At 66.4% G+C, this 55553-nt stretch carries 55 protein-coding genes (2 of these 55 running past the window's edge); 23 read left to right on the top strand and 32 right to left on the bottom strand.

Translation table 11 applies throughout. From position 1 onward, the window contains the following. Window positions 1-236, top strand: partial view of an ABC transporter ATP-binding protein gene (locus AC3WRC_RS03840; RefSeq protein ID WP_492302957.1) — the 3' portion only. 853 nt of this gene lie to the left of the window's left edge; 236 of the gene's 1089 nt are visible here — the last part of the coding sequence; its start codon lies off the left edge, out of view; the stop codon is at window positions 234-236. A gap of 158 nt (window positions 237-394) precedes the next feature. On the opposite strand, the gene AC3WRC_RS03835 is transcribed toward AC3WRC_RS03840, so the two are convergent. From AC3WRC_RS03835 to AC3WRC_RS03785, 11 genes are all read right to left on the bottom strand, one after another. Then, window positions 395-3610 carry a discoidin domain-containing protein gene (locus AC3WRC_RS03835; RefSeq protein ID WP_492302956.1) on the bottom strand — a complete coding sequence of 1072 codons (3216 nt, stop codon included), beginning with the start codon at window positions 3608-3610 and terminating at the stop codon, window positions 395-397. An 18-nt stretch (window positions 3611-3628) separates the two neighbouring features. Further along, the gene (locus AC3WRC_RS03830; RefSeq protein ID WP_055754970.1) at window positions 3629-4444 is read right to left on the bottom strand and encodes a carbohydrate ABC transporter permease; all 816 of its coding nucleotides are present in this window, start codon (window positions 4442-4444) and stop codon (window positions 3629-3631) included. Continuing rightward, window positions 4441-5373, bottom strand: coding sequence for a carbohydrate ABC transporter permease (locus AC3WRC_RS03825; RefSeq protein ID WP_235551334.1), 933 nt, complete (start codon window positions 5371-5373; stop codon window positions 4441-4443). The genes AC3WRC_RS03830 and AC3WRC_RS03825 overlap by 4 nt, the downstream gene beginning before the upstream one ends. Continuing rightward, window positions 5370-6653 (bottom strand): sugar ABC transporter substrate-binding protein, encoded by a 1284-nt coding sequence (locus tag AC3WRC_RS03820; protein ID WP_492302955.1) that lies wholly within the window; start codon window positions 6651-6653, stop codon window positions 5370-5372. Before AC3WRC_RS03820 ends, AC3WRC_RS03825 begins: the two co-directional genes overlap by 4 nt. Further along, window positions 6650-8116 (bottom strand): glucoamylase family protein, encoded by a 1467-nt coding sequence (locus AC3WRC_RS03815; protein ID WP_492302954.1) that lies wholly within the window; start codon window positions 8114-8116, stop codon window positions 6650-6652. The genes AC3WRC_RS03820 and AC3WRC_RS03815 overlap by 4 nt, the downstream gene beginning before the upstream one ends. A 75-nt stretch (window positions 8117-8191) precedes the next feature. After that, a complete protein-coding gene (locus tag AC3WRC_RS03810; RefSeq protein WP_492302953.1) occupies window positions 8192-11227 on the bottom strand; it encodes a TonB-dependent receptor in 3036 nt (1011 codons plus the stop codon). A gap of 49 nt (window positions 11228-11276) precedes the next feature. Next, a complete protein-coding gene (locus AC3WRC_RS03805) occupies window positions 11277-12347 on the bottom strand; it encodes a LacI family DNA-binding transcriptional regulator (protein ID WP_220116495.1) in 1071 nt (356 codons plus the stop codon). A 355-nt stretch (window positions 12348-12702) separates the two neighbouring features. Beyond that, window positions 12703-13659, bottom strand: coding sequence for a 3-hydroxyisobutyrate dehydrogenase (mmsB, locus tag AC3WRC_RS03800; RefSeq protein ID WP_492302952.1), 957 nt, complete (start codon window positions 13657-13659; stop codon window positions 12703-12705). Continuing rightward, window positions 13634-14683 (bottom strand): enoyl-CoA hydratase/isomerase family protein, encoded by a 1050-nt coding sequence (locus AC3WRC_RS03795; RefSeq protein ID WP_492302951.1) that lies wholly within the window; start codon window positions 14681-14683, stop codon window positions 13634-13636. The genes mmsB and AC3WRC_RS03795 overlap by 26 nt, the downstream gene beginning before the upstream one ends. Then, window positions 14680-15816 carry an isobutyryl-CoA dehydrogenase gene (locus AC3WRC_RS03790; RefSeq protein ID WP_492302950.1) on the bottom strand — a complete coding sequence of 379 codons (1137 nt, stop codon included), beginning with the start codon at window positions 15814-15816 and terminating at the stop codon, window positions 14680-14682. Before AC3WRC_RS03790 ends, AC3WRC_RS03795 begins: the two co-directional genes overlap by 4 nt. Window positions 15817-15823: 7 nt before the next feature. Further along, window positions 15824-17326, bottom strand: coding sequence for a CoA-acylating methylmalonate-semialdehyde dehydrogenase (locus AC3WRC_RS03785; protein ID WP_174086342.1), 1503 nt, complete (start codon window positions 17324-17326; stop codon window positions 15824-15826). 116 nt (window positions 17327-17442) lie between these two features. Between AC3WRC_RS03785 and AC3WRC_RS03780 the strand changes: the two genes are divergently transcribed. Both AC3WRC_RS03780 and AC3WRC_RS03775 read left to right on the top strand, forming a co-directional pair. Continuing rightward, window positions 17443-18318 (top strand): LysR family transcriptional regulator, encoded by an 876-nt coding sequence (locus tag AC3WRC_RS03780; RefSeq protein ID WP_492302949.1) that lies wholly within the window; start codon window positions 17443-17445, stop codon window positions 18316-18318. 110 nt (window positions 18319-18428) lie between these two features. Then, window positions 18429-18770, top strand: coding sequence for a TonB family protein (locus AC3WRC_RS03775; protein ID WP_492302948.1), 342 nt, complete (start codon window positions 18429-18431; stop codon window positions 18768-18770). Window positions 18771-18894: 124 nt separating this feature from the next. Here AC3WRC_RS03775 and AC3WRC_RS03770 read toward each other — a convergent pair whose 3' ends face one another. From AC3WRC_RS03770 to thiE, 5 genes are all read right to left on the bottom strand, one after another. Then, on the bottom strand, window positions 18895-20160 hold the full coding sequence (locus tag AC3WRC_RS03770; protein ID WP_492302997.1) for a PQQ-dependent sugar dehydrogenase: 1266 nt from the start codon (window positions 20158-20160) through the stop codon (window positions 18895-18897). A 38-nt stretch (window positions 20161-20198) separates the two neighbouring features. Continuing rightward, the gene (locus AC3WRC_RS03765) at window positions 20199-20624 is read right to left on the bottom strand and encodes a DUF2231 domain-containing protein (RefSeq protein WP_091746054.1); all 426 of its coding nucleotides are present in this window, start codon (window positions 20622-20624) and stop codon (window positions 20199-20201) included. A gap of 173 nt (window positions 20625-20797) precedes the next feature. Continuing rightward, window positions 20798-21580 (bottom strand): hypothetical protein, encoded by a 783-nt coding sequence (locus AC3WRC_RS03760; RefSeq protein WP_492302947.1) that lies wholly within the window; start codon window positions 21578-21580, stop codon window positions 20798-20800. Window positions 21581-21623: 43 nt separating this feature from the next. Then, window positions 21624-23315: a sensor histidine kinase gene (locus tag AC3WRC_RS03755; RefSeq protein ID WP_492302946.1), complete on the bottom strand. Its 1692-nt coding sequence runs from the start codon at window positions 23313-23315 to the stop codon at window positions 21624-21626. Between the two features lie 62 nt (window positions 23316-23377). Further along, window positions 23378-24031 carry a thiamine phosphate synthase gene (gene thiE, locus AC3WRC_RS03750; RefSeq protein WP_492302945.1) on the bottom strand — a complete coding sequence of 218 codons (654 nt, stop codon included), beginning with the start codon at window positions 24029-24031 and terminating at the stop codon, window positions 23378-23380. Window positions 24032-24162: 131 nt separating this feature from the next. On the opposite strand from thiE, the gene AC3WRC_RS03745 reads away from it, so the two are divergent. The 6 genes from AC3WRC_RS03745 (at window position 24163) to AC3WRC_RS03720 (ending at window position 28427) form a co-directional block, all read left to right on the top strand. Then, complete coding sequence (locus AC3WRC_RS03745) at window positions 24163-24348, top strand: (2Fe-2S)-binding protein (RefSeq protein ID WP_017504559.1); 186 nt, start codon at window positions 24163-24165, stop codon at window positions 24346-24348. A 141-nt stretch (window positions 24349-24489) separates the two neighbouring features. Further along, window positions 24490-24990: a bacterioferritin gene (bfr, locus tag AC3WRC_RS03740; RefSeq protein ID WP_295239926.1), complete on the top strand. Its 501-nt coding sequence runs from the start codon at window positions 24490-24492 to the stop codon at window positions 24988-24990. A gap of 69 nt (window positions 24991-25059) precedes the next feature. Then, on the top strand, window positions 25060-25620 hold the full coding sequence (locus tag AC3WRC_RS03735) for a tryptophan-rich sensory protein (RefSeq protein WP_055754984.1): 561 nt from the start codon (window positions 25060-25062) through the stop codon (window positions 25618-25620). Window positions 25621-25723: 103 nt separating this feature from the next. Continuing rightward, on the top strand, window positions 25724-26290 hold the full coding sequence (gene efp / locus AC3WRC_RS03730; protein WP_055754985.1) for an elongation factor P: 567 nt from the start codon (window positions 25724-25726) through the stop codon (window positions 26288-26290). Between the two features lie 104 nt (window positions 26291-26394). After that, entirely contained in the window at window positions 26395-27201 is an 807-nt protein-coding gene (locus tag AC3WRC_RS03725) for an inositol monophosphatase family protein (RefSeq protein WP_017504555.1), read from the top strand. A gap of 194 nt (window positions 27202-27395) precedes the next feature. Further along, the gene (locus AC3WRC_RS03720; protein WP_492302944.1) at window positions 27396-28427 is read left to right on the top strand and encodes a glycerophosphodiester phosphodiesterase; all 1032 of its coding nucleotides are present in this window, start codon (window positions 27396-27398) and stop codon (window positions 28425-28427) included. Here AC3WRC_RS03720 and AC3WRC_RS03715 read toward each other — a convergent pair. Beyond that, window positions 28424-30292 carry an ABC transporter transmembrane domain-containing protein gene (locus tag AC3WRC_RS03715; protein WP_492302943.1) on the bottom strand — a complete coding sequence of 623 codons (1869 nt, stop codon included), beginning with the start codon at window positions 30290-30292 and terminating at the stop codon, window positions 28424-28426. The genes AC3WRC_RS03720 and AC3WRC_RS03715 overlap by 4 nt on opposite strands. A 153-nt stretch (window positions 30293-30445) precedes the next feature. On the opposite strand from AC3WRC_RS03715, the gene rpmE reads away from it, so the two are divergent. Further along, window positions 30446-30670: a 50S ribosomal protein L31 gene (gene rpmE, locus AC3WRC_RS03710; RefSeq protein WP_017506001.1), complete on the top strand. Its 225-nt coding sequence runs from the start codon at window positions 30446-30448 to the stop codon at window positions 30668-30670. A gap of 159 nt (window positions 30671-30829) precedes the next feature. Next, window positions 30830-32392, top strand: a complete 1563-nt coding sequence (locus AC3WRC_RS03705; protein ID WP_492302942.1) for a L,D-transpeptidase family protein — start codon at window positions 30830-30832, stop codon at window positions 32390-32392. A 9-nt stretch (window positions 32393-32401) separates the two neighbouring features. Here the strand turns inward: AC3WRC_RS03705 and rcdA are convergent, their stop codons facing one another. Beyond that, on the bottom strand, window positions 32402-32902 hold the full coding sequence (gene rcdA / locus AC3WRC_RS03700; protein ID WP_055754989.1) for a protease adaptor protein RcdA: 501 nt from the start codon (window positions 32900-32902) through the stop codon (window positions 32402-32404). 109 nt (window positions 32903-33011) lie between these two features. Further along, entirely contained in the window at window positions 33012-33215 is a 204-nt protein-coding gene (locus AC3WRC_RS03695; RefSeq protein WP_137721237.1) for a DUF1192 domain-containing protein, read from the bottom strand. 88 nt (window positions 33216-33303) lie between these two features. Between AC3WRC_RS03695 and AC3WRC_RS03690 the strand changes: the two genes are divergently transcribed. Further along, window positions 33304-34275, top strand: a complete 972-nt coding sequence (locus AC3WRC_RS03690) for an NAD(P)H-quinone oxidoreductase (RefSeq protein ID WP_492302941.1) — start codon at window positions 33304-33306, stop codon at window positions 34273-34275. Here AC3WRC_RS03690 and AC3WRC_RS03685 read toward each other — a convergent pair. Then, a complete protein-coding gene (locus AC3WRC_RS03685) occupies window positions 34272-34892 on the bottom strand; it encodes a beta/gamma crystallin-related protein (RefSeq protein ID WP_492302940.1) in 621 nt (206 codons plus the stop codon). The two genes, AC3WRC_RS03690 and AC3WRC_RS03685, sit on opposite strands and share 4 nt — an antisense overlap. 220 nt (window positions 34893-35112) lie before the next feature. Here AC3WRC_RS03685 and AC3WRC_RS03680 point away from each other — a divergent pair, with 220 nt between their 5' ends. Further along, window positions 35113-35778 (top strand): DUF1013 domain-containing protein, encoded by a 666-nt coding sequence (locus AC3WRC_RS03680; protein ID WP_492302939.1) that lies wholly within the window; start codon window positions 35113-35115, stop codon window positions 35776-35778. Between the two features lie 72 nt (window positions 35779-35850). Here the strand turns inward: AC3WRC_RS03680 and AC3WRC_RS03675 are convergent, their stop codons facing one another. Further along, a complete protein-coding gene (locus AC3WRC_RS03675; RefSeq protein ID WP_017505994.1) occupies window positions 35851-36024 on the bottom strand; it encodes a YdcH family protein in 174 nt (57 codons plus the stop codon). A 116-nt stretch (window positions 36025-36140) separates the two neighbouring features. On the opposite strand from AC3WRC_RS03675, the gene AC3WRC_RS03670 reads away from it, so the two are divergent. From AC3WRC_RS03670 to AC3WRC_RS03640, 7 genes are all read left to right on the top strand, one after another. Beyond that, window positions 36141-36743, top strand: coding sequence for a UbiX family flavin prenyltransferase (locus AC3WRC_RS03670; protein WP_492302938.1), 603 nt, complete (start codon window positions 36141-36143; stop codon window positions 36741-36743). Further along, entirely contained in the window at window positions 36740-37204 is a 465-nt protein-coding gene (locus AC3WRC_RS03665; RefSeq protein ID WP_492302937.1) for a TIGR02444 family protein, read from the top strand. The genes AC3WRC_RS03670 and AC3WRC_RS03665 overlap by 4 nt, the downstream gene beginning before the upstream one ends. 50 nt (window positions 37205-37254) lie before the next feature. Further along, window positions 37255-37479, top strand: coding sequence for a YdcH family protein (locus AC3WRC_RS03660; RefSeq protein ID WP_055754995.1), 225 nt, complete (start codon window positions 37255-37257; stop codon window positions 37477-37479). A gap of 168 nt (window positions 37480-37647) precedes the next feature. Beyond that, window positions 37648-38289: a M23 family metallopeptidase gene (locus tag AC3WRC_RS03655; RefSeq protein WP_045810279.1), complete on the top strand. Its 642-nt coding sequence runs from the start codon at window positions 37648-37650 to the stop codon at window positions 38287-38289. A gap of 67 nt (window positions 38290-38356) precedes the next feature. After that, window positions 38357-40243, top strand: coding sequence for a CocE/NonD family hydrolase (locus AC3WRC_RS03650; protein ID WP_492302936.1), 1887 nt, complete (start codon window positions 38357-38359; stop codon window positions 40241-40243). 74 nt (window positions 40244-40317) lie between these two features. Further along, window positions 40318-41265, top strand: coding sequence for an ABC transporter ATP-binding protein (locus tag AC3WRC_RS03645; RefSeq protein WP_492302935.1), 948 nt, complete (start codon window positions 40318-40320; stop codon window positions 41263-41265). After that, entirely contained in the window at window positions 41262-42620 is a 1359-nt protein-coding gene (locus tag AC3WRC_RS03640) for an ABC transporter permease (protein WP_492302934.1), read from the top strand. The genes AC3WRC_RS03645 and AC3WRC_RS03640 overlap by 4 nt, the downstream gene beginning before the upstream one ends. Before the next feature lie 166 nt (window positions 42621-42786). Here the strand turns inward: AC3WRC_RS03640 and rpsU are convergent, their stop codons facing one another. After that, on the bottom strand, window positions 42787-43029 hold the full coding sequence (rpsU, locus tag AC3WRC_RS03635; RefSeq protein ID WP_026108547.1) for a 30S ribosomal protein S21: 243 nt from the start codon (window positions 43027-43029) through the stop codon (window positions 42787-42789). A gap of 188 nt (window positions 43030-43217) precedes the next feature. On the opposite strand from rpsU, the gene AC3WRC_RS03630 reads away from it, so the two are divergent. Further along, a complete protein-coding gene (locus AC3WRC_RS03630) occupies window positions 43218-43865 on the top strand; it encodes a COQ9 family protein (RefSeq protein WP_492302996.1) in 648 nt (215 codons plus the stop codon). Here the strand turns inward: AC3WRC_RS03630 and AC3WRC_RS03625 are convergent. Continuing rightward, window positions 43862-44944: a 5-(carboxyamino)imidazole ribonucleotide synthase gene (locus AC3WRC_RS03625; RefSeq protein WP_492302933.1), complete on the bottom strand. Its 1083-nt coding sequence runs from the start codon at window positions 44942-44944 to the stop codon at window positions 43862-43864. The genes AC3WRC_RS03630 and AC3WRC_RS03625 overlap by 4 nt on opposite strands. After that, window positions 44945-45436, bottom strand: a complete 492-nt coding sequence (gene purE, locus AC3WRC_RS03620) for a 5-(carboxyamino)imidazole ribonucleotide mutase (RefSeq protein ID WP_492302932.1) — start codon at window positions 45434-45436, stop codon at window positions 44945-44947. Between the two features lie 183 nt (window positions 45437-45619). On the opposite strand from purE, the gene AC3WRC_RS03615 reads away from it, so the two are divergent. Next, window positions 45620-46183, top strand: a complete 564-nt coding sequence (locus AC3WRC_RS03615) for a GGDEF domain-containing protein (protein WP_306004057.1) — start codon at window positions 45620-45622, stop codon at window positions 46181-46183. 22 nt (window positions 46184-46205) lie between these two features. On the opposite strand, the gene AC3WRC_RS03610 is transcribed toward AC3WRC_RS03615, so the two are convergent. From AC3WRC_RS03610 to AC3WRC_RS03600, 3 genes are all read right to left on the bottom strand, one after another. Then, window positions 46206-48008, bottom strand: coding sequence for an autotransporter domain-containing protein (locus AC3WRC_RS03610; RefSeq protein WP_492302931.1), 1803 nt, complete (start codon window positions 48006-48008; stop codon window positions 46206-46208). A gap of 114 nt (window positions 48009-48122) precedes the next feature. Then, window positions 48123-50015 (bottom strand): phosphoglycerate dehydrogenase, encoded by a 1893-nt coding sequence (serA, locus tag AC3WRC_RS03605; protein ID WP_492302930.1) that lies wholly within the window; start codon window positions 50013-50015, stop codon window positions 48123-48125. Between the two features lie 121 nt (window positions 50016-50136). Next, on the bottom strand, window positions 50137-50676 hold the full coding sequence (locus tag AC3WRC_RS03600) for a hypothetical protein (RefSeq protein WP_205681381.1): 540 nt from the start codon (window positions 50674-50676) through the stop codon (window positions 50137-50139). Between the two features lie 187 nt (window positions 50677-50863). Here AC3WRC_RS03600 and AC3WRC_RS03595 point away from each other — a divergent pair, with 187 nt between their 5' ends. Continuing rightward, on the top strand, window positions 50864-51787 hold the full coding sequence (locus AC3WRC_RS03595) for an Hsp33 family molecular chaperone (RefSeq protein WP_492302929.1): 924 nt from the start codon (window positions 50864-50866) through the stop codon (window positions 51785-51787). A gap of 37 nt (window positions 51788-51824) precedes the next feature. On the opposite strand, the gene phoB is transcribed toward AC3WRC_RS03595, so the two are convergent. The 5 genes in view from phoB to pstC are tightly spaced (at most 20 nt apart) and all read right to left on the bottom strand, a layout consistent with a single transcriptional unit that may run on beyond the window. Then, entirely contained in the window at window positions 51825-52517 is a 693-nt protein-coding gene (phoB, locus tag AC3WRC_RS03590; RefSeq protein WP_017505977.1) for a phosphate regulon transcriptional regulator PhoB, read from the bottom strand. Window positions 52518-52537: 20 nt separating this feature from the next. Continuing rightward, window positions 52538-53263, bottom strand: coding sequence for a phosphate signaling complex protein PhoU (gene phoU, locus AC3WRC_RS03585; protein ID WP_492302928.1), 726 nt, complete (start codon window positions 53261-53263; stop codon window positions 52538-52540). A 4-nt stretch (window positions 53264-53267) separates the two neighbouring features. Further along, window positions 53268-54215: a phosphate ABC transporter ATP-binding protein PstB gene (gene pstB / locus AC3WRC_RS03580; protein ID WP_492302927.1), complete on the bottom strand. Its 948-nt coding sequence runs from the start codon at window positions 54213-54215 to the stop codon at window positions 53268-53270. A 4-nt stretch (window positions 54216-54219) separates the two neighbouring features. Continuing rightward, a complete protein-coding gene (pstA, locus tag AC3WRC_RS03575; RefSeq protein ID WP_492302926.1) occupies window positions 54220-55527 on the bottom strand; it encodes a phosphate ABC transporter permease PstA in 1308 nt (435 codons plus the stop codon). Beyond that, on the bottom strand, window positions 55520-55553 hold the final stretch of the coding sequence (gene pstC / locus AC3WRC_RS03570; protein WP_492302925.1) for a phosphate ABC transporter permease subunit PstC. 1397 nt of this gene lie beyond the right edge of the window; the window shows 34 of its 1431 coding nt (coding positions 1398-1431); its start codon lies off the right edge, out of view — the gene reads right to left on this strand; it ends in the stop codon at window positions 55520-55522. Before pstC ends, pstA begins: the two co-directional genes overlap by 8 nt.

Below are 55553 nucleotides of genomic sequence, written 5' to 3'. Positions count from 1 at the left end.
CCGAGCATCTGACCACGACCGGCGACGGCGATGCGCTGACCGCCGAGGCCATGTTCGTGGAAACCCTGGGTGCGACGACCATGGCGCACCTGAAGCATCCAGCGTCCGAAGACACGCTGACGGTTCAGCTGGCGGGTGAACTCCGTGCCAAGGCGGGCGAGCGCCTGACGCTGCACGTCCCCGCGAAACAAGCGCATCTGTTCGACGCGGCCGGTAAGGCGTTCCAGAGGCTCTGACCCCTCTCCCACTGGGAGAGGGCTTGAGCGCACGAGAGCATTAGCGATCGTCCTTCGCGCGAAAGGGTGAGGGTCGGATGGTGCGACCTAGCCTACCGGCCGCCCCTCATCCGGCCCTTCGGGCCACCTTCTCCTAATGGGAGAAGGGACGCAGGTGGTCAGCGCAGTTCCACCCGCCGCGCCCCTGCGGGAATGACCAGCTCGTCGCCCGACCACGTCGCCGCACGGCCGTCGATCCGAACGCGCTCCGGCCGCCCCAGCCCCGCCGCCCACTGAAGCACGAAGCCGCCCGGCGGCGTCGCGTCGTCGCCCAGGGTGAGCACATAGCCGCGCCGTTCCTTGCGATAGGCGTAGGTCAGCGGCCCATAGGCGGTGCGCAGATCCCGCACACCGACCCCCTCCGCGGTGTCCAGCCACGCCTCCGGCACGCCGGCCGCCAGCACCAGGGCCTGATCGCGGTCCCGCTCGTAGGCGAACAGATCGAGCGCCGAGCGGATATAGTCGGAGCTGATCCAGGCGTGCGGCATGTCGCCGATGAAGCGCGGCTCGCGCTTTTCCCGCCCCACCACCTCGGCCCAGCCGTTCCAGGCCTCGGGCCTGCGGTCGGCCATCAGGAAATCCAGCACATCCAGCGCGCGGTCCTTCTGACCCAGCCGCACATAGGCGCCGACCAGCCGCCATTCGTAGGGCGTGTAGTCCTTCCACGCCGTGCGGTTAGTCAGGCGGTTCTGGAAGTTTTCCCAATACCGGTCGAAGGTTCGCGCCAGAAGTTCGGGCGGCAGATGATCCTGTTCGCCCGCAGGCGACAGGGCGATGGTGGTCGAGGTGGCGTCGAAATCGCCCCGGTCCGCAGCGCCCGCGATCCAGTCGATGCCATGATGGGCCGCCGTCGCCGTGATCGACGCGCGGATGTCGGCGGCGAACTGATCCCGCGCCGCCGCATAGCGAGCGGCAGCCTCCGCATCGCCCAGCGTCTCGGCAATGAAGACCGCGTCCTTGTAGCCCAGCAGGCCCCAGAAATCGTCCCAGTAGGAATAGGCCGCCTTGTCCGAATAGCCCTCGTGGCTAATCGTCGGCGGCAGCAGGCCATAGAGATGCCGCTGATCCGGCGCCTGGAAGGCCGCCGTCCGGGTCGAGGCGCGCAGTTCGTCCATATAGGCGATCGCCTTTTGTACCTGCGGCCAGACCTGGCGCAGCAGGGCCTCGTCCTTGGTGTAGCGATAGGTCTCGACGGCCAGGAAGACGAACTCGCCGTGGCTATCGTTCTCGGGCACCGGGTCGGCGCCGCGCGCATCAACGCAGCACGGCACCTTGCCGTTCTCGAACACATAGGGCGCGTACCAGCGCAGATAGTCGGCCGAATGCTCGGCCATGCCCAGCCGGTTCAGCCCCTCGGCCATCATGGCGCCGTCGCGAATCCAGGAGCGGTTGTAGCTGCGGGTGCCGGGTTGCAGGATCGGCCCCTGTCGGGACATCAGCATATGGGCCAGCGAGGATTTCAGCGCGTGCTCGATCCGCTGGGCGGCGGGCGGCAGGGTCAGTTCGACACGGTCCAGCTTTTCGCGCCATTCGCCGGCCAGCCGCGCCTCGACCGTATCCAGAACCGCAGCCGCCTGACCTAACGGCTCTGGCGCAAGGTCCTCGCCGGACAGTTGCGACACCCAGCCGACCGTACGGGTCTCGCCGGGTTGAAGGGTGATTTCATAGGTCAAGGCGCCGGCGGCCAGGCCGGTTGCATCCGTCTTCGTCGCGGCTTCAACGGCCGGTCGCCGCGCGGATGGCAGGATCAGGGACTGCGGATCGCCGCCGGCGTCGAAGGTCGCCAACGCGACCTGATCCGGCCCCGCCAACGGCTGCACCCGCACCGTGTCGTTCAGCTTCAATTCGGCGCCGTTCCAGCCGATCGTCTCCACCGGGCTGACCCCGCCGGGAATGGCCAGGAACTGACGCGGCGCATTGACCTGCATGGGGCGTGCGGCCAGGGCCAGGATCAGGGTGCGCGGCCGGCTGGAGGTGTTGGTCAGGTCGTAACGGCCCCACAGCTGCGCCTGATCGGGCGGCCCGTCGGCGAAGCTGGTGATCTTCAGCGTCCAGTCGTCGGCGGTCCAGGTCACGGACGGGATCGGCAGGTCGCCGTCCTTCAGCCCCTGTTCGATATTGACGTCGGCCCAGGTGATCAGCCGCCCATTGTCGACCACGAAAGGTTCGATACTGGGTCCGGCGCGGCGCAGCTCGATGGCGCCGTCCTCGCCGATCAGGCCGCTCTCGCCGCCCCCATCGACACCGACCAGGGTCCAGTAGGATTGCTCGCCGGAGAAGCCGCGCGGGTAAAGGCCGCGCCGGTTTTCCTTGGCGACGGCTTCCAGAAACACGGTGCGGTCCGCGCCGAACGTCAGCGGTTCGACCTCGATCTCGTTCAGCGCATAGGTCGTGGCCTGGGCCGCGCCCAGCCGCTGGCCTGCTCCGGACGAGCCGACCACATCGGAGGCGGGAACGGGTTTCAGCGGCTCAAGTCTCAGCCAGCGCGCCGTCGCCTCGGGCGTTCTCAGCCAGTCGATGCCGCCGTTGCCGCTCACGACCGTCGCCAGTTCGCGCCAATCGCGCCCGTCGATCGAGGCCGAAACCCGATAGTCCGCCGCCGCGCCGCGCTCGTCCCAGCGCAGGGTCAGGCCGCCGAACTCGCGCTCATAGCCCAGGTCCAGCGTCAGGGCCGACGCCTCGCCTACCGGCGGGGTCCAGGCGGTCTTCAGGTCCAGATCCACAGCGTTCGCGGCCGTCGTCTCAGTTCGCCCATCGCTGGCGATCGGTTGGGGCGGGACAGGCGGATCGACCGGCAGGACGCGCAGGGTCAACTGGTCGATCTCGATCGCACCCTTGCCGCCCTCGGCTGCAACCACGACGAACTCGACCCGCTCCGCACGACGCAGGATGGTTTCAGGGCTTGGCCCCCAGGCTTTCGAGACCTGACGGCGTTTGATGACAAACTTGGTCCAGCCGTCGGGGAAGTCGTAGCGCGCCGTCTGCTTCCACCAGACATTGTCCGCCGAGGCGTCGGTCAGCTTGACCTCGAAGGTATTGATCGGCCCGGCGCCGCGCACCCAGAAACTGATCTCGTAATTGTCGGGCAGGTCGAACGGCAGCGGCCGGGTGAGCACCGCATAACCCGCCTTGCCGTCGAAATCGTAGTCGAGCCGCACCGCCCGTCCGTCATGGCCCGAAACGGCGGAGACGGCGGCGTGAATGTCAGTCGAGGCGCTGGCCTCCCACCGCGCCGCGTCGTCCATGCTGTCGAGGACGCGAGTCTCTTGCGCGACGGCGGGCGCCGCCAGAGCGAGGGTCAGGACCGAGGCGGCGGCCAGCAGGAGATTACGCATACGAACTCGCAGTTCTGGTCAGCCCTTCACGCTCCCCGCGAGCATGCCGCGGATGTAGTAGCGTTGCAGGGCGAGGAAGAGGATCAGCACGGGCGCGACGGTGACGACGGCGCCGGCCATCATCAGTTCGATGTCCTGCACATGCTCTCGGGACAGGGCCGCAAGCGCCACCGGCAGGGTGTAGTTCGACTGGTCCGTCAGGATGATCAGCGGCCACAGGAAGTCGTTCCAACTGCCCAGGAAGACGAACAGCCCCAAGGTCACGATGATCGGCTGCAAGGTCGGCAGGACCACGCGGCGGAATATCTGCCCTTCGCTGGCGCCGTCGATACGAGCGGCCTCCAGCATCTCGTCGGGAATGCTCAGCGCATACTGGCGCACCAGGAACAGGCCGAAGATGGACGCCAGCCACGGCACCAGGGCGCCGGCGTAGGTATTCACGAGGCCCATCGACTTCAGCATCAGAAACAGCGGCAGGGTGCCGATCTGGGCCGGCACCACCAGGGCGGCGACCAGGAACTGGAATAGCCGCTCACGCCCGGCGAACTTCAGCTTGGCGAAGGCGTAGCCGGCCGGAACCGTGAACCCCAGCGCCAGGATGGTCGCCAGTGTCGCCAGGGCGAAGCTGTTCCAGAGATACCGCCCCATGCCTTGGTTAAGGAACAGGTCGCGATAGTGCTCCAACGTCCAGTGCGATGGCAGCAGCGGCGGCGGGAAGACCGCCGCCTCGCCGGTCGCCATGAAGCTGACCGACACCATCCAGACCAACGGGAACAGGACGATGATGGCGATGAGGCCGACAGCCAGATTGAGCAGGATGGCGCGGAGTTTCATTGATACGCCCCCACCCGTTTGGCGACCGCCAGCTGGACCAGGGTGATCGCCAGGATGCACAGGAACAGGACGAAGGCGACGGCGCTGGCGGAGCCCAGATTCCACCATTTGAAGCCCTCTTCGTACATGAAGTAGAGCACTGTCACCGTGCTCTGGGCCGGGCCTCCTTGAGTCATCACATAGGGTTCGGCGAACAGCTGGAAGAAGCTGGCGACCGAGATAATCGAGACCAGCAGCATGGTCGGCGCAATGGCCGGCAAAGTGACATGGCGGAACTGCTTCCACGGGCCGGCGCCATCGATGCGCGCGGCCTCGTACAGGTCGTCCGGCACAGTCTGAAGCACCGCCAGAAAGATCAGCATATTGTAGCCGAAGATCTTCCAGACCACGAACATCAGGATCGCCGGAATGGAGGTCGATGGGTCGCCCAGCCAATCCACGGCAGGCAGGCCGATACTTTCCAGCCCCCAGTTGATAACGCCGTAGCGGGTGTGCAGCAGATAGCGCCAGACCACCGCCGTCGCGACCAGAGTCGTGACATAGGGGGCGAAGAACATCACCCGCCAGATCGGCCGCCACTTCACCACCCGCGCGTTCAGGATCACCGCCGCCGCCAATGACGCGGCGATGGACAGGGGCACGCCGAGGACCGCGAAGGTCAAGGTGTTCTTCATCGCCCCCCAGAACAGGGGATTGGTCAGCAGCCGCTCATAGTTCTGCAGGCCGACGAAACGCAGATTGTCCAGGTTCGCCAGGGCGTAGATGTCGAAGTCGGTCAGACTGAGCAGCAGGGCCGCGATCACCGGAATGGCGAAAAATAGGCCGATGGCGAGCATGGCCGGGGCGATGAAGGCCCAGGCGGCCCGTTCGCGGGCGCCGCGTCCGCGCGATGGCTTCACTCTGGCCAAGGTCGGATCGGCGACGATCATACGGCCCTGCCCTGTTCCATCATCCAGCGGCGCTTCCCCAGCAGCCGGTCGGCGCGGCGGTCGATCTCGGCGGCGGCGGTCTCGGGGCTGTATTCGCCGCGCACCATCCGTTCAGCGACGATCTGCATCTCCGTCACGATCCGCTCCCATTCCGGCACCTTGGGCACGGCCTTGGCGCGCGCCAGTTGGCCGCGGAAGGGCGCCAGCATCGAATCGCGCTCGACCCCCGCAATGTCCCAGGCGCTCTGGCGCGCGGGCAGGTCGCCGACGATGGTGTTGAACCGGGCCTGCACCGCCGGCTCCGACAGATAGCGGACCAGGGCCCAGGCTGCGGCCTGATGCGGCGAGGACTTGAATACCGCCAGGCTGGACCCGCCCGGCGCCGACGCGCCCAGGCCTTTCGGCCCCGGCACGCCGGTCGTGGCCCAGTTCGGCTGGAACGACGCCGGCAGTTTGCTGCGGAAATCGCCCACGCTCCACGGGCCGGAGAAGTAGAAGCTGAAATAGCCCTTGGCGAACTCGGTCCAGACGTTGGAAATCTGCGTCGATGAGGCCAGCGGCGCCAGCCCCTCGGCGAACAAGCTGCGATAGAAGGCCAGGGCCGCGATGAAACCGGGGCTGGAGAAATTCCCGCGCGTATCCCGGTCGCGCAGCAACGGCTCGTCGGTCTGAAGCCCGAAGGTCAGCAGTTGCTCGAACTCGTTCAGCGGCAGCAGAATGGCGTAGTTGTCGCCGCCCGCCACACGCTTGATCGCATGCATGGCCCGCTTCCATTCGGCCCAGTCCTCAGGCGGCGCGTCGAACCCGGCGCGCGCCAGCAGATCCTTGCGATAGAACAGCAGCCGCGTGTCCACGTACCAGGGCGTGGTCATGGCCCGGCCGGCGATCTCGTTCGTCTCAAGCACTGCCGGGAACTGGTCGGTCAGCAGGTTCGCAGCTTCCGGCGGGGTCGGCGACAAGGCTCCGATCGCGGACAGTTCCGCCACCCAGGTATTGCCGATCTGGCTGACGTCCGGCAGCGAGGCCCCGGCGTAGGCGGTCAGAAGTTTCTCGTGCGCCGCCGTCCACGGCAGGGGCTGGACCGAGACGCGGACGCCCGGATTGCGGCGCTCGAACTCGGGCATCAACTGGCCGACCGTCCCCCCCTCATTGCCCATGGCCCAGAAGCGCAGCACGGTCTCGCCGTCGCGGCGCGGTGTGCAGGCCGCAGCCGCCCCTCCCGCCATCAGGGCCAGCGCAGCACGTCGATCAAGATAGGGCCTGTGGGCCGTCAAACTCATCCGTTCATCCAGCCGCCGGTGAAGCCCGCAATGTCGAGCGCGCGGCGGATATTGGGCTCGCCGCGCATATAGCGCCAGACGAACTCGGACCTGTGGTTCTCGGTCATGATGACGATCGGCCCCTGGTCGATGCCCAGATAGTCGCCGTCCACCCAACCCACGCCGTCCAAGATCTTGCCGTGCTGCAGCGGTCCGTCGCGCACCGTCAGTGTCGGGTTGAAGCTGTCGAGGAAGCCCCACTCGGTATAGACGCCCGCGCCATATTTCTGCTTCATGGCCTTAACGCAGGGCACGACGATCTCCGGCGCGAAGGCGATGGAGCTGGCCGCCGCCGTCGGCGCGATGGTGCCGTCGTCACGCTCGCCCGGACCGCGCGCGGAATAGCTGAAGAACTCGCGCTCCTTGCCGTCGATGACTTGTTTGAAATCGCCCGGCCCGTCGCAGGCCGTCAGGCCCCAGACCTCGGACGAATAGCCGGCCCAGCCGCCGGGGTTGTCGTGGGCATATTTCTGCTGCGCGTAGACGGCGCGGCGGCTGTTTTCGAAATAGTCGAGGTATTCGCCCAGTTGGGCAGACTGCCCGCGCATCCAGGCGTCCTGAATGCCGCGGAAGTCGATGAACATATGGCTGTACTGGTGCCCGAAGATGGGCGCGAAATTCAGGTGCCAGCTGCCCCAGCGATCGGTCCAGCTCTCGTCGTAGCTGGCCGCCCATTCGTGCCAGACATTGACCGATACCGGATGGGTCGGGCTGCCGATGGCCAGCAGCAGCACCAGCATGCCCTCGTTATAGACGTGCCAGTCGGACGGAATGAAGCCGCTCTCGGGGTGCCAGCCCATGGTGATGCGGTTGTCGCGGATCACGGCCCACGGCCATTCGATCCGTTCGTAGATAGCCTGGGCCTTCTGACGGATTTCCGCCTCGTCGGCATGACGGCCGTCGAAGTAGCGGGCGGCGAACAGCATGCCGCCGATCAGCAGGGCTGTATCGACGGTGGACAGTTCGTTGGTCCGGTAACGAAGCCCCGTCTCCATATCCAGGAAGTGGTAGAAGAAGCCCTTGTACCCCGCCGTGCCGCTGGCCTCGGGACCCTGCGGCAAATCATGGAAGAAGCGCAGCGTCGTCAGGGTCCGCTCACGCGCCTCGGCCCGGCTCATCCAGCCGCGCTCGACGCCCACAGGCCAGCAGGTAAGCGCGAACCCGACCGCCGCCACCGAACAGAACGACGGCGTCGGCCAGCGATCCGGCGTCAGGCCGGTCTTGCGATCCGTGACCTTCTCGAACCAGCGGAACGTCCGCTCCTGAAGCTCCTCGATCTCCTGATCCAGCCGCATCGGCCGTCTCTGCGTCCCATTAACCGCCGCCGTCGCCGCCGCCTGCTGCGCCGCCGCCATCACCGGAAATCCAACGGCCAGAGCCGCCGCGCCTGTGGTGGTCCGCATCAGGAAGTTTCGACGATTCATGGGCACGCTCACTGGGTCTCAATCGAATAAGAAAGGCCGCCTCGCAACAAGCACGAGGCGGCCCAGGCTCAGGATTTAGAAGGCGTAACGGGCGCCGATCTGGAAGGTCCGCGTGGGGAACAGGACCGCCGAAGGCCGACCGAAGTTCGGATTCGGATTCGTCGCCGAGCCCGTCCCGCCGTCGAAGCCCGTGTAGTTCTTGAAGTTGAACACGTTGATGGCGTCGACATAGACGGACAGTTCGCCCGCGCCTGGCACATTGAAGTTCTTCGTCAGGCGAAGATCCAGATTCCGATAGGCGAAGGCGTTCGGCAGGAAGAACTGCTCCTTCTCGGGATAGGCGCCGTAGGGGCGATAAACGAAGTTTGCGCCGCGTCCGTCGAACACGTCGTAAGGCGTGCCCGAACCCAAGGTCAGAATGCCCGACAGCTGGAAGTCGAGCGGCAGATCGACGATGCCGTTGGCCACGATACGGTGACGCTCGTCATTGCCCGAGGACCGCACCGGCGAGCTTTCCACCGAGAAGCAGTCGAAGCAGAAGTTGTCGTTGCCGCCGTTCTGTTCAGCCTTAGACAGCGTGTAGGCGATGTTGACGCCCCAACCGGAGTCGCGAGTGTAGCCCTTGTCCAACTTGACGTAGAGCGCCTTGAACGTCCGCTCCTTGTTGTGATCGGACACCAGATACGAGCGGTATGGGTTCGTGCCGCCGGGGCCGCAGAAGCCGCCGTTGTCTCCGAAACCGTTGCCGTCGTTGCCACGCGTTGGTTCGCGGCAGCGGTTCAGATATTGCCAGGTGAACTCGTTCTCTGTCTTGCCATAGGCCAGGGTGAACTCCGTCTGCCATTCGCCGACGCGTTGACGCACACCCAGGTTGAACTGATCCGTGCGGGGCGGCTCGAAGTCGTTCTTCAACAGGAAAGCTTCGCCCTTGGCCGGGATGTTGGCCAAGATGGCGTCAAGTCCAGCTGTGGTCCCGTAAGACGCATTCCACAGGATAGGGTCTGACGAACTGCCGTTCGCAACGCCGGCCGGGCGGCCGGTCGTCGAGAAGAAGACGTTCTGTGTAAAATCGAAAGGCTTGGCCAATTCGTCGAAGGCGAAGTTGAACTGGACACGGTCGTAGTAGCGACCGGCGCCGCCGAACAGAACCGTGCTGCGATCCCCGAAGACATCATACGAGAAGCCGATCCGCGGCTGGAAGGCTTTCTTGAACGGGTCACGATTGTCGCCGGTCGAGATGTAGTCGTTGATGTTGAACCAGCTCGGCGCATAGCCGGCAGCCTTGCCGCCATCGGTCGAGGCGATCCACTGGTTCAGGCCCGCAACCACGGAGGCCGGCGTGACGTAGTTCTTGTTGTCGGCATTGGTCTCGTAATCCCAACGCAGACCCAGGTTCAGTTCAAGTTTGTCCGTGATCTGCCAATCATCTTGGGCATACAGCCCGATGACGGTGTTGGTCAGGTCGACGGTGGGAAACTCGTTGCCGAGCTGGACGCGATAAGGGACGGCGGCATTGCCGCTGGCCGTTCCGTTCAAGTCATAGAAGAACTCTGGATTACGACCGAACTCCTTGACGACGTTGTAGTTCTGACGGCTGACCTTGGCGCCCAGTTTTATCGTGTGGAAGCCGTTGAACTGCACTTCATTGAACGTCAGGTCGTTGCGGACCGTCAGGGCGTCATCGCTGATGTCCTGACGGCTGCCCGAGCCACCGATGTTGAGGATCGAAACACCGCCGAACGGATCGTAGCCGTTTTCGAAGATGCGATAGCTGCGACCGATCTGATCGAAGTTCACGGCTGTCGGATTGTAGTTGTAGTTGCGGTAATCGACCGCCAGCTCGTTCAGGAACGAGCTAGCCTGCCACTGATACCTAAGATTGGCGCTCTTTGTTGTCTGTTTGAGACCGCTCGCGCGCTCGATAGAGTTGGCGCCTCCAAAATCTCTGACCTCTGACTCATCGCGATACGTGACGCTCAAATCGATGAGATGACCTTCGGCGGGCTGGAAGCTCAACTTGCCAAACAGCAAATCTTCTTCAAAGGGGCTTGCAAAGGTGCCGATGTACTGGCCAAATTGGCTAACGTAGGCAGGATTTTGTCGTCCTAAAGTTACCGCGTTGGCGCGATTTTCCTGCTTGTGTTCATAGCTGCCAAAGAAATGCAGCTTGTCCTGGATAATAGGCCCGCCCAAAGCGGCGCCGTATTGCTGGATTTCCTGCGGAACTTTCTCCTGCCCGCGAGCGCGCGAAAACTCGTCTTGCTTGACAAAGTCTTGGTCACGATACGTGCCGAAAATCTCGCCGTGAAACTCGTTGGTGCCTGACCGAGTCACAGCTGTAATTATCGCAGACGAAGCCTGCTCGTATTCGGCTTTGAAGTTCTGGCTCACGACGCGGAATTCCTGCACCGCAGCTTGCGGGAAAGGATTACCTCGGCTGCTGTCCTGACCAACAATGCCGCCAGCAATGATATTGGACTTCAGACTGGCGCCATCGATGAAGGCGTTGACTGACTCCGCTCGCTGACCTCCAGCCGTGATTTGTACATTGCTTTCATCGGTTCCCACGCGAACGCCCGGGGCCAGAGCAGCGAAGTTCAAGAAGTTACGGCTGATTTGCGGCAGGGTCTGAATCTGCTGGTTCGTGACGTTGGTGGCGTTTTCGGGCGTGCGCACCTCGACCAGACGACGTCCGGTCACGACGATGTCTCCCAGGTTGGCCGCGTTGGCGTCAGCTGCGCCGGTCGTTGCACCCGCGACCGCCAAATCCAGGTTGCCGACCTGGCCGACGCCGATGGAGACGGTGTCGGTCGCCGTCTCGTTCTCGGCCGTCGTCGCCGTGATCTCATACGTTCCGGGACGCAGGCCCGACAGGGTGTAGCCACCCTGCGCGTTCGCCGTGGTGCGGCTGGTGAAGCCCGAGGCGACATTGCGGGCGACGATGGTGGCGCCGGCCTCGACCGTCGCGCCATCCGTTACATTGCCTCGGATCGTCGAGGTCGCGACCTGCGCCTGCGCGCCGCCGACGACCGCCATGCTGATGGCAAGCGCCGATGCGGCGGCCAAGGCGACCTGACGTGTCGCGGCCTTACGCGTGTTGAACTGGGTCATCCTGAGCTCTCCCCTCCTGATGGGATCGGTTTTCAGCGACATGGCTGGCCTACCCTTTGTTGAACCTGGCGGACGAGGCCGCCGCGGTGGACTGGCGTTCGACCAGGATCGGCCGAACGATTTCGCAAGCGGTGTCCGTGGCGTCGGCGGTCGCGCCGGCCTGGACCAGGCCGATCAGGCGTTCGACGCCCCTTCGACCGATTTCCGCGATGTTGACGCGCATGGTGGTCAGCGCAGGCCGCATCAGGGCGGCGATAGGCACGTCATCGAAGCCGACGACGGCGATGTCTTCAGGACAGCGCACTCCGGCCTCCTGGAAGGCCAACAGGGCGCCCACGGCCATCATGTCATTGGCGGCGAAAACGGCGTCGGGCCGCTCTGTCATGGCCAGAAGCTGGGTCGCCGCGCGATGGCCCGAGGCCTGGGAGAAGTCGCCCTCGACGATGATCGGGTCATGACCATCCAGCGCTGCCGTGTATCCGGCCGCACGCGTGTCCGCCTCGATGTTGCCGGCAGCGCCGCGAATGTGGGCTATGCGCCTGCGGCCAGTGGACCGCAGATGCTGGACCGCGCCGACGGCGCCGCCGTGATTGTCGATCATGATGGACGCCCGGCCCGGCTCGGCCGCGCCGCCGTTCATCAGCAGGACCGGCATCCGACCGGCGAACTCGGACGACAGGTTCGCCGCGCCCAGATGCGGGGACAGTACGATCATGCCGTCCACGCGCCCGCGCATCGAACGCACGGCAGCCAGGGTGTCTTCCGCGCCGTCATGCGAACTGGACACGATCAGATGCTTGCCGTGAGCGCGGGCAGCGAGGTCCATGCCCCGGATCAGCTCGGAGAAGAACTCGCCGAACAGGTCGGGCAGGATGACACCGATCGTATCGTTCTTGCTGGTCGACAGGCTGCGGGCGCCGAAGTGCGGGACATAGCGAAGGTCCTCGACCGCATCGAGCACGCGCTGGCGCGTCGCGTCCGAGGTCACGCCCAAGCCGTTCAACACACGAGAGACAGAAGCAACCGACACATTGGCGCGTTCGGCCACGTCGCGCATGGTGGCGGCCTTGGCGAAGGGCTGGCCCTCCTGCCGTGCAGACGCAGCGCTAGGCGCGGCCATGTCCAATCGAATTCTCCCTGCTCCCTATCGTCCCGGCCCCTTTTCGAAGATCCGTCGATAGATGATGTAAGCGGTTACATGACACAGGAGCAATGTGCGCCGCAAGCGCCGTTCAGCCACATTTCAGGCGATTTTCGATCTCTGCTGGAGCCGCCTCAGCGGTCAACGAAAGCTAAGTTGCTGCTTTGACTTCAATCTTCGCAGGCTCATTCCGGCGAACGGAATAAGGCGAACACGGCAGGCGCGCGCCTTGGTCGCACCAGCCGTAGCGATCTGCGTCGCGGCCGCGGCCGCATACGAAAAGGCCCGCGCCGCCGAAGCTGCACGGGCCGCAATCACAATGCGAAAGACGAATCTATGCCGGGTTAAGCTCATCCAGCTTGCCGCGCAGCATCTGCAGCATGGCGGAGAAATCGCGGCCGCCGTGCCCGATCCCGTCGAACAGGGCGTAAAGCGCCTCGGCCTGTGCGCCCAACGGCGTCGAGGCGCCGGATTTCGCCGCGGCGTCTTGAGCCAACTTCAGGTCCTTCAACATCATGGCCGTGGCGAACCCGCCTTGATAGTCGCGGTTGGACGGCGCGGTGGGCACCGGGCCAGGCCAGGGATAGTAGCTGGTCACGCTCCAGCACTGACCCGACGACTTGGACGCGATCTCGAAGAACCGTTCAGGATCCAGTCCCAGTTTCTCGGCCAGGGCGATGGCCTCGCAGGTGCCCAGCATGGAGATGCCCAGCAGCATGTTGTTGCAGATCTTGGCCGCCTGCCCCGCCCCATGATCGCCGGCGCGGATGGTAATGCGGCTCATCGGTTCCAGCGCCGCCTCGACGCGGGCGAAGTCGCCCTCGTCGCAACCGACCATGAAGGCCAGCGTGCCCGCATCCGCCGCCGCGGTGCCGCCTGACACGGGCGCGTCGGCAAAGGCGTAGCCGGCCGATTTGGCAAGACCGGCGACCTTGCGCGCCGTCTCGACGTCGATGGTCGAACAGTCGAGCAGCAGGGCGGTCGACGGCGCCGCGCCGATGATCTGTTCGGAATAGACCTTCAGCACGTGCGGCCCGGCCGGCAGCATGGTGATGACCACCTCGGCGTTCTTGACCGCCTCGGCGACCGATCCAGCCGCGACGCAACCGGCCGTCACCGCCCGTTCCAGCGCCTGCGCCGACAGATCGAAGGCGGCGACCGCATGGCCTGCCTTGGCCTGGTTCGCGGCCATGCCGCCGCCCATATTGCCCAGGCCGATGAAGGCGATCTTGGTCATGGTGTCTCTTCCTTTGTCGGCGCCGTGGTCAGGCCAGCGGCGTCCATTTTTCATTGTCCGGCGAAGGCGCGAACAGCGCATCCAGCGTCTCGTCGGTAACGCCCGACAGGTCCGCCGGGGACCATTTCGGCGCATTGTCCTTGTCCACGATCACGGCCCGCACGCCTTCCTGGAAATCTTGGGTGCGCACCACGCGGCCGCCCAAGGCGTATTCCATCGCCATATTGTCGGCGAAGCTGTTCAGCGTTGCGCCCGTGCGGATTTGGCGCAGCGAGACCTTCAGAGACTGTGGCGACTTGGTCTTCAGGGTTTCCAGCTGCTTCAGCGCCCACTCCGACCCGTCCGCCTCAAGCGCCTGAAAAATCTCTTCAACCGTGTCGAAGGCGAACAGCCGGTCGATGGCCTCGCGGTGGGCCGACAGCGGTGCAGGCCCCGCGTCCCCGGCGTGGCGCGCCACGACCGACGACGGATCGGCGACCTCGCCCATCAGATCGGCCTTCAGCGCCTCGACGCGATCTGCGGGCACGAAGTGCGTGTGGATGCCCAGGGCCACAGTATCCGCCGCTTTCAGCCGCGCGCCTGTCAGCGCCAGCCAGACGCCGGTCTGGCCCGGCAGGCGCGGCAGGAACCAGCCGCCGCCCACGTCGGGGAACAGGCCGATCCCGGTCTCAGGCATGGCGTAGGTGGTGCGCTCGGTCGCCACACGAATGTCGGCCGGCTCGGAAATGCCGACCCCGCCGCCCATGACGATGCCGTCCACGATGGCGATGATTGGCTTCGGATAGTCGAACATCAGGTGGTTCAGCCGGTACTCGGCCAGGAAGAAGGCCTTGGCCTCCGACGCATCGCCCGCACCGCTTTCGGCGATCATGCGAATGTCGCCGCCCGCGCAAAAACCCCGCTCGCCGGCGTGGTCGATCAGCACAGACTGGACGGCCGCGTCACCGCGCCAGGCTAGCAGCGCCTCCGTCATCGCCTCGCACATCGCCCGGTTCAGCGCATGGATCGCCTTGGGCCGGTTCAGGGTGATGCGACCGACGCCGTTTTCGATGCGGGTGACAACCTCGGCCTCGCTCACTTGGTCATCTCCCGCGCAATGATCACCCGCATGATCTCGTTGGTGCCTTCCAGAATGCGGTGAACCCGCAGGTCGCGCACGATCCGTTCCAGCGGATAGTCCTTCAGATAGCCATAGCCGCCGTGCAGTTGCAGGGCCTCGTCAGCGATGTGGAAACAGGCGTCCGTGGCCAGGCGCTTGGCCATGGCGCACCACTTCGTTTTTTCCGGATGGTCGGTGTCGATGGCCCAGGCGCCGCGCAGCACCATCACTCGCGCCGCCTCCAAGTCCGTGGCCATGTCCGCCAGCCGGAACTGCAGCGCCTGGAACTCGCCGATCGGTCGGCCGAACTGTTTGCGGGTGGCGACGTAGTCCTGCGCCGTTTCCAGCGCCAGCCGCGCCCCGCCCAGCGAACAGGCGGCGATGTTCAGCCGACCGCCGTCCAGACCGGCCATGGCGTAGCGAAAACCCGCACCCTCTTCGCCCAGAAGATTGGCGACCGGCACGCGACAGTCGTCGAACTGGACGATGGCGGTCGGCTGAGCGTTCCAGCCCATCTTCTTTTCCTGCGCGCCGAACGACAGGCCGGGCGTCCCGGCTTCGACCACCATCGCGCTGACGCCCTTTGCACCCTCGCCGCCCGTACGGACCATGACGACATAGACGTCCGATGTGCCCGCGCCGGAGATGAAGGCCTTGGAGCCGTTCAGCACATAATAGTCGCCGTCGCGCACGGCCGTGGTCCGCAGCGCCGCTGCATCCGACCCCGAGCCCGGCTCGGTCAGGCAATAAGAGGCGATCTTCTCCATCCCCACCAGCGACGGCACGAACCGGCCGCGCAGGTCGTCCGACCCGAAGCGATCGATCATCCACGTCGCCATATTGTGGATCGAGATGAAGGCCGCCGTCGCCACGTCGCCGCGCGACAGCTCCTCGAAGATCACCGCTGCCTCGACCCGGCCCAGGGCCATGCCGCCGTGCTCCTCGCCGGTGTAGATGCCGCAAAAGCCCATCTCGGCCGCCTGTTTCATCACCTCGACGGGGAAATGCTTGTCCTCGTCCCAGCGGGCCGAATGGGGCGCCAGCTCGGCCTCGGCGAAGGCGCGGGCGGCGTCCTGAATGGCGCGCTGATCGTCGTTGAGAGCGAAATCCATGACGGCCTCAGCGCATCGTTGGAATGACGAACGAGCTGTCCGAATGCTCCAGCGCCGAGTCCGGCCAGCGGGCCGTCACGGTCTTGGTCTTGGTCCAGAAGCGGACGCCCTCCATGCCGTGCTGGTTGATGTCGCCAAAGGCCGAACGCTTCCAGCCGCCGAAGGTATGGTAGGCGACCGGCACCGGGATCGGCACATTGATCCCAACCATGCCGACATTGACCCGGGCGGCGAAGTCGCGCGCTGCGCGGCCGTTCTGGGTGAAGATGGCGACGCCGTTGCCGTATTGGTGGTTCGACGGCAGGGCCAGCGCCTCCTCGAACGTCTCGGCGCGCACGATCTGCAGGACGGGTCCGAAGATTTCTTCCTGATAAGACGACATCTCCGGCTTCACATGGTCGAACAGCGACGGGCCGATGAAATAGCCCTTCTCGTGACCTTGCAAGCTGAAGTCGCGGCCGTCGACGACCAGTTCAGCGCCTTCCTGCACGCCCTTTTCGATCCAGCCCGCGACACGCTCGCGGTGCTGAGCCGTGACGACGGGGCCATAGTGGGCGCCCGCATCGGTCGAGACGCCGACCCGCATCGAGGGGATCTCGGCGACCATCCGCTCGCGCAGTTCGTCGGCTGTCTTCTTGCCGACCGGCACCACGACGGGCAGCGCCATGCAGCGTTCGCCCGCCGAGCCATAGGCCGCGCCGGACAGATCCTTGATCACCTGATCCATGTCGGCGTCGGGCAGGACGATGCCGTGGTTCTTGGCGCCGCCCATGGCCTGGACGCGCTTATGGTTGGCGGCGCCCGTCTGATAGACATAGTGGGCGATGTCGGACGAACCGACGAAGCTGACCGCGTGAACCAGCGGATGGGTCAGGATGGCGTCGACCGCTGCCTTGTCGCCGTGCACCACGTTCAGCACGCCATTCGGCGCCCCCGCTTCCAGCATCAATTCGGCCAGACGCACCGGCACCGACGGATCGCGCTCGGACGGCTTCAGCACGAAAGTATTGCCCACCGCGATGGCCACGCCGAACATCCACATCGGGATCATGGCCGGGAAGTTGAACGGGGTGATGCCCGCCACCACGCCCAGCGGCTGGCGCATCGAATAGACGTCGATGCCGGGGCCGGCGCCTTGGGTGTATTCGCCCTTCAGCGCGTGCGGGATGCCGCAGGCGAACTCGATCACTTCCAGGCCGCGCTGAATGTCGCCCTTAGAATCGGCGATGACCTTACCGTGCTCGCTGGACAGCAGTTCGGCCAGTTCGTCCATCCGCGCCTCGACCAGACGTTTGAAGTCGAACATGACGCGGGCGCGGCGCTGGGGATTGGTCGAAGCCCAACCGTCAAAGGCGTTCTGCGCCGCCTGCACCGCACGATCGACCTCGCCCGTCGTCGCCAGTTGCACGCGAGCCTGTACATCCCCGGTGTTGGGATTGAACACGTCGCTGAATCGGCCGGACGCGCCGTCGAAAGCCGCACCGTCGATGAAGTGGCGAATGTCGCGCATGGCCTGGGTGTCCCTGTTGGTTGTTTTGTTGCGACTATGGCTATCACCCCAGCGCGCGGGTCGATAATGCAAAGTTGCAGGCAACATTCTGCGTTTTTGCAAGGCGACTACGGGCCATGTACGACTGGGACGATCTTCGCATCTTCATCGCTGCGGCGCGCGCAGGCTCGCTGGGCGGCGCGGCGCAGCGGTTGGGCGTCGACGCCGCCACGGTCGGGCGTCGGGTCGCCCGGCTGGAAAGCGCGCTGAAATCCACCTTGGTTGTCCGCTCGACCACTGGGCTTCAGCTGACCGCCGCCGGCGCCCAGCTGCTCGATATCGGTCTGGAGGCCGAAAGCGCGATGGAGGCCGCCGGCCGCGTGACCCAGCCCGACGCGCCCGCCGGTGTGGTGCGCGTCAGCGCGTCCGAGGGGTTTGGCGTCACCCTGATGGCCCCCGCCCTGCCCGCGCTGCGTCTGGCCCATCCGGGTCTAAGGATCGAACTGGCGGCCACCTCCGGCTTCCTGTCGCCGACGCGCCGAGAGGTCGACATGGCGATCACCTTGGCCGCGCCGCATGCCGCACGCCTGATCGTCGAGCCGCTGACGCCGTATCAGCTGGCCCTCTACGCCTCGCCCGATCACCTTCACCGCAACGGCGTTCCGAAGACCGTCGAAGACCTCAGCCGCTTCGACATCGTCGGCTATATCGACGATCTGATCTACGCGCCCGAGCTCCGCTATCTCGACGAAGTCCAGCCGGGCCTCGCGCCCCACGTCGCCTCGTCTTCGATCCGGGCGCAGCGTGAGATCATCGCCGCCGGGGGCGGCGTCGGCGTCCTGCCGTGCTTCCTGGCCGAGGGTTTGGTGCGCGTGCTGCCGTCGATCCTGATCGAACGTCGCTTCTGGCTAGCCACCCACCGCGATGTCCACGACACCGCGCGTCTGCGCACCGTGCGTTCGTGGCTGAAGACCCTGTGCCAAGAACAACAGTCCAGCTTGAGGCCATTCTGACTTCGGCAGAGAAATCGAAGTGTGGTGCGTCGCACACACCCACCCGTTTTTGAAAGTTCGGGGAACGGAGGTCTCGTTCAAATCTTAATAGAAGACGAACGAGGCCTGCCATGACACTGACCTTCAGCCTGACATTGATGACGGCCCTGCTGGGCGCCCCGACTGGACCGCTGCTAAAGGATGCGGCCTTGTACACTGCGCCTCAACCCGCCATCGAACGCGCCGTCGCGCCCAAGGCCGAGAGCACCGACCGCTTCAGCGTGCGACTGCGTTGCACCGCCCTCGCGTCGGGCCACGTCACCGACTGCGTCGTGCTGGAAGAAAGCCGTCCGGGCATGGGCTTTGGCGAAGCCGCCTTGGCCTTGATGAACGGCGCCGAAGTCACCCCGATCATGGATCGTGGCCGTGCTGTCGATGCGCCCTTCGAACGCACCATCGACTTCACGCCGTAGGCCACGGCTCGGCCCCATATGAAATGTCCCCGGTTGCTCGCAGCCGGGGACATTTCATATGGGGCTATGTGTCGAGGACAAATAGCGACTTCCCTCGCCCTTGCCGGGCGAGGGAAAAGCCGACTTATCGCGCAGGCGCGATGCGCCACACCGTGTTCGACAAGTCGTCGGCGACGAACAGCACACGCTTGTTCCCATCGAACGCAACGCCGACAGGACGCCCACGCGCCTTGCCGTCCTTCAGGAAGCCTGTGGCGAAGTCGACGGGCTGACCCGCCGGACGGCCGGCGTTGAAGGGCACCCAGACGACCTTATAGCCGGACGGGTCCTGACGGTTCCAACTGCCGTGCATGCCGATGAAGGCACCGTTGGCGAACGACCCGCCAAAGCCGCCATTGCGGGCAAAGTCCAAGCCCAAGGCGGCGACGTGCGATCCCAGGGCGTAGTCCGGCCGGATGGCCTTGGCGACCATCTCGGGGTTCTGCGGCATCACGCGCGGATCGCGGTTCTGGCCCCAATAGCTGTAAGGCCAGCCGTAGAAGGCCCCGTCGCGCACCTGGGTCAGATAGTCAGGGACCAGTTGCGGCCCCAGTTCGTCGCGCTCATTGACGACCGACCACAACAGATTGGTCGTGGGCTCGATGGCCAGGGCCGTTGGATTGCGAATGCCGGTGGCGATGGTGCGCCGCGCGCCAGTCGCCCGGTCGATTTCCCACACTGTGGCGCGCTCTTCTTCGACCGCCATGCCGCGCTCGCCGATATTGGAGTTCGAGCCGGTGCCGACATACAGCTTCGATCCGTCCGCGCTGGCGGTCAGGGACTTGGTCCAGTGGTGGTTGATGCGCGAGGGCAGGTCCGTCACCCGCTCGGCGGGCGTGGCGATGCCGGTCTGGCCCGGCTGGAAGGCGAAGCGAACCAGCGCCCCCTGTTCGGCGACATAGAGATAGCCGTCGACATAGGCCAGGCCGTAGGGCGCATCGAGGTTGTCCACCAGAACCGTCCGCAGTTCGGGCGTGCCGTCGTTGTTCGCGTCGCGCACCAGGGTGATGCGGTTGCCGCCTTTGATCTTGGTGTTGCCCTGCTTCTTGATGACGCCGGCGATCACATCCTTGGGCCGCATGGGGGGTGCGTGGCCGCCCCTTCCCTCGGCGATCAGGACGTCGCCGTTGGGCAGGACCAGCATCTGACGCGGGATTTTGAGATCCGTGGCGAAGGCGCTGATCGTAAAGCCTTGCGGTACCGTCGGCGTCTCGCCGTTCCAGCCTGCCGGTGGGCTGATCTTCATCGGCGGCACCAGCGTCTCGTTGACCTTAGGCAAGTCGGGCGTCGCGCCGGTCTGATTCAGTTTCGGATCGCTGGCGTTGCCGCACGATGCGACCGTCAGGGCCATGGCCAGGGTGGCGGCGCTGGCGGCGAGCAGATTCTTGTTCATCGGACGCTCTCCCGCGCGGCATAGGCGGTCCAGCCGGCGACCAGGACCAGGATTGTGCAGAGGATCGACAGGATCAGACCGAAGGCTCCGACGGAGCTCCAGGCGTCCTGGCTGTGTTTAAAGGCGTTCACCAGCCCCAGAACCCAAGCCAGCGCGAGCGCGACCAGATGCACCGTCGCCCGCCGAGACCGTCCGTGGCGCAGACCGACGACGAAATCGAAGATCGAAAACAGGCCAGCGACACCGCCGAACACCAGCGCTCCGGTGATCAGCCAGGCCGAGAAGTTCGTCCACTGGACCTCGGCCGTCTTCAGATAGGCGATGTCGGTGAACAGGGCGAAGGTGAACAGCGCGATCGGAAACGCCAGCAATAGCCAATGCAACGGTCGAACGACCGCATCCTTCAGTCCATGGGTGCTCATGCCAGCCCTCTCCGTAAAGTCTGGCTTGGCTAACCGTCTGAACGGGAAATGGTTCACTGCTGACATCACAGCATTGAATAACGGTCTATGCCTTTGCACACGCGGCAGGCCGTTGGCGCTGTTAGCGGCAGCAGCGGCAGTAAAACGATCCCCGTTTCAGCAGGCCAAAGCGGCTAGCGGACGTCGATGGACTGGCCGATGCTTTCGGCCAGATCCCGGTCCGCGCCCTCGACGCTGGCGATCCAGACGTGGATTTCCTTGGGGTCCACGGCGCGCTGGAACAGGTGCTCCATCGCCAGACGGCGGCTGCCTTCGGTCACGACGACCGAGGCGCGGCCGCCGGCGCGGACCGTCTCGCCGTCATAGATCGGAAACTGCGACGACGGACCGGCGTAGATCATCAGCAGGGTCTGGTCGCCGCGCTGGACGCGATAGATGTTGGCGTTCGCGCCGGCGCGCGCCGGGGTGATGGTCAGGCCGGTAGGCAGCTGGATGCTGAACGGCAGAGCGGCGATGGCGGCGGCGTTCAAGGCCGCCGGGGCGGGTGCGGCGGCCGGCGGGGTTGCGGCAGGCGCGGTCGTTGTCGGTTGGGGCGCGGTCGCTTGAGGCGCCGTTGTGGTCGGGGCTTGCGTTTGCGGACGTGTCGCGGTCGCCGGGCGCGTCGTGGCCGCCGGGCTTTGGCCGATGGGCGGCTGGGCCTGGGTCGTGCGCGTTGCGGATGACGCGGCGGGCGCCGGACGCGGCGATGCCGCGGGGGTTTGGCCGATTGGAGGCAAGGCCTGGCTCGTCGCCCGGGCCGGGCCCTGGGTCGGAGCTGCCGTGGAGGCGGCGGGCGGGGTCGCGGAAGGCGGGGCGCTGTTCAAGTCCCGCGTCAGGTTGGAACCGGGACGTTGCGGCGGGGGCGTCGTCGCCTGTCCGGAAATCACGAGGGCGGCGGCAAGGGCGATCATGGGCATGGCCGGACCATCGCGCGGCCGGGGCGCGACCGCAAGCGCGACCTCACGCCTTGGGCAGCGCGACCCAGAAGGTGGCGCCCTCGCCCGGCGCCGAGATCACGCCGATCGAGCCGCCCTGCAACTCGACCAATCGCTTGGCCAGGGCCAGGCCGACGCCGTGCCCCTCGACCGTCGAACGCTCAAGCCCCAGGCGGTTGAAGGGTTCGAACAACTGCGCCTGCTTCTGTGGCGACAGGCCGGGGCCGAAATCGCTGACCTCAATGCGGACGCAGTCGTCCTGACGAAGCGCACGCAGGACGACACGGCCGCCGGAACCGCCGTATTTCAGCGCATTGCTGGTCAGGTTGGTGATGATCTGGGCCAGACGCTGAGAGTCCGCAACCGCGATCAAGCCATCACCCTCGCACACCACCTCGACGGCGACCCGGTCGGCGTCGGGCCACAGCAGACAGGTGCGGCGCACGTCTTCCAGCAGCCCCGGAATGTCGGTCGGCCGCAGATCGACCCGGACGGCGCCGGATTCGGCGCGCGCCACATCCAGCAGATCGTGGGCCAGGGTTTCGACCTGACGCGCGGTCTTGACCAGCATGTCGGACATCTCGGCCTGCTGGGCCGAGACTGGCCCCAGATGGCCCTGCCGCCACAGGTCGCCAATGCCGATGATGCCGGCGACGGGGCTCTTGATCTCATGGGCGACGTTGGCGAGCAGGCGAGACTTGGCCTCCGAGGCCTTCTCGGCGCGTTCTCGACCAACGCGCGCGCGCTCCGCCAGAAGATCGCGCTCTTCCAGCAACGAGGCCACCAGCAGGACGGGCATATAGCCGATCAGCACCAGCATCTGGGCCATCAGAACCTGGTGGGTCAGGTCGCCCTGAGCATAGGGGCCGTTTCCGATCATGGCGCTGCCGACCAACAGCACGCTCATGACGACCAGGGTGAAGGCGGCGCCCGCGACGCCGAGCCGTACCGCAATGGCCAGCAGAAGCGGCAGCAGGACGAAGCCCATCGGCACGTCGCCCGTGAAGGCGACAAAGTAAAAGACGGGAACAAGGCCGATCAGAACGACGGCCTCGATCAGCTTCCTCGGCTTCAGCAGACGCGCGAACATCGCAGGCGTCAGCGACATCCCTAGCGAACCCAGTACAGCGATGCCCAAGGCGTGACCCAGCCACCAGGTCTGGAACCCCTGCCAAACGATGTCGCCCTGGCCCATCAGCGACAGGATCAGGGTGCTGCACAGGGCGGCGGGGATCGGCGCCAGGACAGCCGCGAAGAACAGGAAGCTGACCGCGCCGTTCAGGCTGGAAAGGTTGAGCGTGGGCGAGAACCGGCGGGCCAGCAGGACAGCCCCGACGATCTCGATCATGTTGGCGATCGTGAAGGCCAGCGCCAGCGGCGGCTTGTTGCCGGCGATGATCTCGCCAATCAGGATGCTGACGGTCAGGACGCCGGCGAAGGTGAGGTCGCTGGTGCGGCCACGGCTGGTGCGCAGCCAGACGGCGACGGCGACGCCGCTGGCGCCCCACAGGCCCGCCACCAGTCCGGCCGAACGGGCATAGGCGATGGCCAGAGCGACCAAGATGGCGACGACGACGCCTGTCAGCACCGGAATCAGGGGATTGGGGCCGTCCGGGCCGTCGGCGCCGACGGGGCCGGGCCGATGGCCAGCCGCCATCACGCCCTTGACGGGCGCGCTGTGGGGGGCGTCGATGTTGAGCGCGCGGCTCAGGATCATGGACAGGTTCCGACCGATCAGAGGTCGGAATAGGACGACACGGTTCCTAATATCCCCTGAAGTCAGGCCTGCAATTTTTCATTGAAACGCCTGACGGCCTCGGCTGCGCCGTCGGGATGGTTCCAGACCCCGCCGCTGACCGCCACGAAGTCGGCGCCGGCTTGGGCAAGCTCTGCGGCGTTATCGACCGTGATCCCGCCAATGGCGACGCAGGGTGTCTCGACCGTCTCTTGCCACACCGTGAGAATGTCTAGGGGCGGGCGATGCACCGTTTCCTTTGTATCGGTGGGATAGAAGGCGCCGAAGGCGACGTAGTCGGCGCCGCCCTCTGCGGCGTCCCAGGCCAGATCGCGGTCGTCGTGGCAGGTGACGCCGATCATGGCGTCCGGCCCCATGATACGCCGCGCCTCGGCCAGCGAGCCGTCTTCCTGACCGATGTGAACGCCGTCGCAGCCGGTGGCCCGCGCCAGATCGGGCCGGTCGTTCAGCAGGACCGCGACATCATGACGCCGCGCAATGGGAGCCAACACCTCGACCGCCGTGCGGATAGCCGCGTCTTCGGCGGGCTTCAGCCGGATCTGCAAGGCCGCGACGTCGCCGGCGGCCAAGGCCTGATCGAGGGTTTGCGCAAAGGCGTTCAGGTCGGCGATCGCGGGCGGCGTGATCAGATACAGCCGGCAGGGCGGACGCTCGGGGACGGTGGGTGTTCGGGCCATGTCCGTCATTGCCTGCCCCCGCGACGATCCGTCAACGGCCCAAGGCCGGGCGAAACCGTGCGAACGACTTGCAATCGCCTTAAGGACTGCTATAGCGAACCATTCTCAGTCAGTGAAACGTGTAGCGCCTCGTGTACGTCTGCAACTGTAACGGTCTTCGCCAGCGTGATGTCGCCCAGGCCATCGAGGCCGGCGCCTGCCGTCCGCGTGACATCTTCGCGCGCAACCAATGCCAAGCCCAGTGCGCCAAATGCGTCTGCGAGATGCGTCAGATGATTCAGGAAAGCCGCGAAGCGTTCGCACTCGCAGCCGAATAGTTTGCTCCGCCTGCGGCCGACAGTCACTCGCACTCTCAATGCAGTGATAAAAACTCGCAAATAAACAAAGCCCGTTTTACTGTGTTATGGCTGCGCTCGACAGACGGCGATAGCGCCGTGGCGAGACCTAGGACCATGGCCATGAAGGGCGATCCCGCAATCCTGCGCACGCTGAACGCAGTGCTGACCAACGAGCTGACGGCCGTAAATCAGTATTTCCTGCATGCCCGCATGTTCGAAAGCTGGGGCCTCGCGCACCTGGGCAACGTTATCTACGAAGAATCGATCGGCGAGATGAAGCACGCCGACATGCTGATCAAACGCATCCTCTTCCTGGACGGGCTGCCCAATCTGCAAGACCTGCACAAGCTGAAGGTCGGCGAGCATCCGATCGAATGCCTGGGCGCCGACCTGCAACTGGAACTGGACAGCCGCGCGACGACCGCTGCCGCCGTGACCCAGTGCGAGGAAACCCGCGATTACGTCAGCCGTGACCTGCTGATGAAAATCCTGGCCGACACCGAAGAGCACATCGACTTCCTGGAAAACCAGCACAAGCTGATCGAGCTGATGGGCGCGCAGAACTATCTGCAATCGGCGATGAAAGAGATCGTCACCGACGGCGCGGCGACCGGCAACTAAGCTCTGCCTTCTGACGGAACTCCAATCCGCTCCGGCCATTAGCCTGTCAGGGCCAAGCTGGAGCGGACCATGACCGATATCGACGACGCCATCGACGACGTGCGCGACGCCGCCATGGACTTGCTGAACAGCGAGGGCCGCAGCGCCGGCCATGTGGTCGCCGGGATCGCCCTGACCGTCGGCTTCGCCCTGTTGGCCCACACCATCGCCTCGGGCGCATTGAAGCCCCGTCGCAACCTGAAACAGGTGCGCGACAAGGACCTGCCGATCACCGAAAAGCCCAAGGGGGCCTTCAGCCTGATCCTGCCGGCCGTATTCTCGGCGACGACCCTGTCGGCCGTGCGCGTCTGGAACGCGCCTCCGCAAAAGGAACGGACCCGCGCCATGGGCCTTTGGGTCGCGGCCCAGACGGTGAACGCCGTCTGGTTGGGCCTGCGTCCGTCCTCAATGGCGCGTCAGGTGGTCGCCGCGATGTCGTCGGCCGGTCTGGCCGCCGCATTCGCCCACGAGGCGCGCAAGCTGGACGAGGGGGCCGGCAAGATGGCGGCGCCGCTAGGATCAGGCGTGCGGTTCGGAAACTTCCTGCACCGCAAGGCCGACGACGCCTCGGGCGGACGCACCCTGCATTAGGTTGCGTCGCCTTGCCCTTTATCGGGGCTTCCTCTAGGGATCGCGCCCTATTCGCCTCGCCCCGAACGGTGCGAGGGCGCAACTCCATTTCCGATGTGACCCCATGAAGATCAACGGCAACACCATCAAGCCCGGCATGGTCCTGCAGCACAATGGCGGCCTGTGGGTCGTCACCAAGGCCAGCCACGTCAAGCCCGGCAAGGGCGGCGCCTTCGCCAACGTCGAGGCCAAGAACCTGGAGACCGGCAACAAGCTGAACGAACGCTTCCGTTCGGAAGACAAGGTCGAGCGCGTGACGCTGGAACAGAAGGACTTCTCCTATCTGTTCGACAACGGCGACAGCCTGGTCTTCATGGACGACACCACCTACGAGCAGATCGAACTGCAAAAGGACTGGGTCGGCGAAGAGCGCATCCCCTATCTGCAAGAAGGCATGAAGGTCGTGATCGAGATGCACGAAGAGCGTCCGATCGGCCTGGAACTGCCCGATCAGGTCGTGCTGGAAGTCGCCGAGACCGAGCCGACCGTGAAGGGCCAGACCGCCTCGTCGTCCTACAAGCCCGCGCTGGCGTCGAACGGCGTGCGCATCATGATCCCGCCCTATATGTCGGCCGGCGAGCGTATCGTCGTCGACACGACCAGCGGCGAATACGTCCGCCGCGCGGACTAACAGACCACCACGCTAAAGCGGCCCCTCGCGGGGCCGTTCCTTTCTGAACTTCTCCGACTGTCCGGCTGCGGCTTTGAAGGACTTTCGGACCAGGAGATTCCCCGATGGCCCTCGCCTCCGCCCTGCTCCAAGTCATGACCGATGCGGTGCGCAAGACCGCCCGCCCGATGCTGCGCGACTTCGGCGAAGTCTCCCAGCTTCAGGTGTCGAGGAAGGGCCCCGGCGATTTCGTCACGGCCGCCGACCTGAAGGCCGAAGACACGCTGTACGAATTGCTGATGAAGGCCCGCCCTGGCTATGGCTTCCTGGGCGAGGAACGCGGCATGATCGAGGGGACGGACAAGTCCCACACCTGGATCGTCGATCCGATCGACGGCACCACCAACTTCATGCACGCCATGCCCCACTTCGCCATCACGGTGGGTCTGGAGCGCCGCGCGCCCGACGGGTCGAGCGAGATCGTCGCCGGCGTGACCTACAACCCCGTCATGAACGAGCTGTTCTGGGCCGAAAAGGGCAAGGGCTGCTATTTGAACGACCAGCGCATCCGCGTCGCCGGCCGTCGTGATCTGTCCGAAAGTCTGATCGCCACCGGCCTGCCCTTCATCGGCAAGTCGGGCCACGCCCAGTCGATCAAGGATCTGCACGCTGTGGGCCAACGGGTCGCCGGCATACGCCGCCTGGGCTCGGCCGCCCTGGACTTCGCCTGGGTCGCCGCAGGCCGCTACGACGCCTATTATGAGCGCAATCTGAAGCCTTGGGACGTGGCGGCGGGCATCCTGTTCGTCACCGAGGCCGGCGGCCGCGTCACGACCATCGAGAACGACGGCGATCCCAAGACGGGCAAGTCGATCCTGGCGTCGAACACCGAACTGCATCCGCACTTGCGCAAGGTGCTTCAGGGCTCCTGAAGCACGCTTCTGTCTCTTCCCCGCTTGGGGGAAGTGGCGCGGCGCTTCTTCAGCGCCGTGACGAAGGGGATCTTGCCTGATCGCCAGCGGCCGGTGGGGCGTCAAGAACCCCTCCACCGCTTCGCGGTCCCCCTCCCCACATGTGGGGAGGAGACGGTCATCGGCCTGTCGCGCCCCTGCCCTATCCAAGGCGGATGATCCGTTTCATCCTGTGCGGCCTCGTCCTTCTGACCGGAACGCCAGCCTTGGGTCAGCCCCTGATCATCGCCCATCGCGGCGCCTCCGGCGAACGGCCCGAGCACACGCGCGCGGCCTATGAGTTGGCCATCGAACAGGGCGCGGACGTGATCGAGCCGGATCTGGTGCTGACCAGGGATGGCGTCTTCGTCGATCGGCATGAGAACGAGATCGGCGGCACGACGGACGTGCGCGACCGGCCCGAGTTCGCAGGCCGTCGGACGACCAAGACCATCGACGGGGTCGAGACCACCGGCTGGTTCACCGAAGACTTCACCCTGGCCGAGTTGAAGACCCTGAGGGCCAGGGAGCGGTTGCCCGGCTTTCGACCGGGCAGCGCCGCCTATGACGGACAGGAGCCGATCCTGACCTTCGACGAGGTCGTCGCCATCGCGCGCGAGGCCTCGGCGCGGACCGGGCGGACGATCGGCGTGGCGCCGGAGCTGAAACACCCGACCTACTTCGCCGGGATCGGCTTGCCGATGGAGGACGGTTTCGTCACCGAATTGGAGCGGCTGGGTCTGTCGGGCGCCGAGGAGCCGATCATCATCCAGTGTTTCGAGGTCGGGCCGCTGGAGCGGTTGGCGACGCGGATCGATGCGCCGCTGGCTCAACTCGTGGCGGCCAAGGGCGGACCGGCGGACCGGGCGGACGTGACCTATGCCCAGATGATCGCGCCCGAGGGGCTAAAAGCCATTGCCGCTTACGCCGACTGGGTCGCGCCGGAGATGACATTGGTCCTGCCGCGCGACGCCGAAGGCCGCACGACCACGCCGAGCACCCTGGTCACCGACGCCCACGCGGCGGGCCTCAAGGTCGTGGTCTGGACCCTGCGGGCCGAGAACGCCTTCCTGCCGGTCGAGCGACGCAGAGGCGACGACCCGGCCGGGCACGGCGACATGGCCGGCTATGCCGCAGCCTTCGCCGCAGCTGGGGTCGATGCGCTATTCAGCGACTTCCCGGATCTGGCGCGGACCACGGCGCCCTAGTTGCGGAACTGAAGCTCGGCGAGGCGGGCGTAGAGGCCGCCCTGGGCGACGAGTTGCTCGTGGGTGCCCTCTTCGACCACGCGGCCGTCGTCCATGACGACGATGCGGTCGGCGCGCAGGACGGTGGCGAGGCGGTGGGCGATGACCAGGGTGGTGCGCTCCTGCATGGCCTGATCGAGGGCGACCTGAACCAGGCGCTCGCTTTCGGCGTCGAGGGCGCTGGTGGCCTCGTCCAGCAACAGGATGGGGGCGTCGCGGACCAGGGCGCGGGCGATGGCGAGGCGCTGGCGCTGGCCGCCCGACAGGCTCTTGCCGCGCTCGCCGAGCGGGGTGTCGAACCCTTCCGGCAGGGCGTCGATGAAGCCGAGCGCCTGAGCCTTTTCGGCGACGGCGCGGGCCTCTTCCAGGGTGGTGTTTTCGCGGCCGAAGCGGATGTTCTCCAAGGCCGAGCCCGAGAACAGCGGCGTTTCCTGCGACACCCAGGCGAAGCGGTCGCGCACGGCGACGGGATCGGCCTGGCGCACATCGACGCCGTCGACCGAGACCATGCCGGTCTGCGGATCATAGAAGCGCAGCAGCAGGCGGAAGACCGTGGACTTGCCGGCGCCAGACGGGCCGACCAGGGCGACAGTCTCGCCAGGGCGTACGGTCAGGCTGAAGCCCTTTAAGGCCGGAAGGTCGGGACGGCCCGGATAGGCGAAGCCGACGGCCGACATCGACACCTCGCCGCGCGGGGGCGTCGGCAGGGCCGTGGCCTGAGGCGGCGGGGCGATGCCGGCGACGGCGCGCATCAGCTCCTCGATCCGCTCCATGGCGCCGGCGGCCTTTTGCACGTCGCCCCAGCTTTCGCCGAGCGCGCCAACGGCGCCTGCGGCGAAAACGGACAGCAGAACGAACTGAAGCAGGGCGCCAGGCGTCATAGCGCCCTTCACCACGTCCTGGGCGCCCAGCCAGAGCACCAGGGTCACGCCGCCGAACATGACAACGATGATCAGGGCGGTCATCCAGGCGCGAGCCTGCATCCGCGTCAGGGAAGCGTTGAAGGCGCCCTCGACCGCTGCGCCGAAACGGGTGATGGCGCTCTGTTCGCGGCCGAAGGCCTGGACCGTCTCGATGGCGTCCACGCTTTCGCCGGCGAAGCCGACGGCGTTGGCGAAGCGGTCCTGAGACGCCACGGTCAGTTTGCGCACCTTGCGGCCGAAGATAAAGATCGGCCCCAAGAGGAAGGGCACGATCAGCAGGACGAAGCCAGTCAGTTTAGGGCTGACGAAGAACAGCAGGGCCACGCCGCCGATCAGGGTCAGGAAGTTGCGCAGCGCGTAAGAGATCGACGTCGTCATCAACGTCTCGACCAGGGCGATGTCCGTGGTCAGGCGCGACAGCACCTCGCCGGTGCGCATATGGGCGTAGAAGGACGGGTCCAGCGTCAAGATGCGGCCGAACAGGCCCTTTCGCACATCGGCGATGACGCGCTCGCCCGTGCGGGTGACGAAATAATAGCGGGCGGCGGTCGCCAGCCCCAGGAACAGGGCGTTGGCGCCCAGCAGCAGGAACCAGATGTTCAGATTGGCGCCGCCCGCCTCGAACCCATGGTCGATGGCTCCGCGCGCCAGGGCGGTGAGGCCCAGCGAGGCGGCGGTGGACAACAGCAGCCAGAAGACCGCCATCAAGGCATGACCCTTGTGGCGCATGGCGAAGGGAATCAGTCGCGCCAGCGGACGGATATCGCGGCGCTTGGCGCGCTTGGCGCCCGCTTCGGACATCTGGTCGGCCAGAAGGGCGCCGGCGCTGGGCCGTCCTTCCAGCGACGCCATGCCCGAGGCGCGGTTGGCGGAAGGGGCGGAGGCGGCGGCTTGATCGGTCATTTCGCCCGCCTCTTGCCCCGGAACGCCCCCCGGTGTAAACGCCGCCCCTCATTCCCGCCGGGCCTTTCCCTTAAAAAGGATTTGGTGGCGGGTTTCTCATTTCACGCGCACGGACGGTCGGCATCGTCACCGCGCAGAGACCGGACGACGACCATGAAGGCGGATACCCATCCCGACTACCACTTCATCACCGTGGTGATGACCGACGGCAGCACCTACCAGACCCGTTCGACCTACGGGAAGGAAGGCGACAAGCTGGCCCTCGACATCGATCCGTCGACGCACCCGGCCTGGACGGGCGGCAACGCCCAGCTGATGGACCGCGGCGGTCGCGTCTCGCGCTTCAACAACAAGTTCGCCGGCTTCATCAAGAAGTAAGCGCGTCTTGGCTGCGACATCTCGCAGCAATCGGAACACCAAGAGCGTCGGTCGCAAGGCCGGCGCTTTTTGTTTGGTCGGAACACCGATAATGTGGGGGCGTTCGGGTACCAGGGGCGTCGGCCACGCTGGCCGAAGCGATCGAAGAAGCGGAAGACTATGAATAGACGGCAACTGGGTCTGGGCGTCGCGACGGCGGCCATGACCCTTGGCTCGGCGGCGCGCGCGCAGCAGGTCTTCGTGCAGCGCGGACCGGAGGCAACCGCCTTCTACAACAGCTTCAACGATCAGATTTCCCGTCTGCCCGAGACGCAGCAGGCGGATGTGCGCGCCTTCTATGAAATGAACGGCTGGCGGCCGGTGTGGAACGCCGACCGGGTTCGGGCCCTGAACACCGTCGCGGCCGGCGCCAATCGCCATGGTCTGGCGGGCTCTGACTATTTCGACTTCGTGGGACTGGCCGCCGATCCGGCGAGCGCGGACCTGCGGACCACGGCGGCGGCGCTGGCCTATGCCCGCGTCCTGGCCGAGGGCAAGGTGCGGCCCGAGACGGTTGAAGATCTTTGGGAAATGCAGAAGAACCGTGTGGACCTGTCGCGCGGTCTCAGCGACGCCCTGAGCCGCGCCGTGCTGGGCCAATGGTACGACGGCCTGGCGCCCACCGACATCGGCTATCAGAACCTGTCGGCCGGCTATGTCCGCTATCGCCGTCTGGCGGCGCAGGGCGGCTGGCCCCGCTTCACCCAGGGCGCGACCATCGAGCCGGGCAACAGCGATCGCCGCATCCCCGCCCTGATCGACCGCCTGACGGCCGAAGGCGACCTGTCGGCCGCCGACGGCGCGCGGCTGAAGTCGCAGGGCCTGGTTTACAACGCCGAACTGCAACGTGCGGTGCAAAGCTTCCAGAACCGCCATGGCCTGGGCGCAGACGGGCGGATCGGCGCGGGCACCCAGCGCTCGCTGGGCGCCTCGGCCGAGGACCGTGCGCGTCAGATCGCGCTGAACCTGGAGCGCCGTCGCTGGCTGAAGCGCGAGGTCGCGCCCGAGCGGATCGAGGTCAACACCGCCGCCGCCATCATGGTCTATTGGAAGGACGGCAAGCCGGTTCACTCCAACCGCGTCGTCGTCGGCTCGGCCGAGAACCAGACGCCCAGCCTGGAGAAGCCGTTCGCCTCGGTCGTGGCCAATCCGCCCTGGTATGTGCCGGCCGGCATCGCGCGCCGCGAAATCCTGCCCAAGGGGCCGGGGTATCTGGCCGCCAACGACATGTATGTGAAGGACGGCACGGTCATCCAGCGCGCCGGTCCGCGCTCGGCGCTGGGCTATGTGAAGTTCGAGCTGCGCGACAGCTACGCCATCTTCCTGCACGACACGCCGTCGAAGGCCGCCTTCAACCTGTCCACGCGTCAGCGCAGCCACGGCTGCGTGCGGGTGCAGAATGCGGTGGAGTTCGCGCGCCTGCTGCTGTCGCCCGATCCGACCAAGCTGGCCCAGTTCGACACGGCCCAGGACACGCGCGAGACGACGCGCGTGACGACCGGCCGGGAAATCTCGGTGCGTCTGCTGTATTGGACCGCCTTCGTGGACGGTCAGGGCCGCGTGGCGTTCCGCGAGGACGTCTATGGCCGTGACGACAAGCTGGCGCAGGCGCTAGGCATCGGCGTCAATCTGCCCAAGCCTATCGACGACGGCCGGGCGGACGCCAACGACGTCGGGCCGTAAAAGGGGCGATCAGCCCCTGAAGGCCGCCTCAAGCATGCCCATCTGGCTGAGCACCGGGTTTTCCGGGGCCTGATCCTGATCGTCGGCATACATGCGGCGATCCAGATACAGGGTGCGGTCGAACAGCTTTTCAGAACGCACGAGATATTCGATCAGGGCGATCGGCAGTTCTGCGTGGCTGGGCTCGGCGTCGATACGACGCTCGTTCAGACGATAGCGCGGCTCGCAGGCGGTTTCCGGCGACATGTCGTCTTCGCGCACGGCGCGCTGGACCAGGAGCCAGGAGGCGATCTGCATCAGGCGGGTGGTCAGCTTCATGCTCTCGGCCGCATAGGCCAGGGCGGCGGCGCGCGACAGCATCTTGGAATCGCGACGGCCCTCGCCGTCCAGATAGGCGGCGGTTTCCTCGACCAACTCCATACCTTCACGGAAGGTGCGATCGAACAGCTCGGACCGGGCGAAATCACGAACGGTGCGGCTGCGGTCAGCGGGGGACGGAGCGGAGGTCATTTGAGCATTGATCATCAGAGAAGGTCGGGTCCGTCCTGCAATCGGCCCCTGGCGGCGCCGTTCGCACGAAAGATGCAACGCTCATGCCATGCCAGCGGATCATTCGCGATCACGAACCGAAGTTGAACAGGGCGTCAGCGGCGTTTTTCTTGGAGCGTTTCGTCTCGATCGCGGCGCGCGAGCGCGTGATCTCGGCCTCAAGCGCGGCGATCCGCTCCTGCAAATCCTCGACGGCGTAAACATCCAGGTCTTCGCGTGACAGGGCCCGCAGTGGTTCGCCGCGTTGCGGGCGGGGTTCAAGATCTTCGAACATCGTCGCCTTCCTTTCGCGCTGTCATGGCCAAGGCGGTCCAAGGTCCCTATCTGAACGCCCGGATACGGACGAATGCAAGGCGAGTGCGATGCGCGTGATCGAAATCGAAGGCGGTTCCGGACCGGCTGAGGCCCTGAAGATCTCCGAACGGCCCGATCCCGTCGCGGGGCCGGGTCAGGTGCTGATCCGGGTGCGGGCGGCGGGTGTGAACCGGCCGGACCTGCTGCAACGCACCGGCGCCTACCCCCCTCCCCCCGGCGCGTCGGACGTTCTGGGGCTTGAAATCGCCGGCGAGATCGAGGCCGTCGGAGAGGGCGTGACGCGCTGGACGGTCGGCGACCGAGCGTGCGCCCTGCTGGGCGGCGGCGGCTATGCGGAGTTGGCCGTGGTCGATGCGCGTCATGTCCTGCCGATCCCCCAGGGTCTGGATTTCGTTCAGGCGGCCGTGCTGCCGGAAACCGTCTTCACCGTCTTCGCCAATGTGTTTGAGGGCGGCGCGTTGAAGGCCGGCGAGACGTTGCTGATCCACGGGGCGACCAGCGGCATCGGCGTCACGGCCATCCAGATGGCCAAGGCGGCCGGCGCCCGAGTCATCGCCACCTCACGCGGGGCGGACAAGGCCGCAGCCGCCAAGGCGCTAGGCGCGGACATCAGCCTGGACGCCAAGAGCGAGGATCTGGAGGCGCAGATCCGCGAGGCGGGCGGCGCGGACGTGGTTCTGGACATGGTGGGGCGCGACTACGCCGCCCTGAACCTGAACAGTCTGAATGCGGGCGGGCGTTGGGTGGTCATCGCCTCCCTGACCGGCCCCAGGGTCGAGATGGATCTGCAGCGGATCATGCTGAAGCGATTGACCCTGACGGGATCGACCTTACGCAGCCGCCCGGCGGACGAAAAGGCGCGTCTGACCGCGGCTGTCGAGGCGACCGCCTGGCCGTGGGTCGCCTCCGGCAAGGTGAAGCCGCCGGTTCAGGCGGTGTTCGCGTTGGAGCAGGCGGCCGATGCGCACGCCGAACTGGAAGCCGGCGGGCACATCGGCAAGATCGTGCTGAGCGTCTAGTAGCGCCCGCCGCGCACGGGGCGCAGCGACGAGATGTTGTCGTTGAAGCCGCCGTTCAGGAAGCGGACATCGCCTTCGACGATGCGGCAGCGTCCCCGGAACTCGGCGTCGGTGCAGACTTCCCAGCGGCCTTCGACGCGCATCGAACTGATGCGGTCATTGAATGGGGTGCGGCCCAGGTTGCGGTCCTCGCTGGTGAACTCACGCGAGGCGCCGCGGAAGTTGGCGTCGTCATAGACGGTGATCGAGGACCGACCCCAGCCGCCGCCATTGCCGCCGCCCCAGCCAGGGCCGCCGTTGCCCGGACCGCCGTTGCCGGGGCCCCAGCCGCCGCCGGGACGGCCGGGCTGGCTGTCTTCATAGTCGCCACGGAACCGCCCGCAGACCAGCAGGCCGTTGTCGTTGTTGATCTCCTCGCCGCCGCAGCGGTTCAGCTCGATCGACGTGCCGCGCATCCGGCCGCGCATATCGCGGCAGTCGGCATAGAGACGGCCGCGATTCACATAGGCTTCCGAACACGACTGGGTATAGCCGCCGCGCGGGGCGACGCGTTGCTGTGCATAGTCCTGGCCCGAGGCCATCGCTGCGGCCAGAGCCGCGCCAAGCAGAATGGACATGGTGGTTCTCCTCTCCCGAAGCTGAAAAGCTTCATTACCGCGAAGGTTGCGTCAGGGCGGATGAACCGTTGCTGTATGGGATTGTCGCTCAGCGTTTTCTTTTGTGTCGAATAGGCCTATATCGGCATCATACGCGCCCGGTCGAAAGGCCGGGCGCCGTCGTATCCAACGCCAGCCGAAGCCTCATTCGGCGGCTCAACAACACCGGGACGAACGCCCCATGAGCGACATTCTGATGCCCAAGGCCACTGCGGTCTGGCTGGTCGACAACACCTCCCTCAGCTTCGAGCAGATCGCCGACTTCTGCGGCCTGCACCCGCTTGAAGTTCGCGGCATCGCCGACGGCGACGTGGCGCGCGATATCCGCGGCGTCGATCCCGTGACCGGCGGCCAGCTGACGCGCGAAGAACTGGACAAGGCCCAGGGCGACGAAAACTATCGCATGAAGGCGATCGTCAGCCGCCATGCCGAACTGCTGAAGTCGGCAAAGCCAGCGCCGAAATACACGCCGGTGTCGCGTCGCCAGGACCGCCCCGACGCCATCGCCTGGTTCGTGCGCAACCACCCGGAGGTGACGGACGCCCAGATCGCTAAGATGCTTGGCACGACCAAGTCCACCATCGAGAGCGTGCGCAACCGCACCCACTGGAACAGCGCCAACATCAAGCCGGTCGACCCGGTGACTCTCGGCCTGGTCGGCCAGCTGGCGCTGGACGAGATCGTCAAGAAGGCCGCCGACAAGAAGGCCAAGGACGACCTGAAGAACGGCGGCGGCACGATCCAGCCCGTCGAAAAGGTCGAGGCCGAGCCCGAGTTCGTGCCGGAAGCCCGCCAACGTCCCGGCGCCGAGCCGACGGCGGAATCGGTGTTCGGCACCAAGGACTGATCCGCCTTCGCGTAACGAAAACGGCCCCGGAGAGCGATCTCCGGGGCCGTCGTCGTTTTCGGGAGGTCGGCGCTAGGTCGCGCGCGCCTCCAGACTGGTGATTTCTTCCTTTAGCCGAAGCTTCTTCTGCTTCAGCGCCCTGACCTGCAACGGATCCGTGGACGGGCGGGTAAGCTCCTTCTGGATGGTCTCATCCAGGGTGCGATGACGATTACCCAGTTCGCGAATACGAGCCTCGATGGTCATGGCTTGCGCCTCCTTTGGTTAGGGACCAGTAGAGTGAGCGCCCGGTTTGGCGCGCTGTGTAATCACTTTCCAGTGACAGCCCGTCGCCCCGGACCCCAAGGAGGCTGACCCCCAAAATGGACGATGATGTGAACGGAGCCATACGGAACCCGCCTGCCAGACTGGTGGTCGGAATTTCAGGGGCTTCCGGCGCCGTCTATGGCGCCCGCGTGCTGGATGCGCTGAACGATCTGGGCGTCGAAAGCCATCTGGTCGTGACCAAGGCCGCCCTGCTCACATTGTCGCAGGAGACCGATCTGTCGCCCGACGAACTGACGGCCAAGGCGTCGGTGGTTCACAAGCTGGGCGACGTGGGGGCGACGATCGCCTCCGGCTCTTTCCGCACCCTGGGCATGATCGTGGCCCCCTGCTCGATCAAGACGATGAGCGAGATCGCGACGGGCGTGACCTCGACCCTGCTGACGCGCGCAGCGGACGTGACGCTGAAGGAGCGGCGACCGCTGGTGCTGATGGTGCGCGAGACGCCGTTCCACCTGGGCCACCTTCGCACCATGACCGCCCTGGCCGAAATGGGCGCGACCATCGCCCCGCCCCTGCCCGCGCTTTACGCCCGGCCGAGCTCGATCGTGGAGATGGTCGATCAGTCGGTGGGGCGGACGCTGGACCTGTTCGGCCTGGATTGGGGCGCGGTGCGGCGCTGGGAAGGCCTGAAGTCATGAGGCTGTGGGACTGGGCGGTCGCCGCCTATGGCGCGCCGGGGGTCGGCGAGGCATGTCTGGCGCTGCAGGACAGCCACGACCAGAACGTGCCTGTGCTGCTGTGGTCCGCCTGGGTCGCGGCGACAGGCCGAAAGCCGGACGAAGAGATGATCGAGGCGGCCTGCGACACGGCCCGCGCCTGGGACAGCGTCGTGGTCGCCCCGCTGCGTTCGGTGCGGCGGATACTGAAAGCGCCGGTGCCCGATATCGACGACGGCCCGCGCGAGAGCGTGCGCAACCGCATCAAGGCGCTGGAGCTGGAGGCGGAACGGCATTTGCTGGATGCGCTGGAGGCGCTGGCGCCCGAACCCAGCGGACCGGCCCGCCCGATCATCGACAGCCTGGCAGCCACCGCCCGGATGTGGGCGGACGTCACCCCGCGCCCGGCCCTGATCCGTCTCGCAGACGCCCTTCCGGCCTGAGATCAGCGTGGCTATAAGCGGCCTGAGACGAGCGGCGTGGAGATGACACGATGAATGACGACACGCCTGCGATCACCGAGGAAATGGTCGAGCTTCACGCGCGGGTGAAGCATCTGCGCCAGGAACACGCCGACCTTGACGCCTCGATCGAAGCTCTGGGTCAGGCCGCCATTCCCGATCAGCTGATGATCGCCCGGCTGAAGCGCAAGAAGCTGGCGCTGAAGGACGAGATCGTGAAGCTGGAAGACCGCATCCTGCCCGACATCATCGCCTGATCTGGCCGGGCGAGCGGCAGGTTCCGCCCTGCGACCATCCGCCGCCCTGCCCTAGCCCCAAAGTCGCCAAAGCCAGCGGGCATAAGCCGTCCTCCCACGGAACGCCGTGCGCTGTCGGGGCGCCGCTTCCTTCATTCCAGAGCGTAGAGACGCTGGAGAGGCCGCCGAATGCGACGCCTGCTGTCCAACGCGCCGATGGCGCGGTGCAAGACCCTGTTGATCCACTCCGGCCAGACGGCCGCCTTCGCCGCCGTGGCCGTCTTCGCCGCCGCCGCCGCGCCAAATGCCGCGCGCGAGGCCGCCTTGCCGCCGCCGACCCAGATCGCCGCGCCGGTGTCGCCGCCCCTGAAGGCCGAGGTCGAGAAGGCGGGTCCTATAACGCGCCAGATCGCCTTCACCGCCCCGGTGCGCGGCTATGCGATCAACTCGCCATTCGGCCTGCGCAAACTGGCCATCGAAGCCAAGGCGCGCGCGCACAAGGGCGTCGACATCGCCGCGCCGAAAGGCACGACCGTCTTCACCGCCGCCGAGGGCGAGGTCATCCGCACGGGCTATGACCCTGAGGGCTATGGCAACTTCATCGAGGTGCGCCACCCCAACGGCATGAGCACCCTGTACGGCCACCTCAGCCGGATCGATGTCGCGAACGGCGATGCGGTCGCGCCCGGTCAGCGCATCGGTCTGGTCGGCTCCACCGGCTATTCCACCGGCCCGCATCTGCATTTCGAGGTCCGTCGCGGCGGCGCGCAGGTCAATCCGACCAAGGTGGTTGATCGCCATTTCGAAGTGACGGTGAAGGCCAAGGCCTGACGCGCATTGCGTTGCGACGGGCGTAGCAAACATCCTAGTGTCCCCTCTCGTTCTGGGAGGGATGGATATGAACAGGATCGTCGCCGCCGTCGTCGCGGGCCTTTTGGCCGCCACGCCCATCGCCGCCTCGGCGCAGGACTATGGGCGCTACAGCGACGCCGCCGCACAGACCGAGCTGTCGCGCCTGGCGGATGTGCAGATGGCGGTCATGGTGCCAATGCGCGACGGCGTGGGGCTGGCCACCAATGTCTATCGCCCCAAGAACGCGTCCGGCCCCTTGCCGACCGTGTTCGTCCGCACGCCCTATAACGAGCTGGCCTACAACGCCCGCACCACGCGCTCGGCCCTGAGTTGGGTCAGCAAGGGCTATGCCTTCGTCATCCAGAACGAGCGGGGACGGTATTTCTCGGGTGGCGACTATCAGATCCTGGGCTATCCACAGACCGACGGCTATGACGCTCTGACGTGGATTGCGGCCCAGCCCTGGTCGAATGGAAAGGTCGGCACCCTGGGCTGTTCGTCCTCCGCCGAATGGCAGCTGGCCCTGGCGGCCCAAAACCACCCCGCCCACGCCGCCATGGTGCCCCAGGCCTCGGGCGCCGGCATCGGCAAGGTCGGCCGGTTCCAGGAACAGGGCAACTGGTACACCGGGGGCGTGCCGCGCAACCTGTTCTTTGTGTGGTTGTACGGTGTGGACAATCCGCAGCGCGCCCAGATCCCGATGGACATCGACCAGGAAACCCGCGCTCGGATCGTCCGCTACAACGATCTGGACGCCAAGAAGCCGGATGTGAACTGGCCCAGCCAGATCCGGCATCTGCCGGTCAATGACATGCTGAAGGACCTGGGGGAGCCGGCCGGCACGTTCGAGGAGCTGATCGCGCGCACCCCGTCCGATCCGGCCTGGCGTCAGGGCGGCCTGTATCACGACGACATGGGCTGGGGCGTGCCGTCCCTGTGGTTCAACAGCTGGTATGACGTCTCCATCGGGCCGAACATGGAGCTGTTCAACCACGCCCGATCCACGACCCAGGATCGCGAGGCGGCCGAGAACCAGTATGTGGTGGTCGGCCCCAACAACCACTGCGCCTTTGGGGGCCTGGGGCCGAACTATAAGTCGGGCGATCGATCGCTGGGCGACGCCACCTTCGACAGCGACGCGCTGGTGCACGCCTGGTTCGATCGCTGGCTGAAGGGCGAGCGCCGCGCCTTCCCCGAGAGCACGCCGCATGTGCAGTATTTCAACATGGGCGAAAACGCCTGGCGCACGGCCGCGCAGTGGCCGCCGGCCGGGGTCAAGACGGTGCGGATGTATCTGCGCTCGGGCGGCGGGGCCAACAGCCTGAACGGCGATGGCCTGCTAAGCCTTCAGGCGCCGCCCGCCGGCGAACCGGCCGACCGCTATCGCTATGATCCGATGAACCCGGTCCAGACCATCGGCGGCGGCGATTGCTGCAACGGCGGCTTGGTCACGGCCGGGGCCTTCGATCAGCGGCCGATCGAGGCGCGCAACGATGTGCTGGTCTATACGTCGGAGGCGCTGACCGAGCCGATGCAGGTCACCGGCTTCATCGATGCGGTGCTGAAGGTGTCGTCTTCTGCGCCCGACACCGATTTCGCGGTCAAGCTGGTGGACGTGGCGCCGGACGGGACAGCCTATATCCTGGGCGACACCATCATGCGGGCGCGCTATCGCAACGGCTATGACCGTCCCGCGCCCCTGACGCCGGGCCAGGTGGCGACCGTGCAGCCCACGCCGCTGACCATCAGCAACACCTTCCAGCCTGGTCACCGTATCCGGGTCGAAGTCACCAGCTCCAACTTCCCCAAGTTCGTGCGCAACCTGAACACAGGCGGACTGAACGAGACCGAGAGCCAGGGCATGGTCGCCGACAACGCCGTCCATCACGCGGGTGACGACGCCTCCTACATCGATCTGCCTGTGGTGAAATAGGTGCCCCTGCGCCGAAGTCGCTGGCGTCCCCTGTCGTCGGATTCTAGTCTGACGACAGGGATTTGGGAGGCGACATGGCGGCGTTGACGCTGGATGGGGTGAACAAGCGATACGGCGATTTCCACGCCGTGCGCGATCTGAGTTTTCAGGTCGAGAAGGGGTCGATCTGCGGCTTTCTGGGACCGAACGGGGCGGGCAAGACCTCGACCCTGCGGATGATCCTGGGGTTGCAGCCGGCGACGTCGGGGCAGATCGAGATACTGGGCGCCGACGACGGGCGCAAGGTGCGCGACCGGATCGGTTTCCTGCCCGAGGAGCGCGGTCTCTATAAGAAGATGACGCCGGTCGAGGCCATCGCCTTCTTCGGCGCGCTGAAAGGCCTGCCGGTCGCGGAGGGCCGCAAGCGCGCCAAGACCCTGCTGGAGCAGCAGGGACTGGGCGAGGCGCAGAAAAAGAAGATGAAGGAGCTGTCCAAGGGGATGGCGCAGAAGGTGCAGCTGATCGCCTCGGTCGTGCATCAGCCCGAGTTCGTCATCCTGGACGAGCCCTTCTCCGGTCTGGACCCGATGAACCAGCAGGGCCTGGAGGCGATGATTCGCGGGCTGGCCGCGAACGGCGCCACGGTGCTGTTCTCCACCCATGTGATGCAGCATGCCGAGCGGCTGTGCGACAAGGTCGTGCTGCTGGCGCGTGGCAAGAAGGCGTTCGAGGGGACGGTGGATCAGGCCAAGGCCACCTCGCCGCGCTTCCTGGATCTGGACGGCGCGATCAGCGCGGACGCCGCCGCCGCCCTGCCCGGCGTGGCGGGCGTCGAGACCCTGTCCGACGTGGACGGCGTGCGTCGTCTGAAGATCGCCTTGGCGCCCGGCGCCGGGGGTCAGGATACGTTGAAGACGGCCTTCCTGAACGGCCTGGACGTGCGCGGCTTCGCGCTGAAGGAGCCGACGCTGCACGACGCCTTCATCGGCCTGACCGGTGACCATCCCGACCAACCCGTCGCATCCGTGGAGGCTGTCCAATGAACCGCACCCTGCTGATCGCGCGACGCGAATATGTCGCCTACGCCAAGACCGTCGGCTTCTGGCTGTCGCTTTTGGCCTTCCCGCTGTTCGCCGTGCTGGGCGGCGGCATTCCAGCGCTGATCAAGGCCTCCGAGCCGATCAAGTCGGTGGCGGTGATCGAGGAAGGCCCCAATGCGACGGGTCTGGCCGCCGCCGTGCGCGCCTCTCTGCAAGCGGATGTGGATCGTCAGAACGAGCGCCTGCGCGAAGCCGCCGAAAAGGGACAGGCGGGCACCGGGCGCGCCGTCGCCTCCATCACCGGCCCCAAGATCCGTCTGGTTGACGCGCCGCCCGCCATCGCCGACGCCGTCGGCCCGGCGCGTGACGAGGCGATCCGCAAGGCGTTGGACAAGCAGACCTCGAAGGCCAAGCGCCTCGACGCCGTGGTCTTCCTGAGCCGCACGGATGGCAAGCCCGCCGCCCAGGTCTGGACCGCGCGCGCCACCGACAATGACGTCTCCGGCTTCGTCCGAAATGCGCTTCGCGATGCCCGACGCACCGAGCTTTTGACCGCCGCCGGGGTCGCCCCGGCCGTGGCGCAGGAAGTTCAGACCTTCCGGCCCGATGTGAAATCCTTCTCGCCCAGCGCGGCCAGCGGGGGCGAGGTGTCGATGCGTGACCGGATTCCGTCCTTCATCGGCCTGGGCGTCGGATTCCTGTTATGGTCGCTGGTCATCACCGGCGCCTCCATCCTGCTGAACAGCGTGATGGAGGAGAAGTCGAACAAGATCCTGGAGGTGCTGCTGTCCTCGGCCTCGGCGACCGAAATCCTGACGGGCAAGGTGCTGGGCGTGGCGCTGCTGACCCTTACGGTCATGGGCGTCTGGGGCGGGATCGGGGCCTTCACCCTGATCTCGGCCTCGCCCCATACGGCGGCGACGGTCGGACAGGTGCTACTGCACGACGGTCTGATCTTCTATTTCATCGCCTATATGGTCGGCGGCTACCTGATGTATGCGGTGCTGTTCGCCGCCATCGGCGCCTTCTGCGAGACGCCGCGCGACGCCCAGACCCTGATGGGGCCGATCATGATGATCCTGGTCGTGCCGATCCTGGTCATGCAGATGGCCCTGACCAGCCCGGATGCGCCGGTGGTCAAGGTTCTGTCCTGGATCCCCTTCTTCACCCCCTTCCTGATGAGCGCGCGCGCGCCCAGCGACCCGCCGCTGGTGGAGGTGATCCTGACGCTGATCGGCATGTTCGGGACCGCCGCCTTCATGGTGTGGATCGCCGGGCGGGCCTTCCGCGCCGGTGCGCTCTCGGATGTGAAGCTGAGCTGGAAGAGCTTCGGCCGGGCGATCACCGGGCGGGCGTAGGCGGCACGGTTGTCTCCTCCCTGTCGCGTTGCGATGGGGAGGTGGCGCGGCGCTTCTTCTGTGGGACTTCAAGAGCCCTCCACCACGCTCCGCAGAAACGAAACGCAAAGAAAAAGGCCGCTTCCCGAAGGAAGCGGCCTTAAATCTTTCGGCTTTCGCCGGGGTCTTAACGACCGCCGGGAACGCGCGGCTTCGGCGCAGGCAGCAGGCCCTCGCGCTGCATGCGCTTGCGCGCCAGCTTGCGGGCGCGACGGATGGCTTCGGCCTTTTGACGGGCGCGCTTTTCCGAGGGCTTCTCGAAGTGCACGTGGCGCTTCATTTCACGGAAGCTGCCCTCGCGCTGCATCTTCTTCTTCAGGGCTTTGAGCGCTTGGTCGACGTTGTTGTCGCGAACGAAAATCTGAACCAGGTTAAACTCTCCTTTGGCCGCCCGCCGCGTCCTGTGAGGGAGACGGGCGAACAAAATAAAATCGCCTTCCGACAGCCGGGCTCTCGGATGAAGGCGCGCTGATACACGAGCCGCCCCCTTCTGTCCAGATCGTCGCGACCATTCTTCAAGGCTCGAAACGCCATGACGACCGGCGTATGATCGCCCTTATGACCGAGACGACAGACTGGGCCGACCGGACCGAACAGACCGTGCTGGACGCCGCCATCGCCCGCGCGCCCGCCCTGGGCTGGAATGCGCGTCTGGTGCGCGAGGCCTGCGAGGCGTGCGGCCTGTCGCAGGGCGACGAGGAACTGCTGCTGCCCAACGGCGCGCGCGATCTGGCGGCCCTGCTGTCGCGCCGCCATGATGCGCGAGCGCTGGCGGCTCTAGGTGAAATCGACGCCAAGTCGCTGAAGATTCGCGAGCGAATCGGCCGTGCCGTGTCCGAGCGGATGGAGGCGGGCGCCGCCGACCTGGAGGCCACGCGTCGCTGCGCCGCCTTCCTGGCTCTACCCGTCAACGCCGACCTGGGCCTGAAACTGGCCTGGGAGAGCGCGGATCATCTGTGGCGCTGGGCCGGGGACGAGGCGACCGACTGGAATCACTATTCCAAGCGGACGATCCTGTCGGGCATCCTGATTCCCGCCCTGACCCTGCGCTGGTTCGACGGACGCGAAGCGGCAGAGGCCTTCGTCGCCCGCCGGATCGAAAACGTCATGGTCTTCGAGAAGTGGAAGGCGGGCAAGGATTTCGACGCGCCGTTCCGAACGGTCAGCGACGCTCTGAGCCGCATGCGGTATGGGGCGAAAGCCTAGACCGCACCCAGCAGCCGGTTCACGTGGGCCATCTTGCGGCCGGGGCGGGCCTCGGCCTTGCCGTAGAGGTGCAGGCGTTCGTCGGACTTGGCCGACAACTTGCGCCAGTCCTCGACTTCGTCGCCCAGCAGGTTGGTCATTTCGATGCGGGCGTGGGCCGTCGTGGGGCCGAGCGGCCAGCCGGCGACGGCGCGGATATGCTGTTCGAACTGGTCGCAGACGCAGCCGTCCTGGGTCCAGTGGCCGGTGTTGTGAACGCGTGGGGCGATCTCGTTGACCAGAAGCACGTCGTCTCCGAGGTCGAACAGTTCGACGCCCAGAACGCCGACGTAGTCCAGCCCGTCCAGGATCGCCTCAGCGATGGCGCGGGCTCGAACTTGCGTTTTTTCGTCCACGGCGGCGGGGGCCAGGGTGGTGCGCAGGACGCCGCCCTCGTGCCGGTTCTCGCCCAGCGGATAGACGGCCATGTGGCCGTCCCAGTCGCGGGCGGCGATGACCGACAGTTCGCGCACGAAGGTCGCCTTGGCCTCCAGGATGGCCGGACGACCGCCCAGGCTTTCCAGGGCGGCGGGCGCATCCTCGATGGCGTGGATCCAGACCTGGCCCTTGCCGTCATAGCCTTCGCGGCGGGTCTTCAGCAGGGCGGGCAAGCCCAGTTCGGTCAGGCCGACGACCAGGTCGTCCAGCGTTTCGATGACGGCGAAGGCGACCGTCGGGGCGCCCACGGCGTTCAGGAAGGCCTTTTCGTCCACCCGGTCCTGCGACACGCGCAGCGCGGTCGGCCCCGGCGCGACCAGGGCGCCGGCCTCGGCCAGACGCTCGATGGATTCGGCCGGCACGTTCTCGAACTCGAAGGTGACGACGTCTGCGGCGCGGCCCAGCGCCGACAGGGCCTTGGGGTCGTCATAGGCGGCGACGATCTGGCGCGCCGAAACCCGGCCGGCCGGGCTGTCGGCCTCGGGGTCCAGGATCACGACGTCGAAGCCCAGGCGCGATGCGGCCTGGCTCAGCATCCGGCCCAGCTGGCCTCCGCCGATGATGCCGAGGGTCGAACCGGGGGGAAGCGGAAGATCAGGCACTCAGTCCTCGACGGTTTCTGCGACGGATTCAGTCTGGGCGGCGCGGAAGGCGGCCAGGCGTCCGGCCAACACCTCGTCCGACAGGGCCAGTATCTGGGCGGCCAGGATGCCGGCGTTGGCGGCGCCGGCCTCGCCGATGGCCAGGGTGGCGACCGGAACGCCCGCTGGCATCTGCACGATCGACAGCAGGCTATCCATGCCCTTCAGCGCCTTGGACTGGACCGGCACGCCCAGCACCGGCAGTTCGGTCATGGAGGCGGCCATGCCCGGCAGATGGGCGGCGCCCCCTGCCCCGGCGATGATGACCTTATATCCGGCGGCCTTGGCGCCCGTGGCGAAATCGACCAGGCGTTGGGGCGTGCGGTGGGCGCTGACGACCTTGGCGTCCCAGGCGACGCCCAGTTGATCCAGGCGATCGGCGGCCAGCTTCATGGTCGGCCAGTCGGACCGGCTGCCCATGATGATCGCCACCGGGGTTTCGGAAGTCGCCATGTCTGCAAGGCCCCTCGCGGAAAGGCGCCGGTTACAGCACGCGGGTGACGCCGGCAACCGCAACACCGTGATTTCAGCCGTGTCGGCCCGTAATGTCGGCCTTCAATGTCGGCGGATCACGCTCTACCATCGTTCGACCGCGCGACGCAGACTGAGTTGCGCCTTCGGAGCCAACCCTGCGCCGTGACCGACGTGGCCGAACACGACCTGACCGCCGAGATCGCGCGCCTGCGCGTCGAGCTGGAAGCGTGGAAGACGCGCGCCGCGGCCGCAGAGGCCGCCGCCGACCACGATGTGCTGACCCCCGCCCTGAACCGGCGCGGCTTCATCACGGCGATGCAGCGGACCATGGCCTATTGCCAGCGGCACGGGGTGCCGGCGGTGCTGCTGTATCTGGACATGGACGGGTTCAAGAGTGTCAACGACAGCCTGGGCCATGCCGCCGGCGATGCAGCCCTGGTCGCGGTGGCCGAGCTGTTCCTGGCCAATCTGCGCGAGTCGGATGCGGTGGGCCGGCTGGGCGGCGACGAGTTCGCCCTGCTGATGTTGCACGCAGGCTATGAAGAGGGCCGGGCCAAGGCGCGTCAGCTGGCCGAGGCGCTGAAGACCGAAGGCTTCGTTTGGGACGGCCAGAAGACCGAACTGGGCGGCTCGTTTGGGGTGCGCGCCTGGGACGGCCATGCCGACGCCGAAGTCTGGCTGACCGAGGCCGACGCCGCCATGTGGGTGAGGAAGAAGGGGCGCTGAGGCCCCTTCCCGCCCCTGCCGCTTAAAGCGGCAGTTTCAGCTGAATGCCGCCCATGTGGCTGTCGGCGTGGTCGCCGAAGCGGCCGCGATAGCCGACCGTCACCTTGACCGGGCCGAGCGAACCCTCGACGCCGGCCGAGGCCAGGAACTGGCCGCCGAACGGATCGTCGATCTCGCGCGACAGCACCTGGGCCGGGTTGTTGTAGAGACCGACGCGCACCGGATCGGAGCTGTCGTCCAGGGCGTCGCGGTAGCCGCCTTCGGCGAACAGGCCGAACCCGCCCATTTCCGCCTCGGCGCGCAGGGCGACCTCGCCGGTCAGGGCCTTCACGGTGCGGTCGCCGTACTGATACTGGGCGCCGACGCCCTGTTCGTAATAGCCGTCCACGTCGCTGGACACGTAGGCGAGGGCCGCGCGGGGCGACAGGGCGACGCCGCCCATGTCGAACCACATGCCGCCTTGCAGACGCGCGCCGCTGCTGAGCGCGCGGGTTTCGGCGGTGTGGACGATCGGCGCTAGGCTGGTGGTGCGTTCGATGTCGTCAATGTTGTCGCGCGCCACGCCGACGGCGGCGTTGACGAAGACATCGCCCGAGCGCCAGCCGCCATAGACGTCCAGGCCGAAGCTTTCGACGTTGAACTGCAGCGCCTGGCTTTCGACGTCGGTGTTGCGCGCCGTGCCGGCCAGACCGAAGCGCCAGTTGGCCGAAGGTCCGGCCTCAAGCGCGATACGGGCGCCCCAGCCGTCGCTGGACGAACTGGTGACCGAGCCGCGCGCGTCGGTGTCGACGCTGTCGACCAAGGCCGAAGTTGTGACGGACACGCCGGCCTCCCACGGCTGGCGACCCGACAGGGCCTCGCCGGCGGCGTCCAGGGCGTCCTCGCGGTGACGATAGGCCGTCTCGCCCTGCAAGGTCGATTGAGCGCCGATGTCGCCATAGTAAAGGTAGTCGGTCGCCAGTTGGGCGATGATCCGATGGCCCGCCGCGGTCGGGTGGACGCCGTCGAAGTAGAAGTAGCTGTCCGGGTTCGTGCAGACCGTCACGCCGTTGAAGCAGGGCTGGGTGATGTTGGTGATGCCGAACAGGCCCGGATTGCCGGCCAGGGTGTCACCGATCTTGAACAGGTCCATCATGATGATGTTGCTGCCTGGGCGGGCGGCGGCCGTGGCGGTCAGATTGGTCTGAAGCGCCGTGTTGAAGGTGGTGACGGCGAAGTCGGCCAGGGGCGCGGCGGTCGTGCCGCGGAACTGAGGCGTCAGGCTGAGCTTGGGCAGGTTGGTGACCAGGATGGTCCCGGCCCCCGCGCCCGCCACGGTGTTGACCAGGCTGTTGATGTTGGCGGCGGCCGTGGTTGCGACCGGGGTGATGGCGGCGACCGGGCTGGCGGAAGCGCCGGCGGCGGGTAGGCCCTGGAAGATGTCGTTGGCGCCGCCCAGGACGCTGACCAAGTCGGTCGAGCTGAACCGGCCGCCCGCGGCGGTGTAGCGCGACAGCTGGTTCAGCATGCCGAACGGCACGCCCGCCGAGGCGTCAGTGCGCGAGCCGCCGAAGGCGTAGTTGATGCTGCCCGTGACCGAATCGTTGAAGTTGGCGGCGTTGAAGCCCAGCAGTTCAACGAAGGTCGGACCGTTCGAGAAGCGGCGCGCATAGGGCGGCGACGGCGGCTGGGTCCCGCCCGAGATCAGAAACAGGTTGCCGTTGTCGCTGAGGCTGTCGCCGAAGACGACGAGACGGTTGTAGGTCTGGGCCGAGGCCGAGCCGGCAAAGGCGCAGGCGGCGAGCGCCAGAGCGGCGACGGCGCCGCCGGTGATGAAGCGTGACATGAAATTCCTCCCGCAGCCGTCGTTGCGCGGCCGTTCGACGTGAGGATGCGCCAGTTCGCGCAGAGCGCAAGATGCCGCGAGGTCAGCTTTGAGAAGATATTTGCGAGCGACGTATCACTGCAACGTGCGGAACTTCAGCGTGCCCGGCACCGTCTTGAGTTCGCGCAGCGCCTCTGGATCGTAGTCGCGGTCCACGTCGGTGATGACATAGCCCGTGCGCTCGTCCGTTTTCAGGTGCTGGCCCAGGATGTTCAGGCCCGCCGAAGCCAGAGCGCGGTTCAGTTCGGCCAGCACGCCCGGCTGGTTTCTGTGGATGTGCAGGATGCGGTGCGCGCCCGAAACTTCGGAGAGCTGGACGTTGGGCAGGTTGACGCTGAAGGTCGTATCGCCCCGGTTCAGATAGCCCAGCAGGCGCTCGGCCGCGAACTCGGCGATGGCCTCCTGCGCCTCTTCGGTCGAGCCGCCGATGTGCGGCGTCAGGATCATGTTGGGCAGGCCTTGAAGCGGGCTCTCGAAGGGGTCGGCGTTGGTGCGCGGCTCTTCGGGGAAGACATCGACAGCGGCGCCGGCGACCCGGCCCGAGCCGATCGCCTGGGACAGGGCCCCGACATCGACCACATGGCCGCGCGCCAGGTTCAGAAACAGTGCGCCTTCCTTCATCCGGCCGAACTGGGCGGCGCCGAAGATGTTGGCGTTCTCCTTGCGGCCATCGACATGCAGGGTGACTACGTCGCTTTCGGCCAGAAGCGCGTCCAGCGAGCGCATGCGGCGTGCATTGCCCAAGGCCAGGCGCTCCGACAGGTCATAAAACAGCACCCGCATGCCCAGGTTTTCGGCCAGGACCGACAGCTGGCTGCCGATCGCGCCGTAGCCGACGATGCCCAGGGTCTTGCCGCGCAGTTCCTTTGAGCCGGTGGCGGACTTGTTCCACTTGCCGACGTGCATGGCCGAGGACTTGTCCGCCACGTCGCGCATCAGGACGATCATCAGGCCGATGGCCAGCTCGACCACCGAGCGGGTGTTCGAATAGGGGGCGTTGAACACCGCCACCCCGTGATCCGAGGCCGCGTCCAGGTCGATCTGGTTGGTGCCGATGCAGAAGGCCGCGACGGCCATCAGGCGGTCGGCCTGTTCCAGCACGCGGCGGCTGACCGTGGTCTTGGAACGGATGCCCAGGACATGGACGCCCTTGATGGCCGCGATCAGATCGCCCTCGTCCAGCGCGCCCTTCTGGGTTTCGACCGAATAGCCCGCCTCTTCCAGCCGCTCGACGGCGGCGGGGTGGATGTTTTCCAGGAGCAACATCTTCATTCGGCTGCGCGGGAAGGACCAGCGGCCGACAAGGCCTTCGGCATGCAGCACCTCGTCGAGCGACGCGGCCTCGGCGTCGGCGACCTGGACCACCGGCGCGCGACGCACCACCTCGGTGAAGGCGTAGAAAGCGTCGGCGGCGCCCGCGATCTTGACCTCGGCATCGTTCCAGCCGTCGCCGACCATGACGACACGACCCGACAGGTTCAGGCCGTGAATGGCGGTCGGCTTGCCATTGGCGTGCGACAGGGGATTTGCGTCATCCACGCCGACCACGCGGTCGTCGGCGTCGTAGATCAGATCGTTGCACAGCACGCGATCGGGAGAGACGCCCAACTCTTCGGCGACGGGGGCAATCACCTCGCGGAAGCCGCCGGAGAGGATGACGACCTTGCCCTTGTTCTGCTGGAAGAAGTTCAGATTGCGCCGCACAGACGCCGTCAGGTGGTCCGGCGCGGTCTGGGCTAGGGCGGCGACATGGGCGCGGGTCAGCGGCAACAGCGCCAGCCGGCGGCGCAAAGCCTCGCCGAATTCGACCTCTCCGGCCATGGCCTGATCCGTCAGGGCGGCGATCTGGGCGCGCGTGTCGGCTGCGCCCGGCGCATCCGCCAGGGCGATGTCGGCCAAAGCCTCAAGGGTCTCGAAATCGACCAGAGTCGAATCGAAGTCGAAGATCAGGGTGGGGCGCGCGCTCATGGGCGGCGTCTTAGCGGCCTTCGCGCCTGCGGCAAAGCCAAGCGATGCTGCTCACTGTGGGCAGATGCGCTAAAAGTTTGCCGCCCGCCGCGGTTTTCACCGGGCGGGCGACACGAAAATGTCAGAAGCGGGCGATGCGACGCACGTGGCTGTCGGGACGACGGCTTTCGAGAACCGCTGCGCCGACGGCTGCGGCGATGGTCGCCACCGCCAGAAGGGCGCCGCCTTCGCGGGCGTGGTCACGCGCATATTGACCGGCGTCGTCGGCATAGCGGCGCGCCGTCTTGCCATGCTTCTTCAGCGCCTTCTTGCCGTCCTTGCGGGCCGAACGGAACCAGTCGTCGGCGCGGTCGCGCACGTCATAGGCGGTGTCTGCGGCGCGGTGGCGGGCGTCGCGCGAAATCGCGCCGGCGCGTTCACCGACATCCTCGGCCCGGTGGCGGAAAGCGTCGACGGCGTCGTGGAAACGGTCGCGCAGTTCGGACGTATCGACCCAGCCGCGCGGGTCGATGCGCGACTTGATGCGCTGGTAACGGGTGGGGCCGCTGCGTTGCGTCAGATAGACGACGGCGACAGCGCCGAGCGCGACTGCGAGGAGGCTGCCGGCGGTGATGCCGGGGTGTTTGCGAATCTCTTCGATCGGATCGATATCGCGGATCATCGGCGGAACCTCTTCAGTTATTGGCGTCATGAACGGAGCGACGGCTCCGCTTGAGCCAAAAGAGCGATCCGCGCTGAAATCGGTTCCGTCGCCCTCCCCCAGAGCGGGCGGATTAGCCCCCTTATCAAGCCGCCCGCGGGCGCCTACATAGCCGCGATCCCGAAATGACGCCCCAAAGGACCTCGCCGTGACCGATCACGCGTCCAACCTTCCCGTTTCCGACGATCTGGCCGCCGCCTTCCAGATCGAAGGCTGGCCCGTGCGCGGTCGCCTGGTTCGCCTGGGCGCGACCATCGACAAGATCCTGGCCGCCCACGCCTATCCCGAGCCGGTCGCCGCCCTGCTGGGCGAGGCCTGCGCTTTGGCCGCCCTGATCGGCTCTAGCCTGAAGTTCGAGGGCCGCCTGCTGGTCCAGGCTCAGGGCGACGGCCCCGTGCGCTATGTCGTCGCCGACTACGGCACCGACGGGTCGCTGCGCGGCTATTGTCGCTACGACGAGGCTGAGGTGGCCGAGGCGTCGCAGGGCTTCGCCCGTCCCGGCGCCCGATCGCTGCTGGGCCAGGGCGTCTTTATCATGACGCTGGATCGGGGCCCCGACTTCGAGCGCACCCAAGGGATCACGCCGATCGAAGGCGAGAGCCTGTCGCTGGCCGCCGAACACTATTTCCAGCAGTCGGAACAGGTGCCGACCAAGGTGCGTCTGGCCGTCGGCCAGGTTCAGACCGAGGCCGGATCGCAATGGCGCGCCGGCGGGGCGATGATCCAGATCATCGCCGGCGACGAGGCGCGTGGTTCGACCGAAGAGGTCTGGGACCGCACGCGGGCCCTGTTCGGCACGCTGGGCGATGACGAGCTGGTCGATCCGACGATCTCGCCCGAGACGCTGCTGTTCCGCCTGTTCCACGAAGACGGCGTGCGGCTGGAGGGTGCGCGGGAACTAACGGCCGTTTGCCGTTGCTCGCGCGAACGGATCGCCTCGGTCCTGGCCTCGTTCGATCCCGCCGAGCGCACCGACATGTTGGAGGACGACGGCAAGATCCGCGTCACCTGCGAATACTGCGCCACGGTCTATGCGCTGGACCCCGACGAAGTGGTCGCGGAGCAAATCTGAATTTCAAAAGGCGGCTCCGAGAGCCGCCCTTCTCGTTTTAGCCTTCCAAATCCAGCGAATAGCCCGCCGAGCGGACCGTGCGGATGGGATTGGCGCTTTCGTCGGCGATGGCCAGGGCCTTGCGCAGGCGCCCGACGTGGACGTCGACGGTGCGGGCCTCGACATAGACGTCCGAGCCCCAGACCGCGTCCAACAGCTGCTCACGGCTGAACACCCGCCCTGGGTGCTGCATGAAGTGGTCCAGCAGGCGGAACTCGGTCGGGCCCAGATGGACCTCCTTGCCGTTGCGCTTCACCCGGTGCGAGACGCGATCGACAACGATATCGCCGTGGTTCAAACGGTCGTCGGCCAGGCCCGGACGAATGCGGCGCAGGACGGCCCGGATGCGCGCGATCAGCTCGACCATCGAAAAGGGCTTGGTCAGATAGTCGTCCGCGCCGGTGTCCAGACCGCGAACCCGGTCGCTCTCCTCGCCGCGCGCCGTCAGCATGATGATCGGCAGGTTGCGGGTCTCGGCCTTGCCGCGAATGCGACGGCAGACCTCGATGCCCGACAGCTTGGGCAGCATCCAGTCCAGCAGCACCAGATCGGGCAGACGCTCGTCGATCTGGAGCATGCCCTCCTCGCCGTCGGCGGCGACGGCGACGTCGTAGCCTTCCTTTTCGAGATTGTACTGAAGAAGGGTCGCCAGCGCGTCCTCGTCTTCCATCACAAGGATATAGGGCTGCACGTCGGGTCTCCGGTCTCGGTTCACTGCGTCGAAAGGTTTGGCGTCGGATCGGAATCCTCAGCCGTGGGCTGGGCGCGCGGGCGTTCGCCCACGATGTCCTCGCCCGTGATCTCGTAATGGACGGTCTCGGCGATATTGGTCGCGTGGTCGCCGATCCGCTCCAGGTTCTTGGCCATGAAGAGCAGATGGGTGCAGGCGCCGATCGTGCGCGGATCGCCCATCATGTAGGTCAGCAGTTCGCGGAACAGGGCGTTGTAGTGCTCGTCGACCTCGTCGTCGGTCTGCCAGACGGCGACGGCGCGATCGAGCTCAGAGGCCGTATAGGCGTCCAGCACATCGCGCAGGCGGGTCGAGACCAGCCGTCCCATTCGCTCGATCGAACGGGTCAGGGGCTGCATCGGCTGGGCTTCGGCCAGGATCAGCGCGCGCTTGGCGATGTTCTTGGCGAGGTCGCCTGTGCGCTCCAGATCGGTGGCGATCTTCATGGCGCCCAAGGTGCGGCGCAGGTCGCTGGCGACCGGCTGACGCAAGGCGATCAGGCGGATCGCCTTCTTCTCGATATCGCGGTGCAGGGCGTCCAGCTTCAGATCGCGTTCGACCACGGCGCGGGCCAGGGCGATGTCGCGCCGGGCGACGGAATCGATGGCGTCCGCGACCTGGGCCTCGGCCAGGCCGCCCATGCGAGCGATCTCGGCCGTGATCTGGTTCAGTTCGTCGCCATAGGCTTTGACGGTGTGCTGGTTCATCGGATTAGCCGAAGCGTCCCGTGATGTAGTCGAGCGTGCGCCGTTCGCGCGGATTCTGGAAGATGTCTTCCGTATCCCCGGTCTCGACCAGACGACCCATGTGGAAGAAGGCGGTGCGTTGCGACACGCGCGCGGCCTGGGCCATCGAGTGGGTGACAATGACGATGCAGAACCGCTCGCGCAGTTCGTCGATCAGCTCCTCGATCCGCGCCGTGGCGATGGGGTCCAGCGCCGAACAGGGCTCGTCCATCAGGATGACTTCGGGGTTTACGGCGATGGCGCGGGCGATGACCAGACGCTGCTGTTGGCCGCCTGACAGACCCATGGCCGACGATTGCAGGCGGTCAGCGACCTCTTCCCACAGGCCAGCGCGCTTTAGCGCCTTTTCAACGACCTCGTCCATCTCGGCCTTGGACGACACCAGGCCGTGGATTTTGGGTCCGTAGGCGACGTTTTCGTAGATCGATTTCGGGAAGGGATTCGGACGCTGGAACACCATACCGACGCGGGCGCGCAGCAGCACCGGGTCGATGGAACGGTCGTTGATGTCCTCGCCGTCCATGGCGATGCGGCCCGTGACCTTGGCCCCGGCGATAGTGTCGTTCATGCGGTTCATGGTCCGCAGGAAGGTGGACTTGCCGCAGCCCGACGGGCCGATCAGGGCCGTGACGGTCTTGTCCGGAATATCCAGCGAGACGTCGTAGAGCGCCTGTTTGCCCTCATAGAAGACCGAGACGTCGCGCGCGGCGATCTTGATCGGACCGACAGGCGGGCTGTCGACCACGGCGGGGCCCGACCGGGGCGTAGCGTCCTCGATACGCGGTTCGGCGGCTGCGCCCTTGGATGGGGCGATTTCGGGCAGGATCTGACCGCCCATGCGCGGCGCTTCGGTCGGATCGATCGAGCCGGCGCCGGTCTGGTCCTCGGCGGAGCGGAAAATACGGAATTTCATTCTCTTACCACCGACGCTCGAAGCGCCGCCTCAGGATAATGGCCGCCGCGTTCATGACAATCATGAAGACCAGCAGGACGATGATCGCCGCAGCGGTGCGTTCGTGGAAGGCCCGCTCCGAGGCGTTCTCCCAGATGTAGATCAGCGAGGGCAGCGCGCCGACCGGCTGGTCGATGGCGTGCGGCACGCCCGGCACGAAGCTGACCATGCCGATCAGCAGTAGCGGCGCGGTCTCGCCCAGGGCGTGGGCCATCGAGATGATGGCGCCGGTCATGACGCCGGGCATGGCCAGCGGCAGGACGTGGCTGAACACTGTCTGGGTCTTGGATGCGCCCATGGCCAAGGCGGCCTCGCGGATCGACGGGGGCACGGCCTTCAGCGCCGAACGGGTGGCGATGACCAGGGTCGGCAGGGCCATCAGCGCCAGGACCAGACCGCCGACGATCGGACTGGCCCGCGGCAGATGCATCCAGTTGATGAACAGGGCCAGACCCAGCAGGCCGTAAACGATCGACGGCACGGCCGCGAGGTTGTTGATGTTGACCTCGATGATGTCGGTCAGCTTGTTCTTCGGCGCGAACTCTTCCAGCCAGATGGCCGCGCCGACGCCCAGCGGAATGGCGATCAGGGCCGTGACCATCAGCATCAGGGCCGAACCGACCACGGCGCCCAGGACGCCCGCCACTTCCGGCTGCGTCGAATCGCCGTTGGTGAACAGAGCCGTGTTGAAGTGCGAGCCGATCACGCCTTCGGTCTGCATCCGGTCCAGCCAGGCGATCTGCTGGTCGGTCAGGCGGCGCTGATCCTCAGGCGTATCCCTGGAGATTTCGCCCTTCAGATACAGATCGGCATCGTCGGACAGCGGCACGGCCAGGGGTACGGTTTCGCCGATGACTTCGCTGCGCTTGGCGACCAGATCGGCGGCGACGAACTTCAGCTCCGACGAGAACAACCGCTTCATCTGCGCGGCCTTCGTCCCGGCCGCGTCGTCTTGAATACCCATGCGGGCCAGCTGCTGCTCGGCGGCCAGTTGCTCGAAGTTGGAGCCCTGCGGATAGGCGCGGTCCACGCGCGCCGGGTCCATGAAGACCGGCACGGTGACGGTGTGGGTGTAGAATGCGGTGTGGCCCTGCTCGACGATGCGCACCAGAAGCACGGCCAGGAACAGCATGGCGGCGGCGATGGCCAGGCGGCCATACCATTTGAAGCGCGTTTCCTTGGCGTGACGACGCTTCAGACCTGCACGCAGGCGGTCGAGACGTCCCTTGGCGGCCGCGCCGTCGATCTGATCGGGGGTCGTCGCGTCAGTCATATTGTTCCCGATAGGTCTGCACGATC

The sequence above is a fragment of the Brevundimonas sp. EU05-FHT14B07 genome, assembly GCF_058790795.1.
Note: the sequence above shows the minus strand (reverse complement) of the source record. Positions and strands in the feature narration are given on the sequence as shown.

Bases quoted from the DNA above. Each gene is read 5' to 3' on its own strand.
- AC3WRC_RS03835 (WP_492302956.1), bottom strand. From the start codon at position 3,610: ATGCGTAATCTCCTGCTGGCCGCCGCCTCGGTCCTGACCCTCGCTCTG.
- AC3WRC_RS03830 (WP_055754970.1), bottom strand. From the start codon at position 4,444: ATGAAACTCCGCGCCATCCTGCTCAATCTGGCTGTCGGCCTCATCGCC.
- AC3WRC_RS03825 (WP_235551334.1), bottom strand. From the start codon at position 5,373: ATGATCGTCGCCGATCCGACCTTGGCCAGAGTGAAGCCATCGCGCGGA.
- AC3WRC_RS03820 (WP_492302955.1), bottom strand. From the start codon at position 6,653: ATGAGTTTGACGGCCCACAGGCCCTATCTTGATCGACGTGCTGCGCTG.
- AC3WRC_RS03815 (WP_492302954.1), bottom strand. From the start codon at position 8,116: ATGAATCGTCGAAACTTCCTGATGCGGACCACCACAGGCGCGGCGGCT.
- AC3WRC_RS03810 (WP_492302953.1), bottom strand. From the start codon at position 11,227: ATGACCCAGTTCAACACGCGTAAGGCCGCGACACGTCAGGTCGCCTTG.
- AC3WRC_RS03805 (WP_220116495.1), bottom strand. From the start codon at position 12,347: ATGGCCGCGCCTAGCGCTGCGTCTGCACGGCAGGAGGGCCAGCCCTTC.
- mmsB (WP_492302952.1), bottom strand. From the start codon at position 13,659: ATGAAAAATGGACGCCGCTGGCCTGACCACGGCGCCGACAAAGGAAGA.
- AC3WRC_RS03790 (WP_492302950.1), bottom strand. From the start codon at position 15,816: ATGGATTTCGCTCTCAACGACGATCAGCGCGCCATTCAGGACGCCGCC.
- AC3WRC_RS03785 (WP_174086342.1), bottom strand. From the start codon at position 17,326: ATGCGCGACATTCGCCACTTCATCGACGGTGCGGCTTTCGACGGCGCG.
- AC3WRC_RS03780 (WP_492302949.1), top strand. From the start codon at position 17,443: ATGTACGACTGGGACGATCTTCGCATCTTCATCGCTGCGGCGCGCGCA.
- AC3WRC_RS03775 (WP_492302948.1), top strand. From the start codon at position 18,429: ATGACACTGACCTTCAGCCTGACATTGATGACGGCCCTGCTGGGCGCC.
- AC3WRC_RS03770 (WP_492302997.1), bottom strand. From the start codon at position 20,160: ATGGCCCTGACGGTCGCATCGTGCGGCAACGCCAGCGATCCGAAACTG.
- AC3WRC_RS03765 (WP_091746054.1), bottom strand. From the start codon at position 20,624: ATGAGCACCCATGGACTGAAGGATGCGGTCGTTCGACCGTTGCATTGG.
- AC3WRC_RS03760 (WP_492302947.1), bottom strand. From the start codon at position 21,580: ATGCCCATGATCGCCCTTGCCGCCGCCCTCGTGATTTCCGGACAGGCG.
- AC3WRC_RS03755 (WP_492302946.1), bottom strand. From the start codon at position 23,315: ATGATCCTGAGCCGCGCGCTCAACATCGACGCCCCCCACAGCGCGCCC.
- thiE (WP_492302945.1), bottom strand. From the start codon at position 24,031: ATGGCCCGAACACCCACCGTCCCCGAGCGTCCGCCCTGCCGGCTGTAT.
- bfr (WP_295239926.1), top strand. From the start codon at position 24,490: ATGAAGGGCGATCCCGCAATCCTGCGCACGCTGAACGCAGTGCTGACC.
- AC3WRC_RS03735 (WP_055754984.1), top strand. From the start codon at position 25,060: ATGACCGATATCGACGACGCCATCGACGACGTGCGCGACGCCGCCATG.
- efp (WP_055754985.1), top strand. From the start codon at position 25,724: ATGAAGATCAACGGCAACACCATCAAGCCCGGCATGGTCCTGCAGCAC.
- AC3WRC_RS03725 (WP_017504555.1), top strand. From the start codon at position 26,395: ATGGCCCTCGCCTCCGCCCTGCTCCAAGTCATGACCGATGCGGTGCGC.
- AC3WRC_RS03720 (WP_492302944.1), top strand. From the start codon at position 27,396: ATGATCCGTTTCATCCTGTGCGGCCTCGTCCTTCTGACCGGAACGCCA.
- AC3WRC_RS03715 (WP_492302943.1), bottom strand. From the start codon at position 30,292: ATGACCGATCAAGCCGCCGCCTCCGCCCCTTCCGCCAACCGCGCCTCG.
- rpmE (WP_017506001.1), top strand. From the start codon at position 30,446: ATGAAGGCGGATACCCATCCCGACTACCACTTCATCACCGTGGTGATG.
- AC3WRC_RS03705 (WP_492302942.1), top strand. From the start codon at position 30,830: ATGAATAGACGGCAACTGGGTCTGGGCGTCGCGACGGCGGCCATGACC.
- rcdA (WP_055754989.1), bottom strand. From the start codon at position 32,902: ATGACCTCCGCTCCGTCCCCCGCTGACCGCAGCCGCACCGTTCGTGAT.
- AC3WRC_RS03695 (WP_137721237.1), bottom strand. From the start codon at position 33,215: ATGTTCGAAGATCTTGAACCCCGCCCGCAACGCGGCGAACCACTGCGG.
- AC3WRC_RS03690 (WP_492302941.1), top strand. From the start codon at position 33,304: ATGCGCGTGATCGAAATCGAAGGCGGTTCCGGACCGGCTGAGGCCCTG.
- AC3WRC_RS03685 (WP_492302940.1), bottom strand. From the start codon at position 34,892: ATGTCCATTCTGCTTGGCGCGGCTCTGGCCGCAGCGATGGCCTCGGGC.
- AC3WRC_RS03680 (WP_492302939.1), top strand. From the start codon at position 35,113: ATGAGCGACATTCTGATGCCCAAGGCCACTGCGGTCTGGCTGGTCGAC.
- AC3WRC_RS03675 (WP_017505994.1), bottom strand. From the start codon at position 36,024: ATGACCATCGAGGCTCGTATTCGCGAACTGGGTAATCGTCATCGCACC.
- AC3WRC_RS03670 (WP_492302938.1), top strand. From the start codon at position 36,141: ATGGACGATGATGTGAACGGAGCCATACGGAACCCGCCTGCCAGACTG.
- AC3WRC_RS03665 (WP_492302937.1), top strand. From the start codon at position 36,740: ATGAGGCTGTGGGACTGGGCGGTCGCCGCCTATGGCGCGCCGGGGGTC.
- AC3WRC_RS03660 (WP_055754995.1), top strand. From the start codon at position 37,255: ATGAATGACGACACGCCTGCGATCACCGAGGAAATGGTCGAGCTTCAC.
- AC3WRC_RS03655 (WP_045810279.1), top strand. From the start codon at position 37,648: ATGCGACGCCTGCTGTCCAACGCGCCGATGGCGCGGTGCAAGACCCTG.
- AC3WRC_RS03650 (WP_492302936.1), top strand. From the start codon at position 38,357: ATGAACAGGATCGTCGCCGCCGTCGTCGCGGGCCTTTTGGCCGCCACG.
- AC3WRC_RS03645 (WP_492302935.1), top strand. From the start codon at position 40,318: ATGGCGGCGTTGACGCTGGATGGGGTGAACAAGCGATACGGCGATTTC.
- AC3WRC_RS03640 (WP_492302934.1), top strand. From the start codon at position 41,262: ATGAACCGCACCCTGCTGATCGCGCGACGCGAATATGTCGCCTACGCC.
- AC3WRC_RS03630 (WP_492302996.1), top strand. From the start codon at position 43,218: ATGACCGAGACGACAGACTGGGCCGACCGGACCGAACAGACCGTGCTG.
- purE (WP_492302932.1), bottom strand. From the start codon at position 45,436: ATGGCGACTTCCGAAACCCCGGTGGCGATCATCATGGGCAGCCGGTCC.
- AC3WRC_RS03610 (WP_492302931.1), bottom strand. From the start codon at position 48,008: ATGTCACGCTTCATCACCGGCGGCGCCGTCGCCGCTCTGGCGCTCGCC.
- serA (WP_492302930.1), bottom strand. From the start codon at position 50,015: ATGAGCGCGCGCCCCACCCTGATCTTCGACTTCGATTCGACTCTGGTC.
- AC3WRC_RS03600 (WP_205681381.1), bottom strand. From the start codon at position 50,676: ATGATCCGCGATATCGATCCGATCGAAGAGATTCGCAAACACCCCGGC.
- phoU (WP_492302928.1), bottom strand. From the start codon at position 53,263: ATGAACCAGCACACCGTCAAAGCCTATGGCGACGAACTGAACCAGATC.
- pstB (WP_492302927.1), bottom strand. From the start codon at position 54,215: ATGAAATTCCGTATTTTCCGCTCCGCCGAGGACCAGACCGGCGCCGGC.
- pstA (WP_492302926.1), bottom strand. From the start codon at position 55,527: ATGACTGACGCGACGACCCCCGATCAGATCGACGGCGCGGCCGCCAAG.